Origin of the sequence: Marinobacter shengliensis, from assembly GCF_030297115.1 — a bacterium.
In the GTDB taxonomy this organism is placed as follows: Bacteria; Pseudomonadota; Gammaproteobacteria; order Pseudomonadales; family Oleiphilaceae; genus Marinobacter; species Marinobacter shengliensis.
The window spans coordinates 3,956,910-4,014,580 of the sequence record NZ_AP028062.1 but is presented as its reverse complement, the minus strand read 5'-3'; the positions used below and the strand labels follow the sequence as shown (position 1 = coordinate 4,014,580).

The window sequence follows — 57,671 nt, the reverse complement described above, 5'->3', positions numbered from 1 at the left end:
GATCAGACCATTACCTACATGCGCCTGACCGGCCGCGATGAAGAGTTGTTGGATCTGGTGGAAGCCTACGCCAAGGCCCAGGGCCTCTGGCGGGAGCCAGGGCACGAACCGGTGTATACCGACACACTGGAGTTGGATATGGGCGATGTGGAAGCCAGCCTTGCCGGCCCGAAGCGTCCTCAGGACCGGGTGGCCCTGAAGAACATGAAGTCGTCGTTCGAGTTACTGATGGAGACCGCTGAAGGTCCGGCCCAGAACCAGGAATCCAGGCTGGAGTCGGAGGGTGGCCAGACTGCGGTTGGTGTCGATAACAGTTACGAACACCCGGCCAGTCAGCCGTTGGAAATGAACGGAGAGAAAACGCGACTGGACCCCGGCGCCGTGGTGATCGCGGCGATTACCTCCTGTACTAACACCTCCAATCCCAGTGTAATGATGGCCGCAGGCCTTATTGCCAAGAAGGCGGTGGATAAGGGCCTTAAAACCAAACCCTGGGTGAAAACCTCGCTGGCGCCGGGCTCCAAGGTGGTCACCGATTACCTGAAAGTGGCGGGCCTGCAGGACGACCTGAATGAACTGGGCTTCAACCTGGTGGGCTACGGCTGCACCACCTGCATCGGCAACTCAGGCCCGCTGCCGGATGCCGTTGAGAAAGCCATCAACGAGGGGGATCTCACCGTCGCTTCGGTGCTGTCTGGTAACCGTAACTTTGAAGGCCGGGTGCACCCGCTGGTGAAAACCAACTGGCTGGCCTCGCCGCCCTTGGTGGTGGCGTACGCTCTGGCCGGCAACGTGCGGCTGGACCTGACCAACGACCCGCTGGGTACCGACAAAGACGGTAACCCCGTGTACCTGAACGACCTCTGGCCCAGCCAGGCGGAAATCGCCGAGGCCGTCGAAAAGGTGAAAACCGACATGTTCCGCAAGGAATACGGCGAAGTGTTCGAGGGCGACGACATCTGGAAATCCATCAAGGTGCCGGAAAGCAAGGTGTATGAGTGGAGCGACAAGTCCACCTATATCCAGCATCCGCCGTTTTTCGAAGGCATGGGTGAGCAGCCCGAGGCCATCGAGAACATCAAGGATGCCAACATCCTGGCTCTCTTGGGTGATTCGGTCACCACTGACCACATCTCCCCGGCGGGCTCCTTCAAGGCCGATACGCCTGCCGGCAAATACCTGCAGGCACACGGTGTGGAGCCGAAAGACTTCAACTCCTACGGATCCCGCCGGGGTAACCATGAGGTGATGATGCGTGGCACCTTCGCCAACGTGCGCATCCGAAACGAGATGCTCGATGGTGTGGAAGGCGGCTTCACGAAGTTTGTGCCCACCGGCGAGCAGATGGCCATTTACGATGCCGCCATGAAGTACCAGGAGCAAGGTACACCGCTGGTGGTGATTGCTGGCAAAGAATACGGCACCGGCTCCAGCCGGGACTGGGCCGCCAAGGGCACCCGCCTGTTGGGCGTGAGAGCTGTGGTGGCGGAATCCTACGAGCGCATCCACCGCTCCAACCTGATCGGCATGGGGGTGATGCCACTGCAGTTCCCGGAAGGGGTTGATCGCAAGAGCCTGAAACTCACCGGTGAGGAAACCATCAGCATCGAAGGGCTGTCTGGCGATATCAAGCCGGGCCAGACCCTAACCATGTCGGTGAAATACAAGGATGGCTCTACCGAAACCTGTGAGCTGAAATCACGCATCGATACCGCCAACGAGGCGGTCTACTTCCAGCATGGTGGCATCCTGCACTATGTGGTTCGGGAGATGTTGAAGAACGCCTGAGGTTTTGCGGACCAAACAGGAGGCTGGGGCTCTGTTTCCAGCCTCCTTTAACATTTTCCGAAGCCCTTCGTATTCCATTGATTTCGTCTTTGTCTACTCTGCTTCGGTTAACTCCAGCCAGAATGTGGCACCCTGCCCAGGGCGGGAGGTGAAGCCAACTGAACCATGCATTTTGAGCATCAACTCACGGGTAATGGCCAGACCGAGTCCGGTTCCAGCTTTTGAGCACCGGCCATCGGTTTCGGCCTGTGCGAATTTTTCAAACACTGATGGCTGGAATTCGGGCGGAATCCCTTTGCCAAAGTCCTGTACCTTGATTCGTACCTTGTGGTTTTCTGTTTCGGTATAGACAAGCACGTCAGAATGCTCTGGTGAAAACTTGATGGCGTTGGAAAGCAGATTGTTCAGGGCCTGCATCAATCGTCGTTTATCGGCGGTCACTTTAACATCGGCAAGCTGTCGGATCTCCACGGTCACTTGATGATCCGAAGCATAGTTTCCGATATTCTCGACACACTCACGCACCAGGTCAGAGACTTGAAGGGCTTTCATCTCGAGTGTCATTTTGCCGGCGATGAGCTTTTCGATATCGAGAAGATCATTAACCAGGTGAGTGAGCTGTTCGCTGTTTCTGTGGGCAATCCGGGTCAGCCGAAGGGCGCTGTCAGGAAGCGTTCCTGCAGCCTGGTTGGCCAATAATCCAAGGGCCCCGGAGATGGATGTCAGTGGCGTGCGCAGCTCATGGCTTACCGTGGAAATGAACTGGTTCTTGAGCCGTTCTGCTTTTTTCTGCTCTGACATATCCTCAACAATCAGCCAGACAACCGGTTTTCCGTCTGTGGTGATGAGGTTCAGACCATGCAGCATGATCGGCTTGAGCGCACCAGTGTTGTCTTTAACATAGCCCTGTCGGCCGTTAAGTCTCTCTGATCTGGCCAGCGTCTCTGTCAGACCCTCACAATCGGTGCTGAGGTTCCCATATTCATCGAACGTTTTGTTGAAAAAAGCCAGTGAACGAGGATGTTCACCAAGGATACTTTTCAGGCTTGGGTTGGCTCGCAATAGCTGATTGCTTGACGCATCGAACAGTGCAATGCCGACCGGGGCAAGTTCGAACAGGCCCGAAAACCATTGTTGCATTTGCCGATCTTTGAGCAGCAGACGGGTCAGCCAGAAGGTTGCAGCGGTCACCAGTAACACCAGTAATGCGAGTATCCCGCGCAACAGCAAGGGCTGCGGTGGCTGATCTGGCCATCCGGCCTTGGGTTGTGCGAATAAATGCCAGCTGGTGCCGTGCATGTCCAGCGCATTATAAACTGGCCATTTCCAGCTAGCCTCCTGGGTACCGAAAAAGATGCTTTCTGAGTTGGATGGGTCAGAGGACGTCGATAGCACTAGCTGTGCCTCCTGCATGATGATGCCCAGGTTGACCGCTTCATAGAGGCTTTGAAGGTCCAGGATGACGGACACCACGCCCCAGAACTCACCGGAATCGGAGCTAAAAATCGGAATTCGGGCTGCCAGTCCCTGGCCACCTTGAACCAGATTAATGGGGCCACTGAACACCGCGCGCTCCGTTTCCATTAGCATGCGAACCTGTTCGGCCGGGAGGCTTTGCGTTCTCAGGTCCAGACCAATGGCGGCTTCATTTCCCTCCAGGGGGTAGATGTTGTTAATGACAAAATCAGGCGCCAGGCCGATATTTCTTAATTCAGTGGCCAGCCGGAAGATAACGGCGGCCAGTTCTTGAAAACGAGCCTCGCCAAGTTCCGGTTCAACCGAGACACTGGCTGCAAGGCCCCAAACCGTTTTTATGTTCTGTAAAATCCTGCCTTGCAGATCCAGGGCCAGGTCATCGATCTTTGCTTGCCATTCCTGGCGCACCTCGGTTCTTAAGCGTTCTGTGCTGACCCTGTCCACGGTGATGGCAACCGACACCATTAGTATCAGAACCATCCAGCGGGCCATCCAGATGAGCGATCGGAATCGCCGATCGTCAGCGTTCCTCATTTTACAGGCTCAGTCGGTTGCTCAAGGGGCAGTTCAAGCCAGAAGGTGGCGCCTTTGCCTTCAGTTGACTCGAAATCAACGCTGCCACCCATTTGCGTCATGATCTCCCGCGTAATCGCCAGTCCCAGACCGGTACCCTGCCTGCCCCTTGTGCTTGAACTGTCGGCCTGTGCAAATTTCTGGAAGATGTAAGGCCGAAAGCTCTCGGGAACTCCCATACCGTGGTCTGTGACCGAGATTCTGATGTGATCAGTAAATCGTTTGGTAGAGATCTCTACGCAGGCACCCTGCTCTGAAAACTTGGCGGCGTTAGAGAGCAGGTTGTTTAGCGCCTGGCTGAGGCGCTGTGGATCGAACCAGGCCGTTATATCTGAGTGATTTTGTTGCTGGACAACCTGTATTTGCCGGCTTTCCAGATAAGGCGACAGGCGCTCGATTGATTCCTCGATAACCGGGGCAACAGGCTGTCTGGTTGGGTGCATGGGCATGCGGCCGGATACCAGTTTTTCAATGTCGAGCAAATCATTGATCAGATGTTTGAGTTGTTTGGTGTTTCTGAGGGCAATAGACGCCATCTGCTGAGCTTTCTCGGGTAAAGGGCCCAGAGAGCCGCTATCGATAAGGCCCAGTGAGCCGGCGATCGAGGTCAACGGTGTGCGAAGCTCATGACTGACGGTGGAAATAAACTGGCTTTTCATTTCCTCGATCTTGTGGCGCTCATCGATGTCTACGATGTATCCGTGCCATAGTACGCTGTCATCGGGTAGTCGCTCAGGTCGCGCCTTACCCTCTACCCAGCGCCAGCTATCGTCCTGCCAGCGAATACGGTATTTCTGGATCCATGGTGTCAAATTCTCCGCCGATGACTGTATCGAATCGGCGACAATGGGCAAGTCATCCGGGTGAATACGTTCAAAGACCGGCGAAGCATCCTTGGCAGCCTGCTCTGCGCTGACCTGGTAAATGGCCTGAATCCCGCCACTGGTGTAGGGAAAGGTGCTATGGCCGTCGGGCCACAGGCGATACTGATAGAGCATTCCTGGCGCGTTAGCGACCAGTTTGTCGAGCACTTCCGTGTGCTTTTGCTGCTGAATGAGGTCGGCAATCCAGCGGCCAAGAAGGTTGACGAATGTCTTTTCCGTTTCCGTAAACACTGGGCGACGGGGGATGGTCGAGGAAAAGTTCACCGTTCCGAACAGTTCATCATCGATCCACACCGGTGCTGCCAGATAACTCTCCAGCTGGAATTGCTGATAACACGGGTGCTCGCTGAAGCGTGAACGCCCCATATGATTGATGGCAAGGACGCTACCCTCGGCCGCCAGGAGTGAGCAGTAGGTCTGCTCCAGCGGGAATGTAATGCCGTTCTCCAGAGACGTCGGATGCCGCTCGTGGTGCCAAAGGACCGTGTACACGCCGCCGGTGATATTGCTGACAATGGCGGTTTCCAACTTGAGATACTGAGCGGCAATCGCCAAAGCGCGATTGATACGCTCAGAGACGCTCCCACTGGAGTCCAGCGAAATGTCGTTCAGGATATTCAGTGCCTGGGTTCTCTCCGCATAGTAGGTCCCCAGCTCCTGATACTGAAATTCCCGTTCGACCAGATCAGCAAAATCGCGCAGTGTCTTTTGATCGTCGCTGGAAAAGGTTCTAGGCCTCCTGTCGATCAGGCATAAGGTGCCTAAACGGAAACCATTCCGGTCCTCCAGCGGTGCACCGGCATAGAAACGGATGCTGGGCTCGCCAGTGACCAGGGGGTTGTCTGCAAATCGTTCGTCCTGCAACGCATTTTCAACCACGAAGGTATCGGTGCCGAGAATTGCATGGCCACAAAAGGAAATGTCACGGGCCGTCTCGCGAACGCCGAGGCCATAGCAGGATTTGAACCACTGGCGATCCCTGTCAATCAGGGAGACCAGGCATATAGGCACAGCAAAGGTTTTGGCTGCGAGCCTGGTAATTCGGTCAAATCGTTCTTCCGGCGGTGTGTCCAGCAGCTGAGCTGCTTCAAGGGCTGACAGCCGTAAAGTTTCATTTTGGGGCCGGTCAGGCGTTCTCATAAATGTTCCTTGCCCTGGTGATCGGCTTCAGGAAGCTCCAGCCAGAAGTGGGCGCCATTTGAGTAATCGTAGCCCACCTCACCGGACATCAAATGGGCAAGTTCCCGGCATATGGCAAGCCCCAATCCGGTGCCGGCTTTGGCCCGGTTAGAGCCAGCTTCTGCCTGGGCAAATCGTTGGAATAATTGCGGTAAGAAGTGTTCGGGAACTCCGTCTCCCTGGTCTGAAACGGTGATGCGCACAACCCCGGAGGTTGTGGAGCTGGCTTTAACAGTAACTACGCCACCGCTTGGCGAGTGTTTTACGGCGTTGCTGATAAAATTATCAAGGACTTGGCGCAGCCGGGCCGGATCCGCAAACACGCTGAGGCTGTTATCGCTTTCGGCAACAATTCTCACGGAGTAATGCCTGGCCATCGGCTGGTTCCCGGCGCACGCAGCCTCAATGGCTTCAATAAGGTCGATGTCACGCATCTGGATGCTGAGTTTGCCGGCCACCGCCTTTTCAAAGTCCAGAAGGTCGGTAATCAGCGATTGCAGCTGCTGGCCGTTGCGCAAAGCCAGCTCAACCATGGCTGAGGCTTTCGGCGGCAACTCGCCGGCGGAGTTGGATTGCAGTAGCTTAAGAGCGCCATTGATAGACGTCAGCGGCGTGCGTAGTTCATGACTGACGTTCGACACAAACTGGTTTTTCAGAAGGTCCAGCGCTTCTCGCTCTTCCATCAGGGTGTTGAACGCTTTCGCCAGATTTCGGGTTTCTGCGGGCCCTCTAGTGGTTAACCGCTGGGCAGAAGAGCTATCTTCCGCCATCTTTTTTATTTTTCCGGACATGTCGCCCAGTTGTCGGGTGGTTGCCATGGACACAACATAGGTTAGAAGTAGCAATGGAAGCATTGCCAATATGCTGATCCAGAGAAAGCTGCGAAATGAAGCCCGGGCGGGCTGAATAGCTCGTTCATAAGGTGCCGCACTCAAAAATACCCAACCGAGCCGCTCCAGATGTCGGGTGCTATACACCCATCGTTGCCCGGAAAGATCCGTAACCACGCCGAAGGGGATGCCTGACAAGGCTGCGTCGATGAGAGGGTCTTCGCCTGGGTGAGGGAGTTCGGGTGCCGGTTGGTCCTTCCGCAGGGCATCTACCTGAATAAAGTTTCCGGTATCCAACACCTTGAGAATAGTGCCTTCGTCAGCCTTGAGTTCCGCAGGAAGAATGCCCGATTCTGCCAGGTTGATGGTGCCCCCGGCCAGCCCGAGTAAGTCGCCATCATCACTTTCAATAGGAGCGAGGAACGACAACAGTGGCAAGCCGGTTGTTCGTCCAACAATTGGCCGGCTCACAATCGGAGAACGTGACTGCATGGCTCGTTTGAAATGGGGGCGATCAGCGTAGGACGTTCCGAGCCGATTGGGCACAAAGCGGTTCTCGGCGACGGCGACGCTCTGGCCATCAAAAATCAGTAGCCCGCCGCCAAACAGCCTTTCCAGGGTAGGTTGGCGCCCCAGCATCGTTTGGAGTTGCGGTAAGGGTAACATATTGCCACCGTCCGTCAGCACGCTGGCAAATGCGCCCAGCGCGTTCAGGCGTATGGTCAGTTCCTCGTTTACCCGACTGGCCGCCGCCGATGTTTGCAGCGCCTGGCGCTCCGTAAGTACCTGCTCAAAATCGCGAAGCAGTCTGTCATAGGCAATAAAAAGAATCAGAGCTACGCTGATAACAATGCTTGAGCTGGTAATCAGGACAATACGGGCGTTGAGGCTTAAAGTTCGCAAGAAAGGCCCTTAGACGAATAGATGTCGTAGATAAAACATGCTTTCATGAGAATAGTGCACCAGATGCTGTGAATAAAATAGTGAGGAATGCCTTTTGAGTAATATAGCCGTTGATCATTTGCAGGAACGTCTGAGGCGTCTGCAGGAACGGTTCTTGGAGCGTGCCCGGGGCGACATTGAAACGCTGTCAGGATTTGCGAGCTTGATTGATCAGCAACAGCTGCCGCAGTCTGAGCTGGACAAGTGTTATCAGTTGTTGCACCGGATGGCGGGTTCTTCGGGGACATTCGGTTTTCCGGAACTCGGACAGGCGGCCAGGGCGATAGAAAAGCAGATGAAGTCGTGCCGTGAGTCGGCGGCCGACAGCGGTGCAAGTGCGCATGACGTGGTGTCGGTTTCTGTAGAACTTGCCGATGAACTTCGACATCTTGCCAGGCTACTGGAAAAGGCTCCTGAAATGACCTCTGCCACGGGTGCTCAGGCAGGGGCTCCAGCTGCAGAGGATTCACACGACGGGGCCCATGGCATGCAGGTCAATGTCATGGCCCTCGGGCACAGCATTGATTATCTGGCTGACCTGGTTAAATCGTTAGCCGTCTACGGTTTTGTCTGTGAGTCGGGCTCTATTGATCGCCCGAGCGACGTTGCTGCCCGCCTTGCAGAGCTCAACAATGCTTCGATCCTGCTGTGTGTGGATTCAGAGCTTGGCGACGTCATGGACTTTCGTGAGCAATACCTACCGAAAGCCGAGCATCGCAGATTCCCGGTGGTATGTGTTGGCCACGAGAACTCGTTTGAGACTTTGTACCGGGTCGCAGAACGAGGGGCAACGGCCTATTTCTGTGAGCCGCTGGATATGCCGGAACTGGCAGAACGGATCGAATCCCTGGCGCTGGAGCGCGGGTCCCGCCCCCAGGGCCGGGTGTTGATCGTCGACGATGATCTGGAGCTGGGAGAGCACTATTGCCTGGTGCTCAAGCAGGCTGGCATCATTGCCCGTCTGGTTTCTGACCCGGCAGACTTGATGTCGGAACTGTCGGCGTTTGAGCCAGACCTTGTTCTGATGGATGTTCAGTTACGGGACTATTCAGGCGTTACGCTGGCCAGGCTGATTCGTTACGAGCCGCGCTGGCTGGGCTTGCCCATTGTGTATCTGTCATCGGAAGACAATCCTGAAAACCAGCTGGATGCGCTGTCCAAAGGCGCTGATGAGTTTCTGGTGAAGCCGGTCACCGATGATTACCTTGTCCGGTCGGTGCGGATTCGTTGTTACCGTGCCCGCCAGTTATCGGACCTGATGAACCGTGATAGCCTCACCGGGCTGCTTAAACACTCGCTGATCAAGCAGGAAGTCGACCGGGAGCTGGCCCGCTGTCGCCGTGCCGGTCATACCTCGTGTGTGGTGATGCTGGATCTGGATCACTTCAAGCGGGTAAACGATAGCTGGGGACATGGCCAAGGCGATATTGTTATTCGGACCCTGGCCAATTTACTGCGCAACCGGCTGCGTGAGTCTGATGTGATCGGGCGTTATGGTGGGGAAGAGTTTCTGTTGATTCTGCCCGATTGTGAGCCTGCGGTGGCGGTGAAACTCATCGAAGCCATAGGTAAGAGTTTTGCCGAACTCGCGTTCTGGGCAGGGGATGACAGTTTTCAGGTTACCCTGAGTGCCGGCGTCGCGTTAATCAACGATTTTCCTGTTTCCGATCAAGCCATCGAGGCCGCTGATCAGGCACTCTACCAACGAAAACGGGGTGGGCGTAATGGTGTGACGCTCTATGATCCGTCTCCTGTTGGAATGACATCTTGAGAGGTGCCTGTTGAAAGCATTAATACTGGAAGACGACGAGCTGGTGGGTGAGCTACTTGAGACGGTCGTCGCGGGTATTCATCAAGGGGCTACCGTTAGTCTTGCGCGATCTTTGAGCGAGGCCCAACAACTGCTAGACAGTGATGGCCGTTACCAGCTGTATCTTATTGACTGGCAGCTGCCAGACGGTTCCGGGCTCGATCTGGTCAAGCGAATACGCGTAGGTGATCGTGACGTACCCATTGTGATGGTCTCCGGGCGTTCTGATCGTGAATCGGTACTCATGGCAGCTCACCATGGTATCAGCGGATACATCACCAAGCCCCTGGATGTGCAGCTGTTGCACGAACGTCTGACCAAGCTGGTTCCTGCTAGCGATTCTGGTCACGGCTCCGCAGATGAGTATTTGAAGGCATCCTTGAATTCGGTGGTTCAATTGCCGACGGATATTGATCCGGTCGATATTCTGGACCTTATCGGCAGGCAGCAAGAGCTATCGCCAGCTCAGTTGGCAGAACGATGGCGAGAGGAAGTGGCGCTGACGGCTCGCTTGCTGGATGTGGCCAATAGCAGCTCATTTCGGCGCACGGGTAAGCCGGTCGAATCCCTCCGTGATGCCATCAGCAATATGGGCGTGGCCATGGCGTTGAATCAGGCCCTGGCGCTGGCACTGGATGTGGCCGGTAAGATAGATAATCCGGACCTGCAGGCTCAGGCCAGAGCTTTCCACGACATGGCATTGCAGGTGTCGCGTGAGGCTCAAAAACTTGCGATCAGGCTGGGGAAGTCGCCCTCTTCATTTCAACAGGCGGGGCTTCTGAGCCGCTTGGGAGAGATGGCTGTTCTGAAAGTGCTGAATCAGTTCACGGCAGAAGGAGGCTCGCTGAACGGTTCAGAGGTAGAGCAGTGCATTGGCCAGTGGTCTCAGGATTACGGCAATCGCCTGAAAGTACACTGGAAGCTGCCGCTGAGTCTGAGAGATATGATTGGCGCGGTGCATTTTTTGCCGAAAGACAGTACCCGTGAAGATCGCCTGGTGATGCGGGCCGCCGCATTGATTGCCGGGGGGCAGTCAGACAGTGATGACTGTCAGCGTCTTTTGCGGCGTATTGGTCTGGAACTGAAACCATCCACCGAGGAGTCGAACCATGGCGTCCGTTCCTGAGGCATCGCTGAATAAAGTTCTGTATGTGGAAGACGATCCGGATATCCGGGCCATTGCAGAGCTGGCATTGCAGGATGTGGGAGGTTTTAACACAGCACTTTGCAGCTCTGGCCAACAAGCCCTGGAAGTGGCTCCTGAGTTCGGGCCGGATCTGATTCTTCTGGACGTGATGATGCCCGGAATGGACGGTCCTGAGACCATGCGGAGATTAAGGGCTTTGGACGCGACACGATCCACACCGGTGATTTTCATGACCGCCCGGATTCAGAGCGCTGAAATTCAAGAATACCTGGCATTGGGGGCCATCGGTGTTATTCCCAAACCCTTTGACCCGATGACGCTGGCGGCTGATATTCATCGAATAGTGCAAGGAAATACGCAAGGGGCATGATTAAGCGCAGGCCGTGACGAGTGCGTGATTGGCCAATTTGCGTTAGGCTGGCGCGCCTGAATGAGTAGCTGCTTAGTTGAGGTGTTATGTCTTCTTCTGAATCCCCTGACGAAATCAAAGCACGACTGAACCTGGAAACCTCCCGCATTCACTGGCATGAGCTGCAAACCTACTACGCCCGTGGCCAGGTGGTCCGGGTAACACCGGAACTGGATTTGTTGAACGTGGCTGCTGAACTGACCGCCGATAACAAGGCACAGTTCGAGCACTGGATGGCTGGCGGACAGGTGGGCGAAGTGGCGCCCGATCTTGCCCGGGCCTGGTACGATCGCAATGCCGAGCTCTGGGCGGTGGTGATTGCCCCCTGGGTGCTGGTGCAGGATCGTTCTGGCCAAAACCTGCATTGATCCTCTCTGTATGCCGGCCCCCGGGCCGGCGTCCGTTGTTTAATAACCTGCCCGTGAGGGGTTTATGCTGACCGGTGCGTTGCTTGTTCTGGCGCCTTTGTTCCTGGGCTTTGCCATACCGCTCTCTAACCGCCGTCTGATGACGGTAATACACTATACCGTGGAAGCCCTGGTCTATTTCATTCTGGCGCTGCTGGGTCTTGGTCTTGGTCAGATGGATGGCCTGCTGGACCAGTTAGGCACCATGGCTGCTCAGGTGGCGGGGTTGGTCATGGTGCTGCTGGTGGCCAACATGGTGGGCCTGTGGTTGTTCCACCGCTGGCAGCCGATGTCTACGGGAGCGGAAGCGGGGCAGGAGAAGCCGAGTTACCGCCGATTGTTCCTCGCCGGTTTGAAACCGTTACTGGCGGTTGTCGCGGGTGCTCTGGCAGGCTATTTCCTGTTTCCGCAATTGCCGTTGGTTGACGATGTCGCCACCTGGGCGCTGATGCTGTTGTTGTTCCTTATTGGCCTGCAGTTGCGCAACGCCGGGTTGTCGTTGCGCAAATTGTTGATGAACCGCCAGGGTTTGGGTATTGCCCTGGCGCTGGCGTTGAGTTCTCTGCTGGCCGGCCTTGTGCTGATTCCCTGGCTGGATGTGCCCTGGCACCAGTCCCTGGCCCTGGCTTCGGGCTTTGGCTGGTATTCGCTCTCGGGCATTGTGATTGGCGATGCCCTGGGGCCGGCCTGGGGTGGGGTCGCCTTTCTGAACGATGTACTGCGGGAGATCATAGCGCTGGCACTGATTCCGCTGGTGATCGGCTCGCGACCGGCCATGGCCATTGGCTATGGTGGTGCCACCGCCATGGACTTTACCTTGCCGGTCATCCGCAGCAGTGGCGGGCTTGCCTGTGTGCCGGTGGCGATTGCCTCGGGGTTTTTGCTGTCGTTTCTGTCGCCGGTATTGATGGGTGTCTTCCTGGCTCTGGGTTGAGCGGCAAGAATTCGCTTAAATTCAGAATCCGGAATTGACCCGGTGCAATGCTTTGGTCAGATTTACGGCTATAGTGGCTACGTATTAGTATTCGAATAATTGATGCCGCCCCGGAGCCTGAATGAATCGCCGCCAATTTCTGCAACTGTCTGTTGCTGCCATTCCGGCTCTGGGGCTGGCCGGCTGCTCACGATCCGCGCCGTTGCGTACTGGCATTCATCCCTGGATTGGTTACGAACCGCTCTACCTGGCGGAAGACTTCGGCTGGCTGCCTGATTCCGTTCAGTTGGTCAAAGGCCTGGCTGCCAGCGAGTCCATGGCAGGCCTGCTGGCCGGCGAGCTGGATGCCGCCACTCTGACCCTGGATGAAGCGTTAAGGGTCTATGCCGAAGGCGTCCCCTTGCGCGTGGTGGCGGTTACCAACGTGTCCGTCGGCGCCGATGTCCTGATGGTCAAGCCCTCCATCACCAGTCTTGCCGGGCTCAGGGGCCGGCCTATCGCCGTCGAGCTGGGTGGCGTCTCGGGGATTATGCTGTTCTCGATTCTGGAACGTGCCGGCTTGAGCACCGATCAGGTTTCGTTGGTTGATCTGCCGGTGAATCGCCATTTGTCCGCCTGGCAAAATGGCGATATTGAAGCGTCGGTATGCTACGAGCCGACCGCCTCGGTGCTGGAGCAGGCCGGAGGTACCCGGTTATTCGACAGCAGTCAGGTGCCCGATACCATTTTTGATACCCTGATAGTTACTGAGGCAGCCGCCCGCCGAAAACCCGGTGCGGTGCGTGATCTGGTGTACGGCTACTTCCGGGGCCAGCATCACCTGGTGCGCAGCATGCACGATGCAGTGTATCGAGTGGCCACCCGTCAGGGAATAACGCCGGATTCGGTGCGCCGGTCCCTGGCCACGGTGATGCTTCCGGAGCTTGCAGCCAACCAACGATACCTGGCGCACCATGGCCGCATTGAGGTGGTCGCGAAACGACTGTCCGACATCCTGGTTCGTGAAGGGTTGATGGCCAGCCATCCTGTTTACGAAAGCCTTTGTGATCCGTCGTTCCTGCCCCGGAGTTTGTCATGAACCGGCGGTGTTCCTGCACGCTTATTCTGGTGCTTGGCCTGTTGGCAGGGCTCTGGGCACCGCTGGCCGTGGCGAAGAGTTCAGTCACTCTGGGGGTTCTGTCTTACCGGCCAGAGCCGGTGATCCAGGAACGTTATAGCCTGCTGGCCGAGTATTTGAGCCAGGAAACCGGACTGGAGGTGCGGCTGAGGGTGTTCAATCAGGATGACATGAACCGGGCGCTGGCCTCGAATCGGGTGGATTTCTTTCTGACCAACCCCAGTCACTTCCTGATGATCCGCAGCGAGCGCAGCCTGACCGGGGTGCTTGCCACCCTGCAACGGGAGTGGCAAGGCCGTTCCACTGGCAGTATTGGTGGCCTTATCCTTACCCGCGCCGAACGCAGTGACATCGATCGCCTGGCAGACCTCAGAGGCAAAAGCATAGCTACCCCGGGTATTCATTACCTCGGTGGCTTTCAGGCAGCGGCGCTGGAGCTGAGGGATGCGGGTGTGGACATTCTCCGCCACAACCGGATGGTGCATCTGGGTAATCACGACCGAGTCATTCGAGCGGTATTGACCGGCGATACCGATGTTGGGTTTGTCCGGACCGGCGTATACGAGGAACTCATCCGGGAAAATCCGGCGTTGGCAGACGAGCTGAAAATGATTCATGTCCAGTCGCTGGCCGGCTTTCCGTTTGCGGTATCTACCCGCCTCTACCCTGAGTGGCCGCTGGTATCGTTGCCCCATGTCGATAGTCAGATTGTGCGTCAGGTGGCGTCTGCCCTGTTTGCTCTGCAACCTGATCATCCCGCTGCCCGGGCGGCGGGCCTGGCGGGGTTTTCACCCCCCGCAGACTACCAGTCGGTCGAAGACCTGGCCCGAACTCTGAGAATGGCGCCCTATGACCAGGTGCCAAGAGTCACCTGGGTGGATGTGCTGAACCAGTACCGGATCTGGGTGCTGACGGTTGCGGTTCTCTTTGTGATGCTCGTGGTCACCAGCCTCTGGCTCAGCCGCAAGAAGCGCCAGCTGGCTACCGAGGAACGGCGCCAGCGTGAGCTCATTGGCAGCTGGCCCCAGCCGATGCTGATGATCCGTAACGGGGAACTGATCAATTGCAACCGGGCCGCCGTGGATCTGGTGGGTTACACCTCCGAGGCATCGCTGTTAGGCAAGGGCTTGCCCACTTTCTCTCCCCATGCGCAGCCGGACGGTACACCTTCCCTGCAAAAAGCGGATGCACTGATCAGGCGGGTAGCGACCGGCGAAGTGGCACAGTCCGAGTGGCTGTTCGTGCGTTCGGACGGTTCCGATGTCTGGGTGGATATGACCCTGGCGCCGGTCTATGAACACGATCAGGAGAGCCCGTCCATTCTCTGTTCCTGGTACGACATTACCCGCCGTAAGTATGCCGAAGAGCGCCAGCGACTGGCCCTGCGAGTGTTTGAGAATGCCCGTGAAGCTATTTTTATCACCGATGCCCACGGTGTTGTCATGGATATCAACGAAGCCTACTCACTGATTACCGGGCGGGACCACAAGGTAGCGGTGGGCAGCCTGCCACCAATGCCCATGGACGAAGGCAGTGCCATCCTGATTGCGGCGCGTAAGCACGGCGTCTGGACCGGTGAATTTGCCAGCAGGCACCGGGATGGTCACGCCATTGTAATCAGCCTTACCCTGAGCAGCGTGTTCGATGAGCAGGGCCAGCTCAGCCATTTTGTCGGGGTGTTCAGTGATGTCACCCAACTCAAGGAAACCGAGAAACAGCTGCGCACCATGGCGCACTATGATTCACTGACCGGCTTGCCGAATCGGGTGCTGTTCTCGGACCGTCTGCAGCAATCCATGGCCCAGGCCCGCCGGCAGAACTATCAGTTGGCGGTGATTTACATCGATCTGGATCATTTCAAACCCATCAACGATGCCTTCGGGCACGACGCAGGGGATGGTTTGTTGGTGGAAGTTGCCCGCCGCATGCGTTCAACCCTGCGCGAGGAAGATACGCTGGCCCGGTTGGGGGGGGATGAATTTGCCGCCATTGTGGTGAACGTCGCCGACCAGCAAACCCTGGAGGCGTTGCTGGTGCGCATATTGACAAAAATTGGCGATCCCGTGTGGGTGGCAGACCACAGCGTTGAAGTATCTGCCAGTCTGGGTTACACCGTTTACCCACAAAACGCGGAGCTGGATGGCGACCAGCTGTTACGCCAGGCAGACCAGGCCATGTATCGCGCCAAACGGGAGGGCAAAAACCGCTACTGCAGGTTTTCCGACTCCAGCAGCTGATGCTGGGCGCCATTGAGCAAATGGGTGGCCGGTTGCCATTTCAGGGCCTTGCTCCACTGGTCATTGAGCCGCCGTACAGAACTCAGGGTATCCAGAGCCTGGTCCCCCAGAGCGGTGCTGAAATCCCGCCGTACCATCATCTGCAACATCGCGTTTTTCAACCGGTGGTAAGTGCCCTCTGCCTCGGCAAGCAACGCCTCAGCCGGGCCTTCTGATGCGACCAGCTCCCGGATGGTATCCAGATAATGCTCCAGTGTCTCAGCTTGCTCGGCAAACTCTGTTCGCTGGCTTAGCTGCCGCAGCTGCAATAGCCGGGTGGTCAGATCAGTGGCTTCGGCCAGGTAGCGGCAGGTGCGGATGCTGATGGTCAGGGCATCCACCACAGACGGGTGCATTTTTTCCGCCCTCAACCGGCCGATATAGTCAGTGATCGCCCGGTTCAGGTTGCGGATGGCATCGGCTTTCGGCCGGATATCGGCTTCGGTCAGGCTCTCCCGATCAAGACACACCCTCAGCAGGCCCCGGCTATGGCCGATCAGTCGTTTCATTTCCTGGTCCACCGCCCCGATCGCCAGTTCTGGCGTGGTGATCAGGGTATCGTCCAGATAACGGGGCACGGCGTTATCTTCCTCCTTGCTCCGGAACATCCGGCCCAGAAACCGGGCAAAGGGTTTGGTAAATGGCAGCATAATGGCCGCCCCCAGCACATTGAACAGGGTGTGGAACAGCGCCAGAGACACAGCGGGGTTGGCTTCCAGGTTCAGCCAGTCGGTCAGCATCGCCACGGTCCACAGCATCACCGGCAGGATTATCAGGGCGATGGCGCCGGTAAACACGTTGAACAGGATATGGCCAATCGCCAGCCGGCGGGCATTGGCGGTGGCTTTGAGGGCCGACAGGGCAGCCGTAGAAGTGGAGCCCAGGTTGGCGCCGATCACCGCTGCTGCCGCATTGTCGAGACCGATCAAGCCACCGGCTGCAGCGGTCAGAACAATGGCCAGGGCGGCGCTGGAGGATTGCGTCAGAACCGTGGCCAGAAACCCGATGACCAGAAACGTAAACAGGCCATAATCCGGGCTGATAATACCGCCGTCGGTAAAGCCTCCGGCCAGGGATTCCAGTGCGGTCTTGAGAATCGACAGGCCGAGGAAAAACAGCGCAAAGCCCGCCAGCGCCTCCCCCAGGAACTGGTTCCGCTGATTGCGGCTGATCATCTTGAAGCCGACACCGGCGGCCAGCAGCGGCAGCGCCAGGGCTTCGATCTTGAACCCGAACCCCACCAGGCTGACCAGCCAGGCGGTCATGGTGGTGCCTATGTTGGAACCGAAAATGACCCCGAGAGACTGAGCCAGGGTCAGCAGGCCCGCGTTGACAAAGCCAATGGTGGCAACGGTAACCGCCCCGGAATGCTGCACAATACCGGTGATGGCAAAGCCGGCCATCAGGCCCCGCAGGGGTGTCCTGGTCCAGGTACCTAACAGGTGTCGTAACTGGTGGCCAGCGGCGTTCTTCAGGCCGGTGGTCATCATTTCCATGGCCAGCATGAACAGCGCCAGGCCACCGAGAATCTGGAACACGGATGAGATCATGGTTCGGTTGTCGTTGTGGTTTGCGGATTAGTGGCGAGTGTAGCAGAGGTTGGCTGGCACGATGCCTCAGGCCAGGAATTTGCGCACATCCAGTTTGTAGTCTTCCGGGTCCACCGCCCGGATAATCCGGTCCTGATTGCCGGCGCGGGATAGATCGATGGTTTCCACTGTAATCGGTAGTCGAAACCGGGTGTGGTACATCACCCTTACCACGGGCAGGCGCTGATCCTGATCGTTGGTTTCCACCACCACCCCGAGCCGTCCACTCTCAAGCAGCACCAGCGAGCCCACCGGGTACAGGCCGATGCAGCGGATAAACTGTTTCACCAGTTCCGGGTCCAGATGGTCTCCACTCCATTCGAGCAGTTTTTTCAGCCCCTGGGACGGCGTCATACCCTTGTGATACACCCGGTCGGAAGTGATGGCGTCGTAAACATCGGTGATCGCTACCATACGCCCGTATTCGGTGATTTCTTCGCCCTTGAGACCCTCCGGGTAACCACTGCCATCCAGTTTCTCATGGTGCTGAGCAGCGGTAATCACGGCGATTTCGCCGATGCCTTCGGTGCTGGCAAGAATGTCCCTGGAGTGCCGGGCGTGCAGTTTCATCACCTCAAATTCTTCCGCCGTCAGGCGGCCGGGTTTATGCAGGATGTCATCTGGGGTGAGGATCTTGCCAAGGTCGTGGAGCAGGGCGCCCACCACGGTTTGATGCAGTACGTCTGCCGGCAGGTTACGGTAGTTGCCGAACAGCGACATCAGCACACTGAGGTTAACGGAGTGTTCCAACAGGTAGTTGTCTTTCTCGCGGATGCGGCCAAGGCAACTCAGGGCGTTGGCGTTTCTCAGAACGGAGTTTTGCAGTTCGTCGGCCAGTTGGTGAATGGGCGCGATATCAATGGCGGCACCCATTTTGACGTTGTTCATGAAACTGCCTACCAGGCCTTGGGCCTGGCTGTGAATCCGCTGGGCGATGACAATCTCTTCAGTCAGGGCAACCTTGTGCTGGATGCCCGGGCGCTGTTCACCTGCATTCTGCAGGGCCTGTTCATTGCGCCGGTCCACTTCCTGGGCGGTCTCAGCGTCCTGGGAGTCCAGCCCTTTCTCAACGTCGATATAGACGTATTGGACCCCCATCCTGCGGATTTTCTCGATGGTCTCTTCCCGCTTGATCACCCCTTTCTTGCGTTGGGTGTTATGGGGAATCCAGTCGTTATTCAGGTCGGAAATGTACATGCCGACCTTCAACGCAGCGATGGGAATGCGTTTGATCATGGTTGTGGGAAGAACGTCCTCAGGCTGTTCTGGTAGGTCTGGGTTAAGACCTGGTCGAGGGGGAGATCCTTCACCTCGGCGATTTTCTCGGCAACAAACGGCAGATAGAACGGGGCGTTTTCCCGGCCACGGTAGGGTACCGGCGTCAGGAAGGGTGCGTCGGTTTCCAGCAGAATCTGCTCGATCGGGGCCATGCGCACGATATCCCGAACGTTTTCCGCCTTGTTGAAGCTGGTGATGCCGTTGAAGCCCAGGCACCAGCCCTGATCCAGCGCATAACGGGCCAGCCCGGGGCCGGAGGTAAAGCTGTGAATCACGCCCCGGCGGGTCAGGGTCTGCTCAAACTCCTGCAAGATGGCAATGGTGTCGTCGTCTGCGTCGCGGCTGTGAATCACAACGGGGCGATCATTGTCGCAGGCAATCTGCAGCTGGCGACGGAATACCTCCCGTTGCACGCCCCGGTCGGCATTGTCGTAGTAGTAATCCAGACCGATCTCGCCAATGGCGACGATTTTGTCGTCCCGGGCGTGTTCGCGGATTTCCGCCTCCACTTCATCGGAATAGCTTTCCGCTTCGTGGGGGTGAATGCCCTGGGTGCCGTACACCCAGGGCTCAAGCTGGCTTAGTTCACGCACAGCAGCCAGGTTGTCCGGCGACACGGCAATGGTGATCACCCGTTCGATGTTCACCTTGCGGCTCTGTTCCAGGGTCTCGGCCAGCGGCCGATCCTTGAGGTAATCCAGATGGCAATGGGTCTCGATGATCGGGTGATCAAATACGGGAATCTCACGACGTTTCTTACTCATGCCTGGGGTCTATGCTCCATCACAGCCGTCGCTTGGCTGCTATTCTGAGAATTGAATCACGCCAGTTTATCACCTTGGGTGATTGTTGCATTGCATCGTGCTGATAGGGAGTTTCCTTGATGGAGTATACGGCGTTCGCACGAACATGGTTTCTGGACCCGAAAAAGCCGGCGCTGGGTCGATACCCCAGTCTGCTGGATGACGATGAAAAACTACCGGCACTGGAGGCGAGCCTGGAAGATATCGGCGAGTACCAGCGCCGGCTTTGGGCCAATGGTCGGAAAGCCCTGTTGCTGGTGATACATGGCCCGGATACCAGTGGCAAAGACAGCCTGATTCGAACCCTTGCTACCTATGCTGACCCGGCCGGCTTTCATGCCTGGTCGTTCAGCCGGCCCACAGCAACAGAATCCGCCCATGATTTCCTTTGGCGTGTCACCCCTTTGTTGCCGGCCTACGGGCAGATGGTCGCCTTCAACCGAAGCCACCACGAAGCGGTGATTGCGGAACGGGTTTGGCCTGTGCGGGCTGAGGAAACCTACGACTGGCAAGCCCGGTACCGGGCGATTCGGGATTTCGAGCAGCACCTGGTCAGTGAGGGTACCTGTGTGGTGAAGGTCTGGCTGAACCTGTCCGAAGACGAACACAAGCGAAGGTTGCTAAAGCGCCTGGACAAGCCTCGTAAACGGTGGAAGTTTGACCGCTCCGATATCGAGGGCTGGAAACTGCGAGACAAATACCAGGCGTATGCGGAGGAAGCGCTGGCAGCCACCCATTCCAATGAGGCTCCCTGGTTTATTGTGCCCGGAGATCGCAAATCCGAGGCTCGGGCCGTTGTCGCAGCCCTGGTGGCCGAAGTTTTGAAGCAGCTGGCACCGGATTATCCGGAGGAGCATCCGGATGTACTGGAAGAGTATCGGACCCTGCTGGCTGAGAATGGCGTGGAGTAACGGAGGCGAGTTATGCATATCGTGGTTGTAGGCGGTGGTGTGGTCGGCGTTACCACGGCTCGTGAGCTGCTGCGCCGTGGCCACCAGGTAACGGTGCTGGAGCGCCATCCGCTGGCCGGTAACGAGACCAGCAAAGGCAACGCGGCCCAGCGATCCTATGGTGTGGTCTATCCCTGGGCAGACCCCTCGATGGTGTTCAAGGCCTTGCCCTGGATTCTGCAGAAATCCGGCCCATTGAAACTGAAAGTGCCGCCGTCACTGGATGCCATGCGGTTCATGTTCGCCACACTTCGTTATGCCTGGTCGCCGGGTCTGTTCGGATTGAACAAACGGGCCATGTTGCGCCTGGGCATGCACAGTCGGGAGCGCTTCCTGGCCCTTGAGCAGGAACACGATCTGGCCTTCGACGGCCAGCATCGGGGGCTGCTGCACCTGGCCAGCAAGCCGGAGGCCATGGATGACTACCGGGCTATTCACGAACTGCTGAATGACATGGGTATTGCCTCCCGGCTATTGACGCCTGTACAGGTCAGGGAAACGGAACCGGGCATGACCGGTGATGGCCCCCTGTACGGTGCCATCAGCTACGACACGGATGGCACGGGCGACTGCCATCTGTTTTCCCGCTCACTGGCAAGGGTGTGTGAGCAACTGGGCGCAAACTTTCGATACGACGTGAAAGTGGAGCGGCTGGTTGCCGACGAAACTCGGGTAAACGCGGTGCAACTGACCAACGCGGACGGCCGGCTGGAAACCCTGGAGGCAGACGCCTTTGTAGTCTGCGCTGGTTGCTGGTCACCGCAACTGGTAAAGCCACTGGGGCTGCGTTTGCCAATCTATCCGATCAAGGGTTACAGCATCACCGTACCCCTGCATGATGCGGCCAAGGGGCCGGTCAGTACGATTCACGATGACAACTTCAAGGTGGTGTCTACCCGCCTGGGCGACCGGTTGCGGGCAACCGGATTTGTCGAGCTGGCGGACTTCAACCGGGACATTCCGCAAGCGCGGATTGAAACCATCAAACGGTCCGTTGAATCCCGTTTTCCGGGGTGTGCGGACCTGGCGGCAGCAGAGACGTGGACCGGGTTCCGCCCGATGACGCCGGATGGCCCAGCCATCATCGGCAAAGGCCCCAGGGACAACCTGTTTCTGAATACCGGCCACGGCACATTCGGCTGGACCCTGTCTGCCGGCAGTGCAGACGTGATTGCGCAGGTAATCGATGGTGAAGAGCCGGCAGTGGTACTGGACCCCTTCCGGCCCGGACGCTTTTCGGAATAGCGTCAGAGTTTGCGCTCGATATTGCCGCACAGGGTGTGAACGAAGCCGATATCCCGGTCAGACAGCAGCGGCAGTTTTTCGAACACCCACTGGGACAGCTTTTCGTCCGCCGGAGCGTCCAGTTCTGGCAACAGGCCCTCCAGCCGCGAGCGCAGTGCCGCCAGTCCTGATGTGCTGGCCGCAGTTTCCGACTGTTCACTGGTTTTTTGCAGCCCGGACAGCTCCCAGGCGTAAAGCATCACCGCCTGGGCCAGGTTCAGGGAGGGATAGGTCACCGCCATCGGGAAGCCGGTCAGCAGATCGCACAGGGCCAGCTCCTCGTTGGCCAGGCCCCGGTCTTCCCGCCCGAATACCAGGGCAGCCGTGGCTGCTGTGTCCCCCTTGTTAGAGATCACCGTGCGAAGTGCGGCGGGCTCGTGCCAGTCCTGCCGGTTATGCCGGGGCTTGGCCGAGGTGCCCATCAGCAGATCCGCGGAGTTTCTTACCGCGGCCAGATCAGGGAAAATGCGCGCATTGTCGAGAATGTGATCACTGCCATGCGCCAGCCAGTGGGCTTCCGGCCGGGTGTGCAGGTCGGAATTGACCAGCCACAGCTCGGAAAAGCCCATGGTGCACAGGGCCCGGGCAGCCGCGCCGACGTTCTCCGGAACTTTTGGTTCAACCAGTACAAAGGCCAGTTTCATGACGTTACCTCCGGCGGCGAGTGTACACCAGTCGCCCGTGACTTTTTACAACCGCTGGCAGGCCGTGAACGACTGGCTTGCCCGGCATCAACCCCTCTGGCGTCCGATTCCTTTCATGGAGCCCGCGCCGGCGTGGACCCGGGATTATCCGGAACTGGTGGGCTGGCTGGAAGCGCTGGATGACCATGCCTGTGAGTATCTGGAAGAGAATCTGGCGGAGCTCTCGCAGAACGTCGCCCGTTTCGTCCCGGACCTCGCCGGTTACCCTGACTTGATTGCAGTGCCCGCGCTGAGCACAACGGAAGAAAGCCGGGCGGCGGCGCTGGCCGAAGTGGCTGCGGTGGATATGCCGGGGCGCAAGCGCGAGCAGGCGGGCGCCTTTTCAGCATCGGTGCGGCCATTGACTGGGCCGGTACTGGACTGGTGCTGCGGCAAGGGCCATCTGGCCCGCACTCTGGTTGGGCAAGGAGCGCCTTCGGTGCTGGGGTTTGAATGGAATCCGGAACTGGTGGCGGATGGCAATCGCCTCGCGCAGCATTACCAGGATCCTGTCACCCTGCGCCATCAGGATGTCATGGCTGAAACCCTGACCTGGCCCGGCAAGGTTCATGGTGTTGCCTTGCATGCCTGCGGAGACCTGCACCGCCAACTGATTCGCCGAGGCAGCGCGGAACAGACGCCGCGCCTGAGCTTTTCCCCCTGCTGTTATCATCTGACGGATCATGAAAACTACCGGTTGATGTCTGATCAGGCATCGCAACACACCGGTGCGGTCACGCTCGACCGAAATGGCCTGCGACTGGCCGTTCAGGAGACTGTTACGGCGCCGGCCAGGGTGCGCGAGCAAACCAGGCAAATCAGTATCTGGCGTCTGGGCTTTGATGCTCTTCAGCGGCACCTTCGCAGCGTTGATAGCTACCTTCCAGTACCATCCCATCCCGGGCGTTTGAATGCGGGTGATTTCAGAACCTTCTGTGCCTGGGCGGCCGATAAAAAGCGCCTGGAGCTGCCGGAAAATCTGGACTGGCAGCACTGGCTGGCGGAAGGAGAGCGCCGGTTCCAGCAGGTACGCCGGCACGAACTGCTGCGGCACCTGTTCCGGCGGCCGCTGGAGCTCTGGCTGGTGTTCGATTATGCGGTGTTTCTTGAGGAGCAGGGCTATCGGGTGCGGCTGGGGGCCTTCTGTGAGCGCTCACTGACTCCGCGCAACCTGTTGCTGGATGCGGTCAGGGTATCGGACTGATGTTTTTCTGAAGAGCGTTGGCCCGGAAACAAACAAGGCGCCAGAGGGCGCCTTGTTTGCTCATTACCTTATGTGTTGGTCTTAGCGACTAACCTGAATGCGTGCTTCAACACGGCGGTTCTGGGCACGGCCAGCGGCCGTGTCGTTGCTGGCAATCGGCTCGGCTTCGCCATAACCCATGGCGCTTACGCGATCCGGGTCAACGCCCAGAACCGTGGTCAGCCGGTTAGCAACGGCCTCGGCACGACGCTGGGACAGGAAGCGGTTGTACTCGGCGTCACCAATGCTGTCGGAGTGACCCGCGATTTCCACGGTGGTTTCCGGGTACTCGGCCATGAAGTCCGCCACGCGACGGATTTCGTTATCGAACGTGGCATCAATCACGGAGCTGTTCGTGGGGAACTGAACCCGCAGCTCAATGGTTTCCACGGTTTCAGTCACACCTTCGCAGCCGCGCTCGTCAACGGTGGCACCGGCAGCGGTATTCGGGCATTCGTCGCGGTAATCCGGCACGCCGTCACCGTCGCTGTCCACCGGGCAGCCCCGGCTGTCTACCTGAACACCGGCTGGCGTGTTCGGGCACTGATCGCGGTTATCGGGCACACCATCACCGTCTGAATCTGCAGGAGCCGGTGCTGGCGCGGGTTCAGGGGCAGGAGCGGGCTTCGAGGAAGCAACAGTGCGGGTGAAGGCCCAGCTCAGGCCAAGTGAGGCCATGGTGTCAAAGGTGCTTTCGTCAATACCGTGGAACTCGCGGAGATCACCACGGATGGAAATGCCGTTGCTGACGTTGTAGCGGAAGCCCACGCCAACATTGACCCGGGTTTCTTCGTGATCGGTGCCTGCAGTGGTGTAAGAAATGGTATCACCCACACCAAATTCTGCATGGCCGGCACCCAGTGATACATACGGGTTCCAGGCCGCATCCGGCCCCGCGAAATAGTAGGTGCCGTCAATTCTCAGTTCCTGAAAGTCAGATTCTCCCGGCACGTATTTGCGATCGGCGTTAGCCCGGGAATACACAGCTTCAACAGACCAGCGCGGCAGGAAGCGGTACTCAACACCAACACCAAAGGTGCCGGTTTCGCTCAGATCCCGTTTGTCATCAAACAGTTGGAAGCCGGCGAACGGGTTCAGGTAAATGGTTTCCTGGCGGTCGGCCAGAGCGGGAGTGGCAAGGGATGCTGTAAGGGCGGCCAGAGCGACCGGGCGCATGATCTTCATGCAGAACCTCCTGTTTAGTTGTTATTTCCTGCAGTTCTCTCAGGAATGAAAACTCCGAAAAACACCTGTATTACTCGGAATTTAGGCCAGTAAGCCAAAAAAAACAAAAAAATGACAGTAGTTGGTACGTCGGGAATTGTACGCAGTTCACTGACAGCGTCGTTTTAATCTGATGTCGCCGTGAAATACAGATGAGCGCTCTTCTTGCTGAAGTTCAGGGTATCGCCATTGGCAAAACGCACTTCAAACGAACTTTCATCCTCTGACGTCACGTCGCCAGCGCCAAAGATGGCGTGGACAACACGCGTATGGTGCCAAACTGGTTCCGTGGTATCAGCCTGAGGCGCAGTCTGGCCTTCAATGACAATTCCCTCCCGGTCTGCATAACGCAGGCTGACCGGTGTCAGCGGGACGCTCAGGCTCAGTGACCCTGTTCCTGTCGGATAGTTCCCCTCCAGTGCGGCACCCAGTTCCCTGGACAGCTCAAAGCACAACTCGGCCACAAACCGGCTGGGACCCTGGTCGCCCTCAAGGTGGGGTTGTTGACTGGCTGGCCGGGTGATCAGATGCAGGGCCTGTCGGGTTCGTGTCATGGCCACGTAGAGCAGGCGCCGTTCGCTTTCCAACAGTGCCCTGGCATCGTCCTGGGGCCTTGGGCTGTAGGGCAGGTATTTCTCCTGCAGGCCAGGAATAATCACCACTGGCCACTCAAGCCCCTTGGTGCGATGGATGGTGGACAGCAGCACCCCGTGATCTTGCTTCTCTCCAGCTTGCTGCTTCAATGCCTTGAGATGATCCAGCGCGCCCTCAGCAGTCAAATCCAGGCCCTTCAGGTAATCCCGGAAGCCCTGTACCGTATCAATGCGCTCCTCGGCACTGTCGTGGGTCAGCGCCAGGCTGCGAATGCCCTCGTAGAGCTCCATGTGCTCCGCATACACACTGATCAGCCCGGCCACCGGCCCCTTGTATCGCTCAAGCTGCGCCAGCACCTCCCCCAGCTTGCGAAGTTTGCGGCCCGCCATCGGGGCAAGCGCGTCAAAATCCATCGCAAGCAGCCGCTCATGCCAGGCCCCGTCAAACGCCGCCAGGAACTGTGCCAGGTTCTCCAGTTCAGGCTCTTTCAGGCCCACATGGGGAAACCGGAGCAGCAGCCGCGCCAGATCCAACCGGTCGGTATCCGGCAGCAACTTCAGCCGGCCGGTGACCACCATCAGCAGGGCAGTTATCGCCTGCACCTCGCGACTGAACAGCGCCCCCTTGCCGGCGTCAATCCGATAAGGCACCTGCCGGGCCAGTAACTTCAGCTCAATCGGTACACTCTGACTCCACACCCGGAACAGAATCGCCGTCTGGCTGTTCTGCTCCGGCGCCTGCTGCTGCAGAATACGCAGCACCTGATCACCGTCATTCTCCGCCCGATGCAGGTCCACGGTGGTCGCCGGCGTGGACGGATGCGAATGACACATCACATCCTTACGCCCGGTGTTGTGACAGATCAGATGATTGGCCAGCAGCGCCACCTGATGCCCGTACCGGAAGGTGTAGCTTAGCGTCTGCTCCAGCGGGCTCTCAAACTCATCACTGAACCGGCGCAAAATAAACTCCGGCTTCGCCCCGCGAAACTCATAAATGGTCTGGTCCGGATCCCCCACCACCGTCACCCGCGCCCGGTCACCGGCCACGTAGCGCAACAATAGATGCTGAATCTCATTGGTATCCTGGTACTCATCCACCAGGATCAGATCCATCTTGTTGCCGACCAAGCGCTGCAACGGCGGGTTCTGATGAATCGCCATCACCGGCTCATACAACATATCCGCATAACTGATCCGCCCCTGGCCCTTGCGCCACTGCTCGAAACTGTGGAACAAATCGATCAGATACCGGTGCTTATCGGAATACCCCAACTCCTCAAACACCACCTCCGCCGGCGACAACCCGGTCTTCACCAGATCAATAAACCCGGTGGCCGTCTCCACAAACTCCTTCTTGTTGCGCCGAATCTCATCCGCCAGATCCTCCGGCGCCAGCCGCCGGGTCAACAACCACGCCTGAAACGCGATCTCCTGCTCGGTCAGAATCTTCTCCGAAAACCCGGGCAGATACCCCTCCCGGACAAACCGCTTGTACAGCCGCAGCCCCATGGCGTGATACGTCCGAATCTCCGGCAACGCCAGCCCGGACCGATCACACACCTCCTGCAGCTTCCGCTCAAAATCCACTCGGGCACTGCGATTGAACATCAACACCAGCATCCGGTCCGGATCATGGCCCTGCTCCAGCAAAAACCGAATCCGCCAGGCCAGCGTCGACGTCTTGCCACTGCCCGCCACGGCAGTGATCACCGCATGCTCATAGCCGGCCGTAATAATCGCCCGCTGCTCATCGGTGAGAAACTCGGGCAGGTGAGAGGTATCCGGGATTTGGGGTTTGGTAGGCATGCGGGCTATTGTACTGGCCAACTGGTAGCGGGAATAGCGCTCCCCCATAATCTAAAAGATTGGATTATGGGGAATATTACTCACCTGTTGAATGCAAGGGGTTGGGTAAGCCTTTCGAAACTGTGCGGAGCCATGGATGGCGGAGCCCAAGCGCCCCAGGGATGGGCCGAAGGAGCGTGTTTTGAAAGGCTTACCCAACACCTTGCCAACTCCGAAACCTGAAGAGATGGGGAAAGATGAAAACTGAGCAATCGCTAAACGTACTGGGCGAAAAACTGGAAACCTGCGGTAACACCCCGAAAACCGGCTTCTACCGTGACGGCTGCTGCAACACCGGCCCCGATGACCTGGGCAACCACACCGTCTGCGCCATCGTCACCGCCGACTTCCTCGACTACTCCAAAGCCCAGGGCAACGACCTCTCCACCCCCAGACCCGAATTCGGCTTCCCCGGCCTCAAACCGGGCGACAGCTGGTGCCTCTGCGCCGGCCGCTGGCAACAAGCCTTCGAAGCCAACAGTGCCCCGCGGGTCAAACTGCGCGCCACCCACCAAAGAGCCCTTGAAGCTTGCGAACTTGCTGACCTAAAAGCCCATGCCGCGGATCTCAGCTGAATGACTGACGCAAGCCGGGAGCATCCGACCGCAGACTGGCAAAGCCTGCAAGCCAGGCTCAGAACCATCGGCCACCGCCGCCTGATTCTGGTAGAGGGCTCGCAGGAAAACACCTGCACCTGGATGCACCTGCAACTGTCCCGGATGAATACCAGCCACAGCTTGTGGGTTGGCCGGGCCGAACACGCCGAAGCCGTGGGCCTGCCACACCTTCAGGCCAACCATTACCAGCAATGGCTGGGCCGGGAAACCAGCCTGCTGGTTTGGGACGGCTGGCAAGGCAATCCGCCAGATGCCTTTGCGGCACTGGCAGGCACGCTGCAGGCCGGAGGGTTACTGTTCTGGCTGGTGCCGCCCCTGGATCGGTGGCGTCACTATGCCGATCCGGATTATGTCCGCACCGGCCTTGATCAAGCCGAAGAGCATCCATTTGCCGCCAGGCTGGCGATGGTGATCGGTGGCGATGCCTCCATCATCCGGGTACAGGCAGACGACTCAGGCTTGGCTAACTGGCCGGAATTGCCGGCACATACTGCCGGTTTCACCCCGCAAACCACCGATGAACAGCAACAACTGCTGCAACACCTGGTGCGGTTCGGCCAGGGCCGCCGCCGACGACCCCTGGTGATCACCGCCGACCGGGGCCGTGGCAAGTCTGCCGCCATGGGCATCGCTGCGGCCCGTCTGCTCCTGGCCGGTCGCGAGCAGGTGCTGGTGACGGCACCTTCCCGGGATAACGTGGATACCCTGTTCAGGCACGCAGTGCTCGAACTTGGCGAAGAACTGGCTGAGCAATCGGAATCGGAAATTGTGAGCCGTACAGGCCACCGCCTGAGCTACATGCCAGTGCCAGAGCTGCTTGCCGCCCGCCCGGCCGCCGAAGTGGTTCTGGTGGACGAAGCGGCCGGCCTGCCGGCGCACTGGTTACGCGACATACTGTTGGGCTGGCCGAGGGTGGCTTTTGCCACCACGGTTCATGGCTATGAAGGCACCGGGCGTGGTTTTGCTATCCGGTTTCGCGAGATTCTCGACCGGGAAACGCCCCACTGGCGCGGAATCCCGTTACACCAGCCGGTACGCTGGGCTGGTGATGATCCTTTGGAACAGCTGGTGTTCAGCCTGTTTCTGCTGGCCGCCGAGGGTGCGGTAGAACCCGTGCCGGAGGTCGCTGACGTTGATATTCAGCCCTGGGTACCGGCTGACGCCAGCGAGCAGGAGCTGTCACAGGCTTTCGGTCTGCTGGTCGATGCTCACTACCGGACAACGCCGGCAGACTTGCGGCAATGGCTGGATGACCCCGGCGCGCAATCCTGGCGCGCAGTGTACCGGGGACAAACGGTGGGTGTGCTTTGGGGTACTGTGGAAGGTGGCATTGAAGCAGGGTTGGCCGAGCAGGTAGCGCAGGGCCGTCGCCGGTTGCGGGGCCACCTGCTGGCACAATCCCTGGCCAGCCATGGTGGCTTTCCGGAAGCGGCCAGCCTGAAAACCCTGAGAGTGGTCCGCATTGCAGTTGTGGAACAGGCCCGCCATCTGGGGATAGGTCGCCAACTGGTGGATGCTGCCGCCGCGGCTTGCCGCGGGCAGGGCCTGGACGCGATCGGTACCAGCTTTGGTGGCAACGACCCGTTGGTCAGATTCTGGCAGGCTTGTGATTTTCGGGTGGTTCGTCTGGGTTTGCGCCAGGAAGCGAGCACCGGCGAGTTTCCGGTGCAGATGATGCGCGGCCTGTCCGATGCCGGAGCCAGTCTGGAAACGCAACTGAGAACCCGGTTTGCCCGCCACTGGCAAGTGTTGGTTCCTCGCCACTGGTCCCAGCTTGAGCCGGTACTGATGGGCACCCTGGGCGCAGACTTGCCGCCAGACACCGGCCCGGATAACAACGACCGGCGTGACCTGAACAGTTTTGCCCATGGTTATCGCGGGTTCGAGCTGAGCTTGCCGATGCTGCAAGCGGTAAGCGCCGCCCCGGGAGTGATGGCCTGGCTTTGCCAGCAACCGGACTTTCCGTTGTGGTGCCGGGCGGTGCTTCAGGGTTGGTCGTGGGCAGCACTGCAGGCTGCGTTACTGTGCAGCGGTCAGCGGGATGGTGAGCAGCGGCTCCGGGGGTTGGCCTGTCAACTTCTGCAAAACGGGCCCGAGTTGTGAACGGTTCGATTTAATTCTTGCCATCGGCTGCTCAGAATAGCTGCAAAAATCACACAAGAGATTGCTCATTATGGCCAGGGAAGCAGGCAAGGTTGTTCTTCTATTCGTCACCGTCACATTAGCGTTGCTGTCTGGCTGCGCGTCAACGGGCGCCGGAAAAGGTGCAGCCGACAATCCCGGAGATCCGGGCCAGCTAATGGCAGCGGTCAAGGCCGATGAAGACCGGGCAGTGCTCAACCTGCTGTCGCAGGGAGTCAGTCCGAATGTTCAGGCTGATGCCGGGGAAAGCCCGCTGATGGTGGCCTCAACTAACGGTAATCGCCGGATTGTGCGCCTGCTTCTGGCGGCGGGTGCAGATGTGAATGCCCGGGATGCCCGTGGTTATACTGCCGTTATTCACGCGGCGGAAAACGGCCACCTGGCGGTGGTCAGGGCCTTGCTGGCGGCCGGAGCCAATGTGAATGTCAGTCAGGACGGGCAATCCCTGTTGATGAAAGTGGTGGAAAGCGGCGACTTGCTGACCGCCGAAATGCTGCTGGCGGCTGGGGCCGATGTCCACTTCCGGAGCGCCGATGGTCGCACCGCCCTGGACCTGGCCCGGGCCAGTAACAACCAGGACCTGGAAATGTTGCTGGTCCAGGCGGGCGCTGCGCGGTAGCCGGGCCGGGTTAGTCCAGGCCCATCGGGTCGTCGGTATCATCCCACACCGGCTGAAAGTGCCGCTCGATAACGTCCTCAGGCACATCCGCTACCGACGGGTAGGACCACACCGGCGACCGGTCTTTATCGACCAGCAGCGCGCGAATGCCTTCCACCAGATCGGGGCGGCGCGTGCACTCCTGTGCCATGGCCAGCTCCATTCGGAAGATGTCCTTCAGCGACATCTGCTGACCTTTTTGCAGTTGGTGCCAAACCAGCCAGGCAGTGACCGGTGAACCCTGCCGGAGGGTTTGCTGACAGGCTTGCCACCAGGGGTCTTCATTGCGGGCAGACAGCAGTTGGTCCACCACGGCTGGCAGCTCATCGCCAGCACTCAGGCGCGCAATGGTCTGTTCGTGCTGCTCCAGGTGGCCGGCCGCCAGACTGCGATAGTCCAGCGCTTCAATCTGACTGAGCAGGCGGAACAGACGGTTGTCGTCTGCCGCCGCTTCACCTGTCCAGCGTTCGTCCTGTAGCCGAGAGAGCAGGGCGCTAGCCTGCTCAGGCTCGATAACCAGGTCGGCCAGGCCCACCCGAAGTGCGTCGCTGACGTTGAGCCGCGCTCCGGTCAGGCCCATGAACAGGCCCAGGCGCCCTGGCAGGCGGTTAAGGAACCAGCTGGCACCGACATCCGGAAACAGACCGATGCTGATCTCGGGCATGGCCAGGGTGACATCCGGGGTTACCAGGCGGTAGCGGCAGGCCGATAACAGGCCCAGCCCACCCCCCATGACAATGCCGTGTGCCAGGCCGATGACCGGTTTTGGAAAACGGTGAACGCTGAAGTCCAGGCGGTATTCACGAGTAAAGAAGCGGGCCGGGGCCTCGGCGTCGCCTTGGCCTTTCAGGGCATCGTAGAGAGTACGGATGTTACCGCCGGCGCAGAATGCGCGGTCACCAGCCCCCCGTAGTACCACCAGGCAGATCCGATCGTCCTCGGCCCAGGCATCCAGGGCCTCCTGAGCCTGAATGATCATCTCTTCGGTCAATGCATTCAGGGTATCGGGTGAATTCAGTGTCAGCAGGCCAATATGGCCTTCCCGGCAAGGGAGTTCCTGAACCTCTACAGGCATGAAGTGTCTCTCCGGCAATCACATTGTTCCGTTACAGGTCGCAGTTAGCGGTTTGTTCGTACTGTCCTTTACCCGGTCCGAGAGTAAAAGAGGACCATGGTCGCACGAATGTCCTTGATCTATCACATTTGAGGCAGGGGCCGCCTGTGCTATAAGTGAAACCTGAATTACTGTCCGGCATCATCGCCGGTGAGTGAACGTTAAAACGATGAGAGGGTGAACACAATGAATCTGAAGCACTTCGCAGTTGCTGGTCTGTTTGCGCTGGGCGCAGCCGCTCCGTTTGCGGCTGTTGCGGGCGATGCCGCTGCTGGCAAAGCCAAAGCTGCAGTCTGCGCCGCCTGCCACGGGCAAAACGGTATCTCCCAGATCCCGATGTACCCGAACCTGGCCGGTCAGAAAGAACAGTATTTGGTTGCTTCCATGAAGGCTTACAAGAACGGCCAGCGCCAGGGTGGTCAGGCTCCGGTGATGCAGGGTCAGGCTACTGGCCTGAGCGATGAAGACATCGCCAACCTGGCAGCCTACTACGCCAGCCTGCCGGCTGACGGCGGCAAGTAAGACTTTCTGCTCTGAAAGTGGTGCGGCTCAGGCCGCACCACTGACAATCCGGTAGCAGGGCCGATAGGCCGACGTGCCGGGCAGTTTCATCCGGTTCTGCTCCACAAACTGCTCCAGCATGGCCTCCAGGGGCCGGATTAGCGTCGGATCACCGGCGATCTCAAACGGACCCTTCTCCTGGATCTGCCGGATACCACTCTCTTTGACGTTCCCCGCCACAATGCCGCTGAAGGCCTTGCGCAGATTCGCTGCCAGCAGATGCACCGGCTGGTCTCGGTGCAGCTCCAGTGCCCGCATGTTGTCGTGATTCGGTTCAAACGGTAACTGAAACACCGGGTCGATCTTCAGCATCCAGTTGAAATAATAGGCATCCTGCATCGCGCGCCGGAAGGTTTCCACGTCTTTCATGCCCTGCTTCATGGTTTGTGCCACTCGGCCAGGGTCATCAATGATGATCTCGTATTTGTTGGCCGCCTCGTCGCCCAGGGCATTGCGGATGAACTTGTCGATCATCTCGAAGTATTCGGCATTCTCCTTGCGCCCGGTGAAGACGACCGGGAAGGGCAGGTCGGCGTTGTCCGGGTGTAGCAGGATGCCCAGCAGGTACAGAATTTCTTCCGCAGTACCTACGCCACCCGGGAACACGATCACGCCGTGGCCGCAGCGGACAAAGGCCTCCAGGCGTTTTTCAATGTCTGGCATGATCACCAGCTCATTCACAATCGGGTTTGGGGCTTCGGCACCGATAATGCCTGGTTCGGTAATGCCGATGTAGCGGCCGTTCTTCACCCGTTGCTTGGCGTGGCCGATGGTGGCCCCCTTCATCGGCCCCTTCATGGCTCCCGGCCCGCAGCCGGTGCAGATGCTGAGCCCGCGCAGGCCGAGTTGATGGCCTACGTCTTTGCTGTACTGGTACTCATCGTGGCTGATGGAGTGGCCACCCCAGCACACTACCAGATCTGGCTGGCGACCGGCCTCCAGCACCCGGGCGTTGCGCAGGATATGGAACACCAGGTTGGTGATGTCTTCCGGGTTGTCCCGGCGGAAACCCGCGACGGTGTTGGGAATGGAATGGCTATATACGATGTCCCGCAACACTGAAAACAGGTGCTCACGGATTGCCCGCAGCATTTCGCCATCCACGAAAGCGTGGCCGGGCGCGTTGATCAATTCCAGCTTCAGGCCGCGGGGCTGGGGCACCAGGCGAACATCGAAATCGGCATGGGCCTCCATCAATTCCTTACAGTCGTCGGTTTCAACGCCGGTGTTGAGCACGGCCAGGGCGCACTGGCGGAACAGACGGTACAAACCACCCTCGCTCTTGTCCTTGAGCCGGTTGACCTCGTGGTTGGAGAGGATTTCGAGGCTGCCCTCCGGGGAAACCAGGGCATTCATGGTGGATTCGGTCATCGTTGATGGAGCTCCTGATGGTTTCGGCAATGACGGATTTTGAGCCACTCTGGCAAAAGGGTACACTAAGGCCTTTCTGCTTATTACGCTACCCGACGTTATTCCGATCAAAGACTTTTTTATGAAACTGCTTATTCGTCCCGCCCCGGAAGTGGCCATCAAGAGTAAACCCGTTCGCCAGCAGCAAATGCGCCAGTTGCGGCAGAATATTCGTAAGTTGCTGTCCCGGCTGGACCCTGAGATTCGGGTGGACGGCAGTTGGGACCGGGTGGATGTGGAGGTTCCCGATGACCGCAGCCTGGAGGGCCCGGTGATCGATGAGCTGACCCGTATACCGGGTATTTCGACCATCCAGGAAATCGGCGTCTTTCCCTTTGTCGACATGGACGACGTCGGCGAAAAGGCGGTGCAGGCCTACGCAGACCGCCTTGCGGGCAAAACCTTCGCCGTGCGGGCCCGGCGCCATGGCAGTCATTCGTTCCGGTCCATTGATCTTGAACGCTCAGTGGGTGCCGCATTGCTCCAGGCTTCGAACGCCCGGGGAGTTGACCTGAAGAATCCGGACCTGGAAGTGCGGATTGAGCTCAATGAGGAACAGTTCCATATCGCCCATCGCCGCCATGAGGGCCTTGGGGGCTATCCTCTGGGTACCGTGGAAACGGTGATGACCTTGGTGTCTGGCGGTTATGACTCCTCTGTTGCTGCCTACCTGATGATGCGCCGAGGTATCCGCAGCCACTTCCTGTTCTTCAATCTGGGCGGCACCGCCCATGAGGTGGGTGTGCGCCAGGTGGTGCATTACCTTTGGCAGCGGTATGGGGCCTCCCATGGCGTGAAGTTTATTTCGGTACCCTTTGAAGGTGTGGTGGCCGAGATCATGCAGTCAGTGAATCACCGGCATTGGGGTGTGGTACTTAAGCGCCAGATGCTCAAAGCCGCGGCGGAAATTGCCCGGGATTATACGGCTACCGGCCTGGTGATGGGCGATGCCGTCGCCCAGGTGTCCAGCCAGACCCTGACCAACCTGAACGTGGTTGACCGGGCCAGTGACGAAGTGGTGTTGCGCCCGCTGATTGCCATGGACAAGCAGGAAATCATCCGCATTGCCAAAGAAATTGGCACCGAGCCCTTCGCCCGGACCATGCCGGAGTACTGCGGGGTTATTTCCAGCAAGCCGGTGACCCGCGCCAAGCTGCACCGGGTTGAGGAAGAAGAAGCCAACATGAACCCGGAGGTGCTGGCGCAGGCCATTGCCAATCAGCAGGGCACCATGGTGAGCCAGTTGCTGGATACCATCACCACACCGGAAGAAGTGGAGCTGGTGCAGACCCCTGCGGTGGAAGACGTGATCATCGATGTGCGGCACCCGTCGGAGGAAGAACGTTCACCGCTGACACTGACCAACAATGAAATCCTGAAAATTCCGTTCTACGAACTCAACCAGCAGATGTCTGATCTGCCGGCCAACCGCCAGTACCTGCTGTACTGCGACCGGGGCACCATGAGCCGGATGCACGCCGGTCACCTGAAGGCGGAAGGGCATGGCAATGTGAAGGTTTACACGCCTGCGGCCTGAGTCAGCCCGCCAACCCCTTGAAAAACTGCTGGACATTCTCGCTGAGGGTGTCCAGGTCATACCCGCCTTCCTGCACCACCAGCGTCGGCAGGCCCAGCTGGCGGATGTGGGTGCTTAATCTGCAGAAGCCCTCGGATGTTACCGAGACCTTGGCCTGCGGGTCGTTTTTGTAGATATCAAAGCCCAGGGTCAGGATCAGTGCATCCGGCTGGTACAGCCGGATTGCGGCCAGGGCCTCCTCAACCTTGGCAAAGAAATCGTCCTCGCTGGCGCCATGGGGCATCGGCATATTGATGTTGTAGCCGTAACCTTCGCCCTCGCCCCGTTCATCCTCAAAACCACTGACCACCGGATAGAAGTTGGTGGGGTCGCCGTGAATGGAGATGTACAGCACGTCGCTGCGGTCGTAGAAAATCTCCTGTATGCCCTGGCCATGGTGCATATCGGTATCCAGGATGACAGTGCGCGGAAACCGGCTTTTCATATGCTCGGCGGCAATGGCCGCATTGTTCAGATAACAGAAGCCCCCGGCCGCGTCTTTGCGGGCATGGTGGCCTGGTGGGCGACACACCGCATAGGAGGTGCGTTCACCTGCAATCAGGGCATCCGCCGCGCCCAGGGCGGTCTGGGCCGACCAATAGGCCGCTTTCCAGGTGTTTTCGCCAATCGGGCAACTGCCATCTGCCAGATAACATGCCGCCTCAGCCAGTATGCCGCGCATGGCATTGGGCGAGCGCACGAAGATATTGGACATCACCTCATCGCCCCAGTCCTCGTTTTCCATCCATCGACGATGGGCAGACTCCAGGAAACGAAGGTAGCCCAGGTCGTGCACCTTTGATATCGGCGCCGCGCCCTGATCGGCCGGCTGAAGAACCGGAATCCCCATCGCCTTCAAGCCTTCCAGCATCTGGCTGGTGCGGTCGGGAACCTCCTGAGGCTGACGCATCTGGCCACGGGTGAAATACGTTTTGGGAATATGCAGATCCTGCGCCGGATGAAAAAATGCCTTCATTGAACCGCCTCCTCGGGAGTCTGGAAATACTCTTCCGAGTATAGGCAGTGACACTGAGGGGTCAACGAAACGCCGGCCGCGTTTTTTACACGCTGCCTTTACAGGCCGGCGATCAGCATCCACTATGAAAGACGTTCCAATACACCCGCGCCCCGTCGCACCCGGGCGCACCCAGGTTATTGAAGAGGAGCCGAAATGATCGAGTCACCACTGCTGAAAAACCTGACAGGCTACATCGGTGGGCGCTGGACCGACAGTGCCGGCGGCAACACCTTTGATGTGTTCAATCCAGCCACCGGCGAAGTGGTTGCCAAAGTGCCGTCCATGTCAGAGCAGGATGTGCTGGATGCCGTCGAGGCAGGCAAGTCTGCGCTCCGGCTCACCAACCCCTGGCCCATCGAGACCCGGCGCAAGTGGCTGGAAGACATTCGCGATGGTTTGAAAGAACATCGCGAGGAAATTGGCCGAATCCTGTGCATGGAGCACGGTAAGCCGTTGAAGGAAGCCCAGGGCGAGGTGGACTACGCTGCGGGTTTCTTCGATTACTGCGCCAAACACGTCAACGCCCTGGATGCCCATACCATCCCTGAGAAGCCCAAGGATTGCACCTGGACCGTTCATTACCGGCCTGTTGGTGTGACCGGCCTGATCGTGCCCTGGAATTTTCCCATTGGCATGATTGCCAAAAAGCTCTCGGCTGCCCTGGCGGCCGGCTGCCCGTCTGTGATCAAGCCGGCCAGTGAAACGCCGCTGACGATGGTGGCCTTCTTCAGCGTGATGGACAAGCTCGGGTTGCCGGATGGCATGGTCAATCTGGTCATGGGCAAGGCCAGCATGATCGGCAAGGTGCTGTGCGAGCACAAAGATGTGCCGATGCTCAGCTTTACCGGTTCCACCGAAGTGGGCCGCCGGTTGATTCTCGATACGGCGGAGCAGGTGAAAAAACTGGCGCTGGAGCTGGGCGGTAATGCACCGTTTATCGTCTTTGACGACGCCGACCTGGATGCCGCTGCTGACAACCTGATCGCCAACAAATTCCGTGGTGGCGGCCAGACCTGCGTGTGCGCCAACCGGATTTTCGTGCATGAAAAGGTCGCAGAAGCTTTTGGCCAGAAGCTGGCTGAGCGGGTTAACAAGATGACCGTTGGCGATGGCATGAAAGACGGGGTCGACATTGGCCCGCTGGTTAACCAGGCCGGTTTCGACAAGGTCAAACGCCACCTCGAAGATGCCCTGGAGAAAGGCGGCAAGCTGGTGGCAGGCAAGCAACCGGCGGAGTTGGGCAAGGGTCTGTTTTTCCCGCCCACCGTGGTCATGGGCGTCAATCGGGACATGTGTTGTTATCAGGAAGAAACCTTCGGCCCATTGGTGCCCATGGCGCTGTTCCGTACTGAGGAAGAAGTCATCGATGCCGGTAATGACACCGAGTTCGGCCTGGCGTCCTACGTGTTCACCGCCGATGCCGAGCGTGCCCAGCGGGTCGCCGCTGGCCTGCGCTTTGGCCACGTTGGCTGGAACACTGGAACCGGCCCCACGCCGGAAGCGCCTTTTGGTGGTATGAAAGCCTCCGGTATTGGCCGTGAAGGGGGGCTGGAGGGCCTGTTTGAGTTTGTGGAAGCGCAGACGGTGCCCAGGGGGTTCTGAGTAAAAGCCCTCAGCCCCTTGGCTATTGGAGGTGTCGCACGGGGGAGGTTCCCCTTCAGGACACGCTACGAGCACATCCATGTGCGCTTGACTGTGGCCATCCATGGCCACAGACAGTCCTGAAGGGGAACCTCCCCCGCGCTCTTTCTGACTGTGGGTGACGGCTTATCAAATCATAAGCCTGAAATAACGTAGTTTGGCGCCCATCGCGTAATCCAGCCAACTAGCGGAACATACCCCCGCCCGACAAACCTACTTTTCTCCTGTTATACTCTCAGCCCTGTTTATTTAACCAGTAAAAAGCCAGGTGCTATGGACGTATCCCACATTATCGACCCCCTGAACGACGCCCAGCGCGAGGCCGTTACCGCCCAGAACGATCACCTGCTGGTGCTGGCCGGCGCGGGCAGTGGTAAAACCCGTGTACTGGTGCACCGGATTGCCTGGCTGATGACGGTAGACCGGGTGCCGCCCACCGGTATCCTGGCGGTGACCTTTACCAACAAGGCCGCCAAGGAGATGCGCTACCGCATCGAAGAGATGATGAATATTCCGTCTCGGGGATTGTGGTTCGGCACCTTTCACGGCATTGCCCACCGCCTGTTGCGTTCCCACTGGAAAGACGCCGGCCTGCCGGAGAATTTTCAGGTGCTGGACAGCGACGACCAGCTGCGCATGATCAAGCGAGTGATGCGGGAGTTCCAGATTGATGAAAGCCAGTGGCCGCCCAAGCAGGCCCAGTGGTTCATCAACAGCCAGAAAGACGAAGGCCTGCGCGCGGATCACATCCAGGAAAACCCGGGCGACCATTTCGCCAGCATCATGCTGAAGATCTACCGCCAGTATGAAAAGCTCTGCCAGCAGGGCGGCCTGGTGGATTTTGGCGAGCTGCTGCTGCGCTCCCACGAACTCTGGTTGCATCGGCCGGAATTGCTGAAGCATTACCAGCAGCGTTTCCAGCACATTCTGGTGGACGAGTTCCAGGACACCAACACCATTCAATACGCCTGGTTGCAGGTGCTGGCCAGCAATCGCGTTCCGCTGACCGTCGTGGGTGATGATGACCAGTCCATCTACGGTTGGCGTGGCGCCAAGATCGAGAACATCCAGCAGTACCAGCGGGACTTTCCCAATGCCCGGCTGGTCAGACTGGAGCAGAACTACCGATCCACCCAGATGATCCTGAAGGCCGCCAACTCGGTGATTGCCAACAACCAGGGCCGTTTGGGCAAGGAATTGTGGACCGACGGCCCGGATGGCGAGCCCATCAGCCTGTACGCCGCGTTCAACGAGCAGGATGAAGCCAACTACATCGCCGATTCCATCAATGCCTGGGTTAACGACGGCAATCTGCGCAGCGAATCCGCCATCCTGTATCGCTCCAATGCGCAATCCCGTGTGTTGGAAGAGGCGTTGATGCGCCAGGGCATTCCTTACCGGGTATACGGCGGCCTGCGCTTCTATGATCGCCAGGAAATCCGCAACGCCCTGGCGTACTTGCGCCTGGTGCAGTACCACCGGGACGACGCCGCCTTTGAACGGGTAGTAAACATTCCCACTCGGGGCATCGGTGCCAAGAGCCTGGCGGAATTGCGGGAATACGCCACCGAGCAAGGCATTTCCCTGTGGGAATCCGCCGAGCGACTACTGGCGGCGGGCCAGGTAAAAGGTCGGGCGAAAACCGGGTTGCAGTCGTTTATGGAGATTATCAACGGCTTGTCTGAAATGGTCGGTGAGGCGTCATTGCAGGGCCTGATGAAACAGGCCATCGAAGCCAGTGGCCTGAAGGACTACCACGCCAGCGAAAAAGGTGAGAAGGGCCAGGCGAGGGTAGAGAACCTGGAAGAACTGGTGAACGCGCTGTCGGATTTCGAGGTGGAAGACGGTGTCGATCCGCTGGCGGAGTTCATTGCCCAGGCAGCACTGGATGCCGGTGAAGCCCAGGCCGATGCCCATGAAGACAGCGTGCAGTTGATGACTCTGCACTCGGCCAAGGGCCTGGAATTCCCGCTGGTGTTCCTGGCGGGTGTGGAGGAAGGTTTGTTCCCTCACAGCATGTCGCTGGAAGAGCCGGGGCGCATGGAAGAGGAGCGTCGGCTGGCCTATGTGGGCATTACCCGGGCGATGAAAAAGCTGGTGCTTACTTACGCGGAATCCCGCCGTTTGTACGGGCAGGAAAAGTTCCATGCGCTGTCGCGGTTTGTTCGGGAGATTCCGGCGGATTGTCTGCAGGAAGTGCGGTTGCGCAATACGGTGACGCGCCCGGCGATGGTGGGGCGCCCCAATGAAAGCATGTTCAGCCAGGATTCGGCCCAGCAGTCCGGTTTCAGCCTCGGCCAGCGCGTTCGTCATCCGAAGTTTGGTGAGGGCATCGTGATGAACTCCGAGGGGACGGGGCACCACACCCGCGTGCAGGTGAACTTTGATGAAGGGGCCAAGTGGCTGGTGTTGGCTTATGCTCCGTTGGAAGCCTTCTAGTTGAGGTTTGGTCCGGGTTGGGGGTGCATTCCGCAACAGGCTAACGGGTTGATTTCAATCAGTCGTTTTGAGGCCCGCAAAGAGTTTGGCGCACAGGGCTGGTAAGGCTTTCCAAAACTGTGCGGAGCCAGGGATGGCGGAGCCCAAGCGTCACATGGATGTGCCGAAGGAGCGTGTTTTGGAAAGCCTTACCAGCTCTGTGCGAGCACCAAAATCAAGAAGGCCTACATCAAGACGGCATAGATCACAGCCGCCAATGCGATGCGGTAGAGAACGTAGGGCCACATGCCCACCATGTTCAGCCACTTCAGGAAGAAATGGATGGCGGTAATCGCCATGATAAAGGCCGTTACACCACCGACCAGAAACCCGGTCCAGTCCACGGTAATATCAGACGTCGCAGCCTCCAGAAGCTTCACCGCCGAAGCCAGTGCCGTAATCGGAATCGCCAGCAGAAAGGAAAACCGGGACGCCGTCTGCCGGCTCATGCCCAGCAGCAGACCGGCGGTGATGGTGGCGCCGGAGCGGGAGGTGCCGGGAATCAGGGCCAGGGCCTGTGCGCAGCCTACCAGCAGGGCATCCTTCCAGGTCAGCGAATCCAGGGTCCGGCCTTTGTTCGGGCGCCAGTCGGCCCAGCCCAGGAGCAGACCAAAGATCAGCGTGGTGAAGAAAATCACTTCCACCGCCCGCAGCTCGTTGTCGATCATGTCCAGCAAGGCCAGCCCCGCCAGGCCAGCGGGGATGGTGCCGATCACCAGGAACCAGGCCATATTGCCCTGGCCAATCATCTGGCGTTTACTCAGGGATAACAGCCCATCCCGGGTGATGGCGAACACGTCTTTGCGGAAGTACAGCACGACCGCCAACAGGGTGCCTACGTGCACGGCCAGGTCAAAGCCGACGCCCTGGTCAGTCCATTCGAAAAAGGCCGGGATCAGTATCAGGTGGCCGGAGCTGGAGATGGGGAGAAACTCTGTCAGCCCCTGAAGAATGCCGAGAAAAAACGCCTGAAAGAAATCCATGTTGTCCTGTCCGTTTGCTGGGAGAGGCCCCTCCCGGTTTGCCAGCGAGCGATAGTATCAGGCGCGGGCGGGGCTGAACAGGCAGTTGAGATTACCCGCAGGACAGGCGTCGCGCGGGCAGGTTTCCGTTCGCTCAGACAGGAAAGTGGCCTCGGGTCTTGTTGGCAATGCGCACCAGCATGAGCATCAGCGGTACTTCCACCAGCACACCAACCACCGTGGCCAGCGCTGCGCCGGACTGCAAGCCGAACAGCGCTATGGCGGCGGCCACCGCCAGTTCAAAGAAGTTGCTGGCACCGATCATGGCGCCGGGTGCAGCAATACAGTGGCGTACCTTCCACAATTTTGCCCAGCCGTAGGCAATAAAGAAGATCAGCACGGTCTGGATGATCAGCGGCACGGCAATCAGGGCAATGTGCAGCGGGTTTTCCAGAATAACCTCGCCCTGGAACGCGAACAGCAGTACCAGTGTGACGATCAGGGCCGCCGGCGTCACCGGGCCGAGGCGTTTCATGAACACCTCGTCGTACCAGCGCTGGCCGTGGCGTGCGATCAGGGTTCGGCGGGTCAGGTAGCCGGCGGTGAGCGGAATCACGATGTACAACACGACTGAGAGAATGACCGTATCCCAGGGCACCTGGATGTCAGAAATACCCAGCAGGAACACGACAATCGGCGCAAAGGCAAACAGCATGATGATGTCGTTCAAAGACACCTGCACCAGGGTGTAGGCGGCGTCACCACGGGTCAGGTAACTCCAGACAAACACCATGGCAGTGCACGGAGCAGCACCCAGCAGGATAGCGCCGGCCAGGTATTCGCTCGCCAGCTCGGGCGCAATGAAGGGCTCGAACACCACCATCAGGAAGAACCAGGCGATGGCAAACATGGTGAACGGCTTGATCAGCCAGTTTACCGTAGTGGTGATGGCCAGCCCCTTGGGCTCTTTGCGCACCCCGACAATGGCGCTGAAATCAATCTGGGCCATCATTGGGAAGATCATTGCCCAGATCAGGATAGCGATGGGGATGGATACCTGTGCGTATTCAAACCGGGACAGGGTTTCCGGCACGGAGGGCGCCAGTTGGCCCAGGGCTACGCCGACAACAATCGCCAGGGCTACCCAGACAGACAGGTAGCGCTCGAAAACACCCATGTCGCTGGATGAGGCTTCCGCGGCCAGTTCGTTACTGCTCATTGCACTTCCTTAAATGGAACGTTGGTTCACGCGCTTGGACAATTGTTCTGCACTTTCCCTGCGCTCGGAATAACGATCGGTCATGTAATCGCTGCGGTCCCGCACCAGCAGGGTGAACTTTACCAGCTCTTCCATGACATCCACGATGCGGTCGTAGTAGGACGACGGTTTCATTCGATCATGGTCATCGAATTCCATGAATGCTTTGGGCACCGAGGACTGATTCGGAATGGTCAGCATCCGCATCCACCGGCCCAGCACCCGTAATTGGTTTACCGCGTTGAACGACTGGGAGCCGCCGCACACCTGCATCACCGCCAGGGTTTTGCCCTGGGTAGGGCGCACAGCGCCCAGGGACAGGGGAATCCAGTCGACCTGGGTTTTCATGATGCCAGTCATGGCGCCGTGCCGCTCCGGAGAGCACCACACCATGCCTTCACTCCACTGCACCAGTTCCCGCAGTTCCTGAACCTTGGGGTGTGAGGCGTCTTCAGCGTCGGCCAGGGGAAGACCGCGCGGGTTGAAGATGCGGGTTTCCGCGCCCATGGCTTCCAGCAACCGGGCGGCCTCCTCCACCGTCAGGCGGCTGAACGAGCGTTCCCGCAGGGAGCCGTATAGCAGCAGGATTCGGGCTGGGTGGTCTGATGGAGTTGCCGAGAATACCCTGCCGGTTGTCGGTGTCTCGAACAGGTCGGCGTCAACGTTGGGGAGGTTTTGGAGTTTCATGATTCCGTTTTCGTCCTTTACGACATCATCTTGTCACACTATTATGCATAAAATTAGATATTCGTAAAAACGTATATTTGGGGATGTGGATATGAAGCGCCGAGTTCTGTTTATTTGTACCGCAAACAGTGCCCGTTCCATCATGGCAGAGGCCTTGCTGCGGCACATGGCTGGAGACCAGTTTGAAGTGGCCAGCGCCGGCACCCAGCCCACAGAGCCGCATCCGCTGGCGCTGCAGGTATTGTCCGAGGCCGGTATTGCCACCGAAGGGCTGTTTAGCAAACAGCTGGCTGAGCTGAAGGGCCAGTACTGGGACTACGTGATCACCCTGTGTGAAAAAGCTGCCCGGGAATGCACCGCCGCGTGCCAGGGTGCCCAGCAGATTGCCTGGGACTTTCCGGACCCGGCAGAGACCAATCGCCACGCCACCTTTGCCCTGACGTTGAAAGAACTGAAGGAGCGCCTTGGCCTGTTTACCCTGGTGCACCAGAAAGAAACCGGCCTGAAACCCGCCGACTACAGCCCGGTTGCGATCTTCAAGGCCATGGCCGACGACCTGCGCCTGGCCGCGCTGTTACTGATCAAGGATCAGGAAAAACTGTGCGTATGTGAGCTGACCGAAGCCTTCGAGGTGTCGCAACCAAAAGTCAGCCGCCACCTGGCGAGCCTGCGGGATGCCGGGCTTCTGGAAACCGAGCGTCGTGGCCAATGGGTCTATTATTACCTTAACCCCCGGCTACCGGCCTGGGTGGCGAGGGTTCTGGATGAGACCGCTCTGAGTAACGGGGCGTTGATCGAGCGCCCCCTGGCGCAATTGCAGGCCATGGCGGATCGCCCGGTTGTACAGTGCCCCTGATCACTTAATAAGTTTACGGATTGCGAAGGTCGCAAGGAGATCACGATGAGCAAGATCAAAGTAGGTATCAACGGATTTGGACGCATTGGCCGGCTGGCGCTGCGGGCTGCCTGGGGCTGGCCGGAACTGGAGTTCGTTGCCATCAATGACCCGGGAGCAGACGCGGCAAGCCTCGCGCACCTGCTGAATTTCGACAGTGTCCACGGCCGCTGGAGCCATGAAGCCAGTGCCGATGGCGACGAGATGGTGATTGAAGGACAGCGCCTGCGCGTTACCCGAAACCGGGCCATTTCGGACACCGACTGGTCGGGCTGTGATCTGGTGATTGAAGCCAGCGGCGTGAACAAGAAAGTCGAGGTTTTGCAGGCCTACCTGGACCAGGGGGTGAAGCGGGTGGTCGTCACCGCGCCGGTAAAGGAAGCGGGCGCCAAGAACATTGTGATGGGGGTGAACGAACACATCTTCGACCCGGCCACCGATCGGATTATCACCGCGGCCTCTTGCACCACCAACTGCCTGGCCCCGGTGGTCAAAGTGATCCATGAGAAACTGGGCATCAAGCACGGTTCCATCACCACCATTCACAGCCTGACCAACACCCAGACCATCATCGATGCGCCCCACAAGGATCTGCGCCGGGCCCGGGCCTGTGGCAGTTCACTGATTCCCACCAGTACCGGTTCCGCCACCGCGATTATCGAGATCTTTCCGGAGCTCAAGGGCCGGCTGGACGGCCACGCGGTGCGGATTCCGCTCACCAACGCATCACTGACCGACTGTGTTTTCGAAGTGGAAAAGCCCACAGACGTGGAGACGGTTAACAGGCTGCTGAAAGAAGCCGCCGAGGGCGAGCTGAAAGACATCCTGGGCTATGAAGAGCGTCCATTGGTGTCCATCGATTACAAAACCGATCCCCGTTCATCCATCGTTGATGCGCTGTCCACGTTGGTTATCAACGGCACCCAGGTAAAGATCTACGCCTGGTACGACAACGAGTGGGGTTATGCCAACCGTACCGCCGAGCTGGCGCGCAAGGTGGGCCTGGCCTGATATGAATGCCGCCATTCGCCAGTACCTGGTCATCACCGGCAACTACTGGGCCTTCACCCTCACGGATGGAGCCCTGCGGATGCTGGTGGTACTGCATTTCCACCAGCTGGGTTACTCACCCCTGGAAATTGCCCTGCTGTTCATCTTCTACGAGTTCTTCGGGGTGGTAACCAACCTGGTGGGCGGTTATCTGGGGGCCCGTATGGGCCTGAACCGCACCATGAACATCGGGCTGTTCCTGCAGATTGTGGCCCTGGCCATGCTGGCGGTGCCGGCGGCCATGCTGACCGTGCCCTGGGTGATGGCGGCACAGGCGTTGTCCGGCATTGCCAAAGACCTGAACAAAATGTCCGCCAAGAGTGGCATCAAGTTGCTGGTGCCGGATGAGCAACAGGGCACCCTGTACAAGTGGGTGGCCATTCTCACCGGCTCCAAGAACACCCTTAAAGGGGTAGGTTTCTTCCTGGGTGGCGTGCTGCTAATGGCGGCCGGCTTTACAGGTGCCGTGGTGATCATGGCGGTGGCTCTGGGGCTGGTATGGCTGGCCAGCCTGTTCCTGCTTAAACAGGAGCTGGGCAAGAGCAAGGCCAAGCCCAAGTTCACCGATATTCTGTCCAAGAGCCGGGCGATTAACGTGCTGTCTGCCGCACGAATGTTCCTGTTCGGCGCCCGGGATGTGTGGTTTGTGGTGGCGTTGCCGGTGTACCTGCACACCGTATTTGGCTGGGACCACTGGAAAGTGGGCGGCTTTATGGCCAGCTGGATCATCGGCTATGGCTTTATCCAGACCATAGCCCCCAGGATTACCGGCAATATGGAAGGCAAGAAACCGGCGGTACTCTGGGCGGCGTTTCTGGCGCTTATTCCGGCAGCTATTGCCGGTGGCCTGATGGCGGGCTGGTCGCCACAGGTGGTCATTGTCGGGGGCCTGTTGCTGTTCGGCGTGCTGTTTGCCATCAACTCCTCCCTGCACAGTTACCTGATCGTCAGCTACGCCCGGGGCGATGGCGTCTCACTGGATGTGGGGTTCTATTACATGTCCAACGCTGCCGGCCGGTTGTTGGGTACCATCCTGTCCGGTTGGGTGTATCAGGCGTATGGGTTGGAGGCCTGTTTGTGGATTTCGGCGGGGCTGGTTGCTATGGCGGCTTCGCTATCAATGCTGCTGCCTGAGCGGCGACAGGTGATGGCCTGAGTGGGTGCTAAAAGCGCACCACCAGCCCAGCACTGGCTTCTACCTGAAGGTATCCGCTGCTGCGGAACTTGAGCTCACATCCCCCGGAGCAGAACACCGAGCCACCGGAATCCAGGGCGGTGTAGACACCCCGCAGGTCCAGTCGCAGGCGCAATTGTTCACTCAGGAAAAACTGGTAGCCGCCGCCGAGCGACAGGGCGGCTCGGTGGTGGGTGTCGTAACTGGAATCGTCCGGCTCTAGCCGGGTAACGCCCAGCACGCCGGAGACAAACCCGCCATAGGTTTTACCGCCCGGAAAGTAGAGCCCGCCAAACTGCAGCTGGTAGATGGTCAGGTCGATGGACCGGGTGCCCGGTGCGAATAACCCGTTGTCCAGCCTGGCCGAGGTGCTTTGTCGGCCAAAGTAGAGCTCGCCCTGTTTGCCGGCTTCCGGCAGGTCAAAGTTGACCACCAGCCCATGGCTGACGGAATCGCGAAAGCGGATCTGGTCATCGGTGCTGGCGCCGGCCGTCTCGATATCCACCGAGCCACCCATGCGATAACCGGCAAACGGTGACAAACCGATGTCTGCCGCTGCCGGTGATGAGGCCAGCGCCAGGGTGAGTGTGACAGCGGTGAGGGTTCGAATGTTCATGGGCGCCGATACTCTGCGGTGGGTTACTGGCAAGATGGTGTGCAATGGTGTAACCATTACAGATTCGGCAGACCCTGCCAATAGGGCTGAACAAACCGTGTAAAAGGGAGGTGTTATGTCTGAACCCCAAGTGGTTGTGATTACCGGTGCCAACCGTGGCATTGGCCTGGAACTGGCCCGGCATTACGCGCGGGAGGGCTGTGAGGTGATCGGCGTATGCCGGCAGTCCTCGGACGACCTGGCTACGGTTGCGAATCAGGTGATTGACGGGGTGGATGTCACCACCGATGCCGGTATTGACGCACTCAAAACCGGCCTTGCTGACAAGTCCATCAGCCTGCTGATCAACAACGCCGGGCTGTTGCAGGATGAACAGCTGGGCAGTATCGATTTCGATTCCATCCGCACTCAGATGGAAATCAACGCCTACGCACCCCTGCGGGTCACCGAAGCCCTGGTGCCGCAAATCCGTGAAGGCGGCAAGATCGCCAACATCACCAGCCGCATGGGTTCCATTGCCGACAACGACTCCGGCGGCCGCTACGGCTATCGTGCCTCCAAGGCGGCCCTCAACGCTTTTGGCAAATCACTGGCCGTGGACCTGAAACCGCGGGGCATTGCGGTGGCTCAGTTACATCCCGGTTATGTGAAGACCCGAATGGTGAATTTTGGTGGTTTGATCACTCCGGAAGAGTCCGCCAAAGGGCTGGCCGAGCGCATTGCCAACCTGAACCTGGAGAACTCCGGTTCGTTCTGGCACAGCAACGGTGAGGAACTGCCCTGGTGAGCCGGTTTTGACGGGCCTGTTGCTGGATCAGGTCAGCGTTGGTGCCCTTACCGGGGTGTCACTGGCGGTACCCGCTGGCCGGGTAGTCTGTGTGTCCGGGCCATCCGGCAGTGGTAAAAGTCGGTTATTGCGGGCAGCGGCAGACCTGGAACCCCACGGTGGAGAGATTTCCCTGAATGGCACCAGCCAGGGCGCGGTGCCGGCCCATCAGTGGCGACGCCAGGTGGTGATGGTGCCGGCGGACAGTCAGTGGTGGTTTGACGAGGTGAGTGCCCACTTTCCCGAAGGGGCTGGCGAACGGCTGCCTGCCGCTTTGGGGTTCCCTGCGGACGTGATGGCCTGGTCGGTCAGCCGGCTGTCATCCGGTGAACGGCAGCGGCTGGCATTGTGGCGGGCATTGGCCCTTGAGCCACAGGCGCTGTTGCTGGATGAGCCGACGGCGAATCTTGATGGCGACAGCACCCTCAACATTGAAAACTGGCTGCTGGACGAGATTCAGCGCCAGCAGATTGCAACTTTATGGGTAGCCCACGACCCGGCCCAGATTCGCCGCGTGGCGGATGCCCACTATCGGATTCGCGGAACGGCACTGGAGCCCGAACATGGAAGTGATTGATCTGGCCTGGTGGAAGCTGGGGCTGGCGGCGCTGCTCATCCTGGCGTTGGCATTAACCAGTCATATGGCCCGGATGGGTGTGTCCCGCAGTCTGTTGATTGCCACTGTCCGCACGGTTATCCAGCTGGCCCTGATCGGGCTGGTACTGGAAGCGCTCTTTGCCTCTTCGGCGTTCTACTGGATTGCCTTGCTGGCGCTGATCATGCTGTTGGTGGCTGGCCGGGAGGTGGTGGCGCGCCAGGGCCGGCGCCTGCGTGGCTGGTGGGCGTTTGGCATCGGTACCGGGGCCATGTTTGTGTCCTCTTTTACGGTGACGGTGCTTGCGCTGACGGTGGTGATAGGCCCCGACCCCTGGTATGCGCCCCAGTACGCCATTCCGTTGCTGGGAATGATGCTGGGCAACACCATGACCGGTGTCAGCCTGGCCCTGGATCGCCTGAATGACTCGGTGTGGCGCCAGCGGGCAGTGATCGAGAACCGGCTAATGTTGGGCCAGACCTGGCAGCAGGCGTTGGAGGATATCCGCCGGGACGCCATGCGCAGTGGCATGATGCCGTCCATCAACGCCATGGCTGCTGCCGGGATTGTCAGCCTGCCGGGCATGATGACCGGTCAGATTCTGGCGGGCAGCCCACCGGCGGTGGCGGTGAAATACCAGATTCTGGTGATGCTGATCATTACCGCCGGCACCGGTTTTGGAGCCGTCATGGCGGTGGGCTGGGGTGGTCGCCGGCTGTTCGATGAGCGGGAGCGGCTGCGGCTGGATCGTTTGATAGAACCCTGACCGGGCACCAAAGTAGCATGGGTACTCGAGCGGTTTTGGGGCTAGGCTTGGGCTTCACCCGCAATAAAGACAACAAGATGATCGGACTACTGCAACGTTATCCCCTGCCAGTGATTGTATTGGCACAACTGTTTGGCACGTCCCTCTGGTTCAGTATCAATGGGGTCTGGTTATCCCTGGCTGGTGAGCTGGGGCTGGCGGAATCGGATCTGGGGCGGCTTACCCTGTCGGTTCAGGCCGGATTTATTGTCGGTACGCTGACCCTGGCGGTTACCGGGCTGGCCGACCGTTTTGGCGCCAGTCGGATTTTTCTGGTCTCCAGCGTCCTGGGCGCCCTGGCCAATGCCGGTTTTGTCCTGGTTGCGGGGGTGTTTCCGGTGGATAGCCTGTTGCGGTTAGCCACTGGCCTGTGCCTGGCTGGTATCTACCCTCTGGGCATGAAGTTGGTCATTGCCTGGACGCCCAAGCACGCAGGCGCCGCTTTGGCGTGGTTGGTGGGCATGCTCACGCTGGGGACTGCGCTGCCTCATTTAATGCGGGGTGCAACCCTGGGCCTGCCGTGGGAGTGGCCGTTGCTGGCGGCGTCGGTTCTGGCGCTGGCGGGTGGATTGCTGGTGTTCCTGCTCGGTGATGGCCCGCACCTGCCCAAAGCCAATGGCGGGCTGCCCATCACTCAGGGCCTGGCAGCCCTGCGAATTCCCCGGTTCCGGGCGGTGGCCGGCGGTTACTTTGGCCACATGTGGGAGCTCTATGCGTTCTGGACCCTAGTGCCGTTACTGATTGCCCGGGAACTAAACCGACTGGGGCAGGGTGAGGCGCTGGTGCCCTGGCTATCGTTCGTGGTGATCGGTATCGGCGCGGCCGGTTGCATTGGCGGTGGCCGGCTTAGTCGGACCCGGGGTAGTGAGTGGGTGGCGCGGCGGGCGCTGATGGTCTCCGGGGCGCTGTGCCTGCTGTACCCCTGGTTGCACGGCCTGTCGCCAATACTGCTGATCGCTTTACTGATGATCTGGGGCATTGCCGTGGTGGCGGATTCGCCCCAGTTCTCGGCTCTGGCGGCGGCTACCGCACCGAAAGAAACGGTCGGTTCCTCACTGGCGGTGATGAATGCCGTCGGGTTTGGTCTGACGCTGCCCGCTATCTGGATCACCAGCGGGCTCTGGAGCCCCTGGGGGGTGTGGGTGGCGCTGCTGTTGCTGCCGGGGCCGGTATTCGGATTGCTATCGCTGGGCCGAGGCAAGGCGCCAGCCTGATACAATAGCCCGATTCAGCCGCCCCATCTGTTACGGATCGCCATGACCCCGCGAATTCTTCTGTTGTCCGCCTACGACGCCGCCAGCCACCAGCGCTGGCGGAACCAGCTGGTGGCGATGTGTCCCGACTATCACTGGCAGACCCTGACGCTTCCTCCCCGGTTCTTCCAGTGGCGCATTCGCGGTAACCCGGTAAGCTGGCTGGCCGAGCCATGCCTGTCACAACCCTGGGACCTGATAGTCGCCACGTCCATGGTGGATCTGGCCACCCTGCGGGGTCTGCATCCCCAGCTGGCAACCACTCCGTGCCTGCTCTACATGCATGAAAACCAGTTTGCCTTTCCGGTGAGCGAACAGCAGCAGGGTCGGCTGGAGCCGCAGATGGTGAATCTATACAGCGCGCTGGCGGCGGACGCGGTAGCGTTCAACAGCGCCTGGAACCGTGACAGTTTCTTGCGGGGCGTTGACGCCTTACTGAACAAAATGCCCGATGCGGTGCCGCCGGGGGTGGTGCAGGCTTTAACAGAGAAATCCCGGGTGCTGCCGGTGCCGATTGAAGACCGCCTGTTTGTCGACCAGGGGCGCGCCTTGAACTGGCGGTGCCCACACCTGCTCTGGAACCATCGCTGGGAATACGATAAGGGGCCGGATCGCTTGCTGACGTTTTTGCAGACGCTGGCGGGCCGGTCCATGCCCTTTCGTTTGAGTGTGGTGGGTGAGGGCTTCCGCCGTTACCCGGAGGCATTTGACCGGATCCACCATCAATTTGCTGGTTACATCGAGCACTGGGGTTATATGGACAGTCGCGATGAGTACGACCGGTTGCTGCGCGAGGCAGACGTTGGTTTGTCCACAGCTTTGCACGACTTCCAGGGCTTGGCGGTGCTGGAAGCCATGGCGTCGGGCTGTGTGGCCCTGGTGCCGGACCGGCTGGCGTACCGGGAGTATGTGCCCGAGCATTGCCGTTACCGGAGTGATGAATCGAGCCCGGAAGAGGAAGCCAGGGCTGGGGTTAACTGCCTGGAACAGATCATGGTGGATAAACCCGCTTCTACTTCCCCTGATGCCTGGCGGGCGTCTCGGTTGGCGGGGCGTTACCAGGCCCTGCTGGATGACCTGATTGCTGGCCGTTAGGTTGGTCTGGCGCCAACTTGCGGGCCTCACAGGCCCTGCCTAGACTGGATATTATCCCGCCGTTTCAACAAGGATGGTATCCATGGAGTTCCGCACCCTCGACGGCAACGAAGCCGTTGCCTCAGTGGCCTATCGGTTGAGTGAAACCATCGCCATCTATCCGATTACTCCGGCCTCTGTCATGGGGGAGCATGCCGACGACTGGGCGGCCCTGGGCAAAACAAACGTTTGGGGCCAGGTACCGGGTGTGGTGGAAATGCAGTCCGAAGCCGGCGCGGCCGGCGCCATGCACGGCGCCTTACAGGCGGGCTCACTGGTGACTACGTTCACTGCCTCCCAGGGCCTGCTGCTGATGTTGCCCAACCTGTATAAAATTGCTGGCGAGCTGACGCCGTTTTGCATGCACGTGGCCGCCCGCAGCCTGGCCACTCACGCCTTGTCGATCTTCTGTGACCATTCCGATGTCATGAGTGCCCGGGGTACCGGCTTCGCCCTGCTGGCCTCGGGTTCAGTGCAGGAAGCCCAGGACATGGCCGCGATTGGTCACGCAGTTACGCTGGAAAGCCGGGTGCCGGTGATGCACTTTTTCGACGGCTTTCGTACCTCCCATGAAATCGCCAAGATTGTTCCGCTCAGCGACGATGAACTGAAAGCATTGGTGCCTTATCAGGGCATCGGGGCACATCGTAACCGCCGGATGACGCCCGACCACCCGGTGCTGCGAGGCACCTCACAGAATCCCGACGCCTTTTTCCAGTCCCGGGAAGCGGCCAACCGGTTTTATCAAGCCTTCCCGGATCATCTCGAAGCGGTGATGTCCCGCTTTGCCGACATTACCGGCCGGCGGTACAAGCTGTTCGATTACGTTGGGCATCCGGAAGCCGAGCGGGTGCTGATCCTGATGGGTTCCGGGGCGGAATGTGCCCATGAAACCGTGGAATGGCTGATGGCAAAAGGTGAAAAAGTGGGTGTGCTCAAAGTGCGCCTGTTCCGGCCGTTCGCCACCGAGCGCTTCCTGAAGGCGCTGCCGGATACCGTGCAACATCTGGCCGTGCTGGACCGCACCAAGGAACCCGGCGCCCAGGGTGAACCCTTGCTGCTGGAAGTCAGTGGCGCGCTAATGGAAGCGTTCAGCCGGGGCGATCGGCCCAATCTGCCCCGGGTGATCGGCGGGCGTTATGGCTTGTCCTCCCGGGAGTTCACCCCGGCCATGGTCTGCGCGGTGTTTGAGCAACTGCAGGAGCCGGCACCAAAAACCCGCTTTACCGTGGGAGTGCGGGATGACGTTACCCATTTGTCGCTGGAGGTGGACAGCGAGCTGGATATCGAATCGCCGGAAACCCGGCGGGCGCTGTTTTTTGGCCTTGGTGCCGATGGCACGGTCAGCAGCAACAAGGCCAGCATCAAGATTCTGGGCGAGGGCACCGATCTGTTCGCCCAGGGGCACTTTGTTTACGATTCCAAGAAATCCGGTGCCACCACCGTCTCCCATCTGCGCTTCGGGCCGCATCCCATTCGTTCCAGTTACCAGATTAGTCAGGCCCAGTTTGTGGCGGTGCACGCGCCGCAGTTTCTGGAGAAGTTTGATGTGCTGGAACACGCTGCGCCAGGGGCGACGGTGCTCTTGAATGTGCCCTGGCCAGCAGAGCAGGCCTGGGACCAATTGTCGGTGGAAGCCCAGCGGGTGCTGGTGGAGCGCAAAGCCAGATTGTTCGTGATCGACGCCGCCAGCGTGGCCGAACAGGCCGGGCTGGACCGGCGAATCAACACGGTGATGCAGGTGTGCTTCTTTGCCCTGGCCGATATCCTGCCCCGTGACGAGGCCATTGCCCATATCAAGGAATCCATTCGCCATACCTGGGGCCGGCGCGGGCCGGAGGTGGTGCGGCGCAATGTGGAGGCGGTGGATTCCGCCCTGGATAACCTGCATGAAGTGCCGGTGCCCGGTTCAGTAACCGCCACCCGGACCCGGCCCCCGAGAGTGCCGGAGCATGCCCCGGACTTCGTGCAGAAAGTTACTCGGCTGCTGATGGATGGCCAGGGCGATAAACTGCCGGTCAGCGCCTTCCCGGTGGATGGCACCTGGCCCACTGGCACCAGCCAGTACGAGAAGCGCGCCATTGCCCAGGAGATTCCGATCTGGGAATCGGACCTGTGCGTGCAGTGTAATTTCTGCACCATGATTTGCCCGCATACCGCCATTATCAGCAAGGTATTCGAGCCGGACAGTGCTAAAGATGCTCCCGATAGCTTCCTTGCGGTGCCGGAAACCCACACGCCGGAGCTGGAAGGGCTGGACTACCGGGTTCAGGTGGCGCCGGAAGACTGCACTGGCTGCGGCTTGTGCGTGGAAGTCTGCCCAGCGAAGGATCGCACCCAGCCCAAGCGCAAGGCCATCAACATGCGCCCCGTTGGGGAACATGTGGATGATGAGGCCACGAATCTGGCCTTCCTGCGAAACCTGCCGGATGTACCCCGAGACCGAATTCCCCGGGACTTCAAATCCTTACCGCTTTTGATCCCCCTGTTCGAATATTCGGGGGCCTGTGCCGGCTGCGGTGAAACCCCTTACATCCGATTGCTCACCCAGTTGCTGGGTGACCGGCTGATGATTGCTAATGCCACCGGCTGCTCCTCCATCTATGGCGGCAACCTGCCGACCACCCCTTACACGGTGAATGCCGATGGCCGGGGGCCCACCTGGAACAATTCGCTGTTCGAGGACGCCGCAGAGCTGGGCCTAGGTATGCGTATGGGCCTGGGCAAACTGGCTGGCCGGGCCAGGCAGTTGCTGGAAGATATGAAAGCGCCGCTCCCTGTTGAACTCTGCCAGGCCCTGACCAGCCCCTGTGTCACTCTCGACGAGAGCGCCATGGCGGCCCGGCGCGCAGCCGTCGTCCAACTGCGTAACTGGCTCGAAAGCCAACAAGGCTCAGAAGCGCAGGAGCTGGATAACTTGGCGGATGAACTTTGTCCCAAGAGCGTCTGGGTGATTGGTGGCGACGGCTGGGCCTACGACATCGGCTACGGCGGGCTGGACCATGCGCTGGCTTCGGGCCAGAACATCAAGCTGCTGGTACTGGATACCGAAGTCTATTCCAACACCGGTGGCCAGCAATCCAAGGCCACGCCCATGGGGGCGGTGGCCAAGTTTGCGGCGGCGGGCAAGGAAACCCGCAAGAAAGACCTGGGGCTGCTGGCCATGAGTTATGGCCATGTTTACGTGGCCCAGATTGCCATTCAGTCCCACAGCAATCAGGCCACCAAGGCCCTGCAGGAGGCCGAAAGCTTTGACGGCCCGGCGTTGATCATCGCCCACAGCCCCTGTATTGCCCACGGCTACGACCTGGTGCACTCCCCGGCTCAGCAGAAGCGGGCGGTGGACAGCTGGGCCTGGCCACTGTACCGCTTTGATCCAAGGCGGATTGAGGAAGGCCTGCCGCCATTGCAGCTGGATTCCGTGCGCCAGAAGGTGCCGATGAAAGCCTATATGCAGGAAGAGGCTCGTTTCCGCATGCTGGAACTGCGGGACCCTCAGCGCTACGAGTTGCTGGTGGCCAATGCCAGCGATGCCGCGAAAGAACAGCGGGAGCTGTATATGCAGCTGGCCGGTATTCATTTTGAACCCCATGATCCCGTGAATGAAAAAACCGCCGGGGATGGAGAGCGCCATGACTGACCTGATAACCCGCTGGCTGGGCCTGGAGTTGAAGTCGCCCCTGGTGCTGGGCGCCAGCCCGCTGACCGATGAGCTGGATACCCTCAAGGCCTGCGTGCAGGCCGGCGCCGGTGCGGTGGTGATGCACTCGCTGTTTGAGGAGCAGCTGGTGGCGGAGCAGATGGCCGCGCACAAGTTTATCGATTCCCGAATCAATATGGATGCTGAGGCTCGCTCGTTTTTCCCGGAATCCGAGATCTTCGAGATGGGCTCCGGCAGTTACCTGCAACGGCTGCAACAGTTGAAAACGGAGCTGGGGGTGCCGGTGATTGCCTCCCTCAACGGCATTTCTCCCGGCGGCTGGACTCAGCACGCCAGGGAATTGGAGCAGGCCGGGGCCGATGCCATCGAGCTCAACCTGTACGACCTGGCCACTGATGCCGGCGATACCGCCGATACCCTGGAACAGCGCCAGCTGGCGGTGATTCGTTCGGTCGTAGAGCAGGTGTCGGTGCCGGTCAGCGTTAAACTCTCGCCTTTCTACTCGGCATTGCCGGCGTTTGTAGCGGGCGTTGAGGCGGCAGGGGCCAGGGGGCTGGTGCTCTTCAATCGGTTCTATCAGCCGGATATCGACCTGGAACAGCTGGCGTTGAGTCGCGAGGTGGTTCTTTCGACCAGTGCTGAGCTGCCACTGCGTCTGCACGCCATGGCCAGGCTGTATAACCGCACCGGCCTGGATATGGCAGCGTCTGGCGGCGTGCATACTGGCGACGATGCCGCAAAAGCGATCCTCTCTGGTGCCACGGTGGTACAGCTGGTTTCGACGGTTCTGCAACACGGGCCCGCCGCTTTTGAACGGCTAGCGGGTGAACTCACCACGCGCCTGGCCAGCATAGGCTATCAATCCCTGCAGGAGGCCCGTGGCGCCTTGTCACTGGATAATGTGCCGGACGCCGGCACCTGGGAGCGATTGAACTATGCCCGGCTGCTGCACGGATGGCAGTCGTCCCTATAGGGAGCCAGGGCCGGGATGCATACCGGCCCTGAGCCATCAGTGGCTCTGGTCCGGTACTTCCCGGATGCGACCATGCTCATCTATGGCCACGTACACGAACAGGCCTTCGGTCACCTTGCGCGGGTTTTTCGAGGTGCGGTCGAGGGTCCACACCTCTACATTGATTTTCATGGAACTGCGGCCGATATCCACCAGTTCGCAATAACAGCCCACCTGGGAGCCCACCCGCAAGGGTGAGAGAAATTCCATCCGGTCCATGGCCACGGTGGCATTGCGGCCCTGTGAAATACGCCCGGCCATGGTGGCGGCGGCTATGTCCATCTGCTTGACCAGCCATCCGGCGAACACATCGCCATTGGGATTGGTGTCTGAGGGCAGGGGTACCACCTGCAGGGTGAGTTCCCCGCGGGGTTTGGGTTTGTCGTCATCGTATGCAGTCATGGGAGTCGCCTGTAGATACTTATGAGTTGTTTTCCCTGCATGGTAACGGGCTGGCGGCGTGCTGCAAGAAAATTTGAACAATGACGTCTATATTTCAAATGCTGTAACAAAGTTGTCACAGACACTCCTTAGGATGCACTCATCGGTAAAGCAGATCCATACACAACGTCCACCGATAATGGAGACTTAACGTGATGAAACTGAAAGCAGCTCTTGCCTCTGTTGCCCTGGCTGGCAGCATTGCGGCGGTATCTACCCCGGCCATGGCCCGCGATACTATCAGTATTGTAGGTTCCTCCACGGTGTATCCTTTCGCTACGGTAGTTGCCGAGCGTTTTGGTCGCAACACTGATTTTCCTACCCCTCGCATGGAGTCTACCGGCTCTGGTGGCGGCCTGAGCATTTTCTGCCAGGGTATCGGCACCCAGCATCCTGATATCACCAACTCCTCACGTCCGATTAAAAAGAGTGAATTTGACCTCTGCAAATCCAATGGTGTCGAGGAAATTGTTGAGGTGCGTATCGGCAGCGACGGTATAGTGATTGCCCAGTCTGCGCAGAATGAAAAGCTTGATCTTAGCCTTGAGCAGGTCTTCCTTGCTTTGGCGAAGGATGTTCCTGACCCCAGCGGCGCCGAAAAGCTGGTTCCTAACCCTTACAAAAAGTGGAGTGATATCAGCTCTGAGTTGCCAGATGTGGCAATTTCGGTGATGGGACCGCCTCCCACTTCCGGCACTCGTGATGCCTTCGTTGAAATTGCCATGGAAGGTGGCTGCTCGAAGTACCCGTTCATCAAAGCCATGAGCAAAAATGACTTCAGGGCGGTCTGTCGCAGTATTCGTGAAGACGGCCCGTTCAT

At 59.2% G+C, this 57,671-nt stretch carries 46 protein-coding genes (2 of these 46 cut by a window edge); 29 read left to right on the top strand and 17 right to left on the bottom strand.

The window, feature by feature from the left end:
• On the top strand, positions 1–1,788 hold the 3' portion of the coding sequence (gene acnA, locus QUE75_RS18400; RefSeq protein ID WP_286252343.1) for an aconitate hydratase AcnA. Its footprint begins 972 nt before the window's first position; only the last 1,788 of its 2,760 coding nucleotides appear in the window; its start codon lies beyond the left edge, outside the window; it ends in the stop codon at positions 1,786–1,788.
• A gap of 93 nt (positions 1,789–1,881) precedes the next feature.
• On the opposite strand, the gene QUE75_RS18395 is transcribed toward acnA, so the two are convergent.
• The 3 genes from QUE75_RS18395 to QUE75_RS18385 are packed head-to-tail and all read right to left on the bottom strand — an operon-like array spanning position 1,882 to position 7,633.
• Entirely contained in the window at positions 1,882–3,744 is a 1,863-nt protein-coding gene (locus QUE75_RS18395) for a sensor histidine kinase (RefSeq protein ID WP_286252341.1), read from the bottom strand.
• Between the two features lie 50 nt (positions 3,745–3,794).
• Complete coding sequence (locus QUE75_RS18390) at positions 3,795–5,861, bottom strand: GAF domain-containing protein (RefSeq protein WP_286252340.1); 2,067 nt, start codon at positions 5,859–5,861, stop codon at positions 3,795–3,797.
• Positions 5,858–7,633, bottom strand: a complete 1,776-nt coding sequence (locus QUE75_RS18385; protein ID WP_286252338.1) for a sensor histidine kinase — start codon at positions 7,631–7,633, stop codon at positions 5,858–5,860. The genes QUE75_RS18390 and QUE75_RS18385 overlap by 4 nt, the downstream gene beginning before the upstream one ends.
• 94 nt (positions 7,634–7,727) lie before the next feature.
• On the opposite strand from QUE75_RS18385, the gene QUE75_RS18380 reads away from it, so the two are divergent.
• The 7 genes from QUE75_RS18380 (at position 7,728) to QUE75_RS18350 (ending at position 15,733) form a co-directional block, all read left to right on the top strand.
• Positions 7,728–9,443 (top strand): diguanylate cyclase, encoded by a 1,716-nt coding sequence (locus QUE75_RS18380; protein WP_286252336.1) that lies wholly within the window; start codon positions 7,728–7,730, stop codon positions 9,441–9,443.
• 10 nt (positions 9,444–9,453) lie between these two features.
• Complete coding sequence (locus tag QUE75_RS18375; protein ID WP_286252335.1) at positions 9,454–10,608, top strand: HDOD domain-containing protein; 1,155 nt, start codon at positions 9,454–9,456, stop codon at positions 10,606–10,608.
• The gene (locus QUE75_RS18370) at positions 10,592–10,999 is read left to right on the top strand and encodes a response regulator (RefSeq protein WP_286252334.1); all 408 of its coding nucleotides are present in this window, start codon (positions 10,592–10,594) and stop codon (positions 10,997–10,999) included. The genes QUE75_RS18375 and QUE75_RS18370 overlap by 17 nt, the downstream gene beginning before the upstream one ends.
• Before the next feature lie 86 nt (positions 11,000–11,085).
• Positions 11,086–11,406, top strand: a complete 321-nt coding sequence (locus QUE75_RS18365) for a DUF2288 domain-containing protein (protein WP_286252333.1) — start codon at positions 11,086–11,088, stop codon at positions 11,404–11,406.
• Between the two features lie 64 nt (positions 11,407–11,470).
• Positions 11,471–12,379: a lysine exporter LysO family protein gene (locus QUE75_RS18360; RefSeq protein ID WP_286252332.1), complete on the top strand. Its 909-nt coding sequence runs from the start codon at positions 11,471–11,473 to the stop codon at positions 12,377–12,379.
• A gap of 121 nt (positions 12,380–12,500) precedes the next feature.
• Positions 12,501–13,457 carry an ABC transporter substrate-binding protein gene (locus QUE75_RS18355; protein WP_286252331.1) on the top strand — a complete coding sequence of 319 codons (957 nt, stop codon included), beginning with the start codon at positions 12,501–12,503 and terminating at the stop codon, positions 13,455–13,457.
• A complete protein-coding gene (locus tag QUE75_RS18350; RefSeq protein ID WP_286252330.1) occupies positions 13,454–15,733 on the top strand; it encodes a diguanylate cyclase domain-containing protein in 2,280 nt (759 codons plus the stop codon). Before QUE75_RS18355 ends, QUE75_RS18350 begins: the two co-directional genes overlap by 4 nt.
• Here the strand turns inward: QUE75_RS18350 and QUE75_RS18345 are convergent.
• The 3 genes from QUE75_RS18345 to QUE75_RS18335 all read right to left on the bottom strand — a co-directional run bounded on the left by QUE75_RS18345 (position 15,703) and on the right by QUE75_RS18335 (position 19,403).
• Complete coding sequence (locus QUE75_RS18345; protein ID WP_286252329.1) at positions 15,703–17,322, bottom strand: Na/Pi cotransporter family protein; 1,620 nt, start codon at positions 17,320–17,322, stop codon at positions 15,703–15,705. The genes QUE75_RS18350 and QUE75_RS18345 overlap by 31 nt on opposite strands.
• A 66-nt stretch (positions 17,323–17,388) precedes the next feature.
• Positions 17,389–18,597 (bottom strand): HD-GYP domain-containing protein, encoded by a 1,209-nt coding sequence (locus QUE75_RS18340; RefSeq protein ID WP_286252328.1) that lies wholly within the window; start codon positions 18,595–18,597, stop codon positions 17,389–17,391.
• Complete coding sequence (locus QUE75_RS18335; RefSeq protein ID WP_061330902.1) at positions 18,594–19,403, bottom strand: TatD family hydrolase; 810 nt, start codon at positions 19,401–19,403, stop codon at positions 18,594–18,596. The genes QUE75_RS18340 and QUE75_RS18335 overlap by 4 nt, the downstream gene beginning before the upstream one ends.
• Before the next feature lie 119 nt (positions 19,404–19,522).
• Here QUE75_RS18335 and QUE75_RS18330 point away from each other — a divergent pair, with 119 nt between their 5' ends.
• Both QUE75_RS18330 and QUE75_RS18325 read left to right on the top strand, forming a co-directional pair.
• Positions 19,523–20,353 (top strand): polyphosphate kinase 2 family protein, encoded by an 831-nt coding sequence (locus QUE75_RS18330; RefSeq protein ID WP_286252324.1) that lies wholly within the window; start codon positions 19,523–19,525, stop codon positions 20,351–20,353.
• A 12-nt stretch (positions 20,354–20,365) separates the two neighbouring features.
• On the top strand, positions 20,366–21,637 hold the full coding sequence (locus QUE75_RS18325; protein WP_286252321.1) for a D-amino acid dehydrogenase: 1,272 nt from the start codon (positions 20,366–20,368) through the stop codon (positions 21,635–21,637).
• A gap of 2 nt (positions 21,638–21,639) precedes the next feature.
• Here the strand turns inward: QUE75_RS18325 and QUE75_RS18320 are convergent, their stop codons facing one another.
• Entirely contained in the window at positions 21,640–22,320 is a 681-nt protein-coding gene (locus QUE75_RS18320) for a tRNA/rRNA methyltransferase (RefSeq protein WP_058091586.1), read from the bottom strand.
• Between QUE75_RS18320 and QUE75_RS18315 the strand changes: the two genes are divergently transcribed.
• A complete protein-coding gene (locus QUE75_RS18315) occupies positions 22,319–23,563 on the top strand; it encodes a methyltransferase (RefSeq protein ID WP_286252318.1) in 1,245 nt (414 codons plus the stop codon). The two genes, QUE75_RS18320 and QUE75_RS18315, sit on opposite strands and share 2 nt — an antisense overlap.
• A gap of 81 nt (positions 23,564–23,644) precedes the next feature.
• On the opposite strand, the gene QUE75_RS18310 is transcribed toward QUE75_RS18315, so the two are convergent.
• The gene (locus tag QUE75_RS18310) at positions 23,645–24,787 is read right to left on the bottom strand and encodes an OmpA family protein (RefSeq protein ID WP_061330898.1); all 1,143 of its coding nucleotides are present in this window, start codon (positions 24,785–24,787) and stop codon (positions 23,645–23,647) included.
• A 164-nt stretch (positions 24,788–24,951) separates the two neighbouring features.
• On the bottom strand, positions 24,952–27,276 hold the full coding sequence (locus QUE75_RS18305) for an ATP-dependent helicase (RefSeq protein ID WP_396631673.1): 2,325 nt from the start codon (positions 27,274–27,276) through the stop codon (positions 24,952–24,954).
• Between the two features lie 188 nt (positions 27,277–27,464).
• Between QUE75_RS18305 and QUE75_RS18300 the strand changes: the two genes are divergently transcribed.
• From QUE75_RS18300 to QUE75_RS18290, 3 genes are all read left to right on the top strand, one after another.
• Positions 27,465–27,842 carry a DUF2237 family protein gene (locus tag QUE75_RS18300; RefSeq protein ID WP_286252313.1) on the top strand — a complete coding sequence of 126 codons (378 nt, stop codon included), beginning with the start codon at positions 27,465–27,467 and terminating at the stop codon, positions 27,840–27,842.
• The gene (locus QUE75_RS18295; protein ID WP_286252311.1) at positions 27,843–29,987 is read left to right on the top strand and encodes a tRNA(Met) cytidine acetyltransferase TmcA; all 2,145 of its coding nucleotides are present in this window, start codon (positions 27,843–27,845) and stop codon (positions 29,985–29,987) included. It begins immediately after the preceding gene.
• Between the two features lie 70 nt (positions 29,988–30,057).
• Entirely contained in the window at positions 30,058–30,645 is a 588-nt protein-coding gene (locus QUE75_RS18290; protein ID WP_061330894.1) for an ankyrin repeat domain-containing protein, read from the top strand.
• Between the two features lie 10 nt (positions 30,646–30,655).
• Here QUE75_RS18290 and QUE75_RS18285 read toward each other — a convergent pair whose 3' ends face one another.
• Positions 30,656–31,759, bottom strand: a complete 1,104-nt coding sequence (locus QUE75_RS18285) for an enoyl-CoA hydratase/isomerase family protein (protein WP_106694027.1) — start codon at positions 31,757–31,759, stop codon at positions 30,656–30,658.
• Positions 31,760–31,984: 225 nt separating this feature from the next.
• Between QUE75_RS18285 and QUE75_RS18280 the strand changes: the two genes are divergently transcribed.
• A complete protein-coding gene (locus tag QUE75_RS18280; RefSeq protein ID WP_061330892.1) occupies positions 31,985–32,320 on the top strand; it encodes a c-type cytochrome in 336 nt (111 codons plus the stop codon).
• Positions 32,321–32,347: 27 nt separating this feature from the next.
• Here QUE75_RS18280 and ppnN read toward each other — a convergent pair whose 3' ends face one another.
• The gene (ppnN, locus tag QUE75_RS18275; protein WP_072676079.1) at positions 32,348–33,730 is read right to left on the bottom strand and encodes a nucleotide 5'-monophosphate nucleosidase PpnN; all 1,383 of its coding nucleotides are present in this window, start codon (positions 33,728–33,730) and stop codon (positions 32,348–32,350) included.
• 121 nt (positions 33,731–33,851) lie between these two features.
• Between ppnN and thiI the strand changes: the two genes are divergently transcribed.
• Entirely contained in the window at positions 33,852–35,306 is a 1,455-nt protein-coding gene (gene thiI / locus QUE75_RS18270; protein ID WP_106694026.1) for a tRNA uracil 4-sulfurtransferase ThiI, read from the top strand.
• A 1-nt stretch (position 35,307) separates the two neighbouring features.
• On the opposite strand, the gene QUE75_RS18265 is transcribed toward thiI, so the two are convergent.
• A complete protein-coding gene (locus tag QUE75_RS18265) occupies positions 35,308–36,321 on the bottom strand; it encodes a histone deacetylase family protein (RefSeq protein WP_061330889.1) in 1,014 nt (337 codons plus the stop codon).
• Positions 36,322–36,516: 195 nt separating this feature from the next.
• Here QUE75_RS18265 and QUE75_RS18260 point away from each other — a divergent pair, with 195 nt between their 5' ends.
• Complete coding sequence (locus QUE75_RS18260; protein WP_061330888.1) at positions 36,517–37,965, top strand: NAD-dependent succinate-semialdehyde dehydrogenase; 1,449 nt, start codon at positions 36,517–36,519, stop codon at positions 37,963–37,965.
• A gap of 312 nt (positions 37,966–38,277) precedes the next feature.
• On the top strand, positions 38,278–40,443 hold the full coding sequence (uvrD, locus tag QUE75_RS18255) for a DNA helicase II (RefSeq protein WP_286252304.1): 2,166 nt from the start codon (positions 38,278–38,280) through the stop codon (positions 40,441–40,443).
• A 224-nt stretch (positions 40,444–40,667) separates the two neighbouring features.
• Here the strand turns inward: uvrD and QUE75_RS18250 are convergent, their stop codons facing one another.
• From QUE75_RS18250 to arsH, 3 genes are all read right to left on the bottom strand, one after another.
• A complete protein-coding gene (locus QUE75_RS18250) occupies positions 40,668–41,465 on the bottom strand; it encodes an undecaprenyl-diphosphate phosphatase (protein ID WP_286252302.1) in 798 nt (265 codons plus the stop codon).
• Between the two features lie 133 nt (positions 41,466–41,598).
• The gene (gene arsB / locus QUE75_RS18245) at positions 41,599–42,663 is read right to left on the bottom strand and encodes an ACR3 family arsenite efflux transporter (RefSeq protein ID WP_286252300.1); all 1,065 of its coding nucleotides are present in this window, start codon (positions 42,661–42,663) and stop codon (positions 41,599–41,601) included.
• A gap of 9 nt (positions 42,664–42,672) precedes the next feature.
• The gene (gene arsH, locus QUE75_RS18240) at positions 42,673–43,389 is read right to left on the bottom strand and encodes an arsenical resistance protein ArsH (RefSeq protein ID WP_286252298.1); all 717 of its coding nucleotides are present in this window, start codon (positions 43,387–43,389) and stop codon (positions 42,673–42,675) included.
• A gap of 91 nt (positions 43,390–43,480) precedes the next feature.
• Between arsH and QUE75_RS18235 the strand changes: the two genes are divergently transcribed.
• Genes QUE75_RS18235 through arsJ form a run of 3 tightly spaced genes read left to right on the top strand, consistent with a single transcriptional unit; the run spans position 43,481 to position 46,490 of the window.
• Entirely contained in the window at positions 43,481–44,245 is a 765-nt protein-coding gene (locus QUE75_RS18235) for a metalloregulator ArsR/SmtB family transcription factor (protein ID WP_106694021.1), read from the top strand.
• A 45-nt stretch (positions 44,246–44,290) separates the two neighbouring features.
• Positions 44,291–45,295 carry an ArsJ-associated glyceraldehyde-3-phosphate dehydrogenase gene (locus tag QUE75_RS18230; RefSeq protein ID WP_286252294.1) on the top strand — a complete coding sequence of 335 codons (1,005 nt, stop codon included), beginning with the start codon at positions 44,291–44,293 and terminating at the stop codon, positions 45,293–45,295.
• Between the two features lies 1 nt (position 45,296).
• On the top strand, positions 45,297–46,490 hold the full coding sequence (gene arsJ, locus QUE75_RS18225) for an organoarsenical effux MFS transporter ArsJ (RefSeq protein WP_286255731.1): 1,194 nt from the start codon (positions 45,297–45,299) through the stop codon (positions 46,488–46,490).
• 7 nt (positions 46,491–46,497) lie between these two features.
• Here the strand turns inward: arsJ and QUE75_RS18220 are convergent, their stop codons facing one another.
• Positions 46,498–47,124, bottom strand: a complete 627-nt coding sequence (locus QUE75_RS18220; RefSeq protein ID WP_058091567.1) for a porin family protein — start codon at positions 47,122–47,124, stop codon at positions 46,498–46,500.
• Between the two features lie 115 nt (positions 47,125–47,239).
• On the opposite strand from QUE75_RS18220, the gene QUE75_RS18215 reads away from it, so the two are divergent.
• From QUE75_RS18215 to QUE75_RS18185, 7 genes are all read left to right on the top strand, one after another.
• Positions 47,240–47,911, top strand: a complete 672-nt coding sequence (locus QUE75_RS18215) for an SDR family oxidoreductase (protein ID WP_286252293.1) — start codon at positions 47,240–47,242, stop codon at positions 47,909–47,911.
• A 7-nt stretch (positions 47,912–47,918) separates the two neighbouring features.
• Entirely contained in the window at positions 47,919–48,527 is a 609-nt protein-coding gene (locus QUE75_RS18210; RefSeq protein WP_286252292.1) for an ABC transporter ATP-binding protein, read from the top strand.
• The gene (locus tag QUE75_RS18205; protein WP_286252291.1) at positions 48,514–49,311 is read left to right on the top strand and encodes an ABC transporter permease; all 798 of its coding nucleotides are present in this window, start codon (positions 48,514–48,516) and stop codon (positions 49,309–49,311) included. The genes QUE75_RS18210 and QUE75_RS18205 overlap by 14 nt, the downstream gene beginning before the upstream one ends.
• A 77-nt stretch (positions 49,312–49,388) precedes the next feature.
• Positions 49,389–50,564 carry an MFS transporter gene (locus tag QUE75_RS18200; RefSeq protein ID WP_286252290.1) on the top strand — a complete coding sequence of 392 codons (1,176 nt, stop codon included), beginning with the start codon at positions 49,389–49,391 and terminating at the stop codon, positions 50,562–50,564.
• Positions 50,565–50,606: 42 nt separating this feature from the next.
• Positions 50,607–51,698 (top strand): tRNA-queuosine alpha-mannosyltransferase domain-containing protein, encoded by a 1,092-nt coding sequence (locus QUE75_RS18195; RefSeq protein ID WP_230712823.1) that lies wholly within the window; start codon positions 50,607–50,609, stop codon positions 51,696–51,698.
• Between the two features lie 82 nt (positions 51,699–51,780).
• Positions 51,781–55,377, top strand: coding sequence for a pyruvate:ferredoxin (flavodoxin) oxidoreductase (nifJ, locus tag QUE75_RS18190; RefSeq protein ID WP_286252288.1), 3,597 nt, complete (start codon positions 51,781–51,783; stop codon positions 55,375–55,377).
• Positions 55,370–56,371, top strand: coding sequence for a dihydroorotate dehydrogenase-like protein (locus QUE75_RS18185; protein ID WP_286252286.1), 1,002 nt, complete (start codon positions 55,370–55,372; stop codon positions 56,369–56,371). The genes nifJ and QUE75_RS18185 overlap by 8 nt, the downstream gene beginning before the upstream one ends.
• A 36-nt stretch (positions 56,372–56,407) precedes the next feature.
• On the opposite strand, the gene QUE75_RS18180 is transcribed toward QUE75_RS18185, so the two are convergent.
• Entirely contained in the window at positions 56,408–56,812 is a 405-nt protein-coding gene (locus QUE75_RS18180) for an acyl-CoA thioesterase (RefSeq protein ID WP_061330874.1), read from the bottom strand.
• Between the two features lie 194 nt (positions 56,813–57,006).
• Between QUE75_RS18180 and QUE75_RS18175 the strand changes: the two genes are divergently transcribed.
• On the top strand, positions 57,007–57,671 hold the 5' portion of the coding sequence (locus QUE75_RS18175) for a substrate-binding domain-containing protein (RefSeq protein WP_396631672.1). Its footprint extends 382 nt past the window's final position; only the first 665 of its 1,047 coding nucleotides appear in the window; its start codon is at positions 57,007–57,009; the stop codon falls past the right edge of the window.

Bases quoted from the DNA above. Each gene is read 5' to 3' on its own strand.
- QUE75_RS18395 (WP_286252341.1), bottom strand. From the start codon at position 3,744: ATGGTTCTGATACTAATGGTGTCGGTTGCCATCACCGTGGACAGGGTC.
- QUE75_RS18390 (WP_286252340.1), bottom strand. From the start codon at position 5,861: ATGAGAACGCCTGACCGGCCCCAAAATGAAACTTTACGGCTGTCAGCC.
- QUE75_RS18370 (WP_286252334.1), top strand. From the start codon at position 10,592: ATGGCGTCCGTTCCTGAGGCATCGCTGAATAAAGTTCTGTATGTGGAA.
- QUE75_RS18365 (WP_286252333.1), top strand. From the start codon at position 11,086: ATGTCTTCTTCTGAATCCCCTGACGAAATCAAAGCACGACTGAACCTG.
- QUE75_RS18360 (WP_286252332.1), top strand. From the start codon at position 11,471: ATGCTGACCGGTGCGTTGCTTGTTCTGGCGCCTTTGTTCCTGGGCTTT.
- QUE75_RS18355 (WP_286252331.1), top strand. From the start codon at position 12,501: ATGAATCGCCGCCAATTTCTGCAACTGTCTGTTGCTGCCATTCCGGCT.
- QUE75_RS18350 (WP_286252330.1), top strand. From the start codon at position 13,454: ATGAACCGGCGGTGTTCCTGCACGCTTATTCTGGTGCTTGGCCTGTTG.
- QUE75_RS18345 (WP_286252329.1), bottom strand. From the start codon at position 17,322: ATGATCTCATCCGTGTTCCAGATTCTCGGTGGCCTGGCGCTGTTCATG.
- QUE75_RS18340 (WP_286252328.1), bottom strand. From the start codon at position 18,597: ATGATCAAACGCATTCCCATCGCTGCGTTGAAGGTCGGCATGTACATT.
- QUE75_RS18335 (WP_061330902.1), bottom strand. From the start codon at position 19,403: ATGAGTAAGAAACGTCGTGAGATTCCCGTATTTGATCACCCGATCATC.
- QUE75_RS18330 (WP_286252324.1), top strand. From the start codon at position 19,523: ATGGAGTATACGGCGTTCGCACGAACATGGTTTCTGGACCCGAAAAAG.
- QUE75_RS18325 (WP_286252321.1), top strand. From the start codon at position 20,366: ATGCATATCGTGGTTGTAGGCGGTGGTGTGGTCGGCGTTACCACGGCT.
- QUE75_RS18315 (WP_286252318.1), top strand. From the start codon at position 22,319: ATGACGTTACCTCCGGCGGCGAGTGTACACCAGTCGCCCGTGACTTTT.
- QUE75_RS18320 (WP_058091586.1), bottom strand. From the start codon at position 22,320: ATGAAACTGGCCTTTGTACTGGTTGAACCAAAAGTTCCGGAGAACGTC.
- QUE75_RS18310 (WP_061330898.1), bottom strand. From the start codon at position 24,787: ATGAAGATCATGCGCCCGGTCGCTCTGGCCGCCCTTACAGCATCCCTT.
- QUE75_RS18305 (WP_396631673.1), bottom strand. From the start codon at position 27,276: ATGGGGGAGCGCTATTCCCGCTACCAGTTGGCCAGTACAATAGCCCGC.
- QUE75_RS18300 (WP_286252313.1), top strand. From the start codon at position 27,465: ATGAAAACTGAGCAATCGCTAAACGTACTGGGCGAAAAACTGGAAACC.
- QUE75_RS18295 (WP_286252311.1), top strand. From the start codon at position 27,843: ATGACTGACGCAAGCCGGGAGCATCCGACCGCAGACTGGCAAAGCCTG.
- QUE75_RS18290 (WP_061330894.1), top strand. From the start codon at position 30,058: ATGGCCAGGGAAGCAGGCAAGGTTGTTCTTCTATTCGTCACCGTCACA.
- QUE75_RS18285 (WP_106694027.1), bottom strand. From the start codon at position 31,759: ATGCCTGTAGAGGTTCAGGAACTCCCTTGCCGGGAAGGCCATATTGGC.
- QUE75_RS18280 (WP_061330892.1), top strand. From the start codon at position 31,985: ATGAATCTGAAGCACTTCGCAGTTGCTGGTCTGTTTGCGCTGGGCGCA.
- ppnN (WP_072676079.1), bottom strand. From the start codon at position 33,730: ATGACCGAATCCACCATGAATGCCCTGGTTTCCCCGGAGGGCAGCCTC.
- thiI (WP_106694026.1), top strand. From the start codon at position 33,852: ATGAAACTGCTTATTCGTCCCGCCCCGGAAGTGGCCATCAAGAGTAAA.
- QUE75_RS18265 (WP_061330889.1), bottom strand. From the start codon at position 36,321: ATGAAGGCATTTTTTCATCCGGCGCAGGATCTGCATATTCCCAAAACG.
- QUE75_RS18260 (WP_061330888.1), top strand. From the start codon at position 36,517: ATGATCGAGTCACCACTGCTGAAAAACCTGACAGGCTACATCGGTGGG.
- uvrD (WP_286252304.1), top strand. From the start codon at position 38,278: ATGGACGTATCCCACATTATCGACCCCCTGAACGACGCCCAGCGCGAG.
- QUE75_RS18250 (WP_286252302.1), bottom strand. From the start codon at position 41,465: ATGGATTTCTTTCAGGCGTTTTTTCTCGGCATTCTTCAGGGGCTGACA.
- arsB (WP_286252300.1), bottom strand. From the start codon at position 42,663: ATGAGCAGTAACGAACTGGCCGCGGAAGCCTCATCCAGCGACATGGGT.
- arsH (WP_286252298.1), bottom strand. From the start codon at position 43,389: ATGAAACTCCAAAACCTCCCCAACGTTGACGCCGACCTGTTCGAGACA.
- QUE75_RS18235 (WP_106694021.1), top strand. From the start codon at position 43,481: ATGAAGCGCCGAGTTCTGTTTATTTGTACCGCAAACAGTGCCCGTTCC.
- QUE75_RS18230 (WP_286252294.1), top strand. From the start codon at position 44,291: ATGAGCAAGATCAAAGTAGGTATCAACGGATTTGGACGCATTGGCCGG.
- arsJ (WP_286255731.1), top strand. From the start codon at position 45,297: ATGAATGCCGCCATTCGCCAGTACCTGGTCATCACCGGCAACTACTGG.
- QUE75_RS18220 (WP_058091567.1), bottom strand. From the start codon at position 47,124: ATGAACATTCGAACCCTCACCGCTGTCACACTCACCCTGGCGCTGGCC.
- QUE75_RS18215 (WP_286252293.1), top strand. From the start codon at position 47,240: ATGTCTGAACCCCAAGTGGTTGTGATTACCGGTGCCAACCGTGGCATT.
- QUE75_RS18205 (WP_286252291.1), top strand. From the start codon at position 48,514: ATGGAAGTGATTGATCTGGCCTGGTGGAAGCTGGGGCTGGCGGCGCTG.
- QUE75_RS18200 (WP_286252290.1), top strand. From the start codon at position 49,389: ATGATCGGACTACTGCAACGTTATCCCCTGCCAGTGATTGTATTGGCA.
- QUE75_RS18195 (WP_230712823.1), top strand. From the start codon at position 50,607: ATGACCCCGCGAATTCTTCTGTTGTCCGCCTACGACGCCGCCAGCCAC.
- nifJ (WP_286252288.1), top strand. From the start codon at position 51,781: ATGGAGTTCCGCACCCTCGACGGCAACGAAGCCGTTGCCTCAGTGGCC.
- QUE75_RS18185 (WP_286252286.1), top strand. From the start codon at position 55,370: ATGACTGACCTGATAACCCGCTGGCTGGGCCTGGAGTTGAAGTCGCCC.
- QUE75_RS18180 (WP_061330874.1), bottom strand. From the start codon at position 56,812: ATGACTGCATACGATGACGACAAACCCAAACCCCGCGGGGAACTCACC.